Origin of the sequence: Rothia aerolata, assembly GCF_014635585.1 — a bacterium.
Classification (GTDB): Bacteria; Actinomycetota; Actinomycetes; order Actinomycetales; family Micrococcaceae; genus Rothia; species Rothia aerolata.
This window is the reverse complement of the sequence record NZ_BMDC01000001.1, coordinates 461,372-518,705: the sequence shown is the minus strand read 5'-3', so window position 1 is coordinate 518,705 and position 57,334 is coordinate 461,372. Positions and strand designations below refer to the sequence as shown.

Here is a 57,334-nt window from a genome sequence, read left to right as displayed (position 1 = left end):
AATGTTATCAACAGCTGGTTCTTGGATGACCCTGCCATTGAAAAAAGTATAGTTGAAGTAACTGAACTTGCTTCACAGCGCCTAATCAGAGCTTTAGAGAATAAATGGCCCTTCGAAGTTGACGATATAATATATGGCTTCGGACATGGAGTATCTGGGTTATTGTCTGTTATTGAGGGTTCCACCAAATTGCGTGGAGATGTGGAAATCCTTGACAATATTCAAGGCAGATATTATAGAACTCTAGATGAAGAGTTTGATCTTGAGTTAAAAAATATTTCTTGGTGTCGGGGGAGCGCTGGTGTTTTGGCTGCTTATACGAGAAGTTGCTATATGAGAGATAAAGATACTGCTGCACGATTGAGTGAACATGTGCGGAAATTAACCACCCATATAAACGCTAGCTTGCCGTCATTTAGCAGTGATTCTTTCTGTCATGGTTTGTCGGGCCTTTTGTCAATCTACCATCACTTGAGAAAGATTTCTGATAGTGAGATATACTCAGAAGTTCATTCAAAATTATTTAATAGTCTTATTAAAAACCATAAGGAAAAAACTATAAATTGCGGTTTGCCGTCAAATATTTATACACCTGGACTATTTGATGGTTTCACGGGGACGATATATCCGTTAATGGAAACTGTATCCGAAAAACCATTGTCTGCGCCTCTATTGCTGCTTGGTGCGGAGAACATTAAAGGAAGTTGGTAATTAAAATGAAGTCCTTTGCAATATTAGGTGAAGAAGCTAAGAGTTTCCCATTTGTGCAGTACCTTGGGAAAGTTAGCATAGGTGAAACTTATATAAACATAGGTGTCATGGAGCATGAACAACCAGACTTTGATGAAGATGCCCCTGATAACGCTAATATGGTGCTTGTCAAAGTTAGAGCATTGTCTTGCAACTATCGCGATAAATCAATAATGCTACTACACGCGCAACAAGTTAAAGAAAACCCACGTATCCCGTTTTCTTTCATTGGATCAGAGTTCTCCGGCACTGTTGTGGCTATGGGTAAGAACGTCTCTAATTTTCGTATCAACGACGATGTGATGCCGAATGCCAGTTATCCTGACCCACCAGCTGAAGGAGTTCTGCCCGGGATCGTTTCGAATCATACAGGGGCTGGATGGCTTAAGATTCATGAGTCTAAATTGATCAAAAAACCTCAAGAAATGACACATGTTGAAGCAACTTGTTTTTGTCTAGGCGCTCAAACTGCGATGAGTATGGTTAGAAGATCAAATTTAAGACCAGGCGAGTCATCTCTTATAATGAGTGCGAGATCTGTAACGAGCCAATTTCTGTACGACGCAGTAACAAATATATCTCCCGACGTTTTTCTATCAACCACCGACCCTGCCAAAATTTCGAACATAGATATTAATCGTCTAATAAGGCCAAAATATTCTGAAGAGCACTCTTTTCTTCAAAATTTTGCAACTGGTTTGCCTGTAGAGTTCGATAAGTACGATGTTATATTCGATCCTTTTTTTGATTTACATATTGATAGGATCCTGCCCTATTTAAAGGCCGGGGGGCGTTACATTACCTGTGGATTACAGGGTCAACACCCTGAATTTGTCGATAAAGACAGGTCATCCTCTACTAATAGTTCTTTCAATAATACTCTCTACTTTGCAATAATGAGGAACCTGACCATAATAGGTAACTGCATAGGTACGTCGGGGGACCTGCGAAACGGTTTGAAGTTGTTTGAAGATGGCCTTATGAGACCTAATATTGATACAATCTATTCTCCTGAAGAGGCTTTAAGATTTATTGAGCATACATTTTTAGACGAGAATAAGAATGGTAAAGTTGTTATGTCTCTAGACTAAGTTTCTGATTCAGGGGGGGCGATCGTAATTCCTTCCCCTCAATTTATAAAATGCTCTATTGTCTTCGCCTCACGACCTTATTTCAAAAGGCGTATACAGACGCATGAGCAGGGAAGATCTAGCGTTCATTGGAAACAGATGCTTGAGGAAGAACCAGGCCTGCCAGAGAGCTTCACGTAACAGCTAGCAGCCCTCGAGACTCACGTAACTCTAGAGACTGATTAAACTAAGGCGCGATCCATTCCTCAGAGATTAAGTGTTCTTTTGGTGTTATGGTTTCAGTATCTTCTGCTTGGAACGCCATAATTTTATGTCTGTTCTGATGACGTTTTCTGTGCTGAGGGTGTTCTTGCTGGTCAGTTCAGTATGTCCAGGTCTCCATTGGTGGCTCTTATGCGACACCTGTGGTGGGTGTTATTCGGTTCTGTGGCGGTCTCTAGAGTGCGATGAAATGACGATCGAACCACCGCACAATGGCTTGAAGATCGTGTTCTTTAGTGGCCACGCCCACTACGAAGTCTGCCTGTTCCTCATCAGAGATGTAGCTCAGCAACCGCTAGCCGTTCAGGCGCAGGAGGATGACAGCGCTGTCATAGGCGGTGCGTTTGTTGCCGTCAAGAAACGGGTGGTTATGGATCAGATTCTGCATCAGGACGGCGGCTTTAGGGAAGATGCTGTCGAGGAAGGCTACGCCACCGTAGGAGGCGACCGGACGCGCCAGGGCGCTTTCGAGAAGGTGCTCACCTCCTGGTCTTCTTAGACCAGCATCGGTGATGTTGAGGGATGCGTTGGTGGATCCGGATGACCTGGGTAGAGGTGAGAGTCTCGGGCGTCACCGGTCAGCGAGAAGGGCGTTGACGCCGTCCAATTCCTGGAGGATAACGTCCATGGCGGCGTCAAAATTTTCATCGGTGGCGGTGTGGGCTTGTTCTGCGATGGTGTCGCTCATGGTCTTCCTCCTTCTTGGTCGTGGTATCGGCGGTGGGTTCTTACTTTATCTTATCGGTGCTGTCTTCGAGCAGGGGGGCGGTGTGACGCTGTGCGCTATTTCTTCCCGTGGAGATAGACCGCCATGGTGAAGATCCAGAGGATTCCTGTTGCAAAGAGAAAGACACCGGCCTCGTGCCAGCAACGGCTACTGTCTGTTCCTCAAGGGTTTGGAAGATTTCATTCGTAAGCTTTATTGCTAACCGTGGTGCTTTCTTCTTCAACACATTGCGTACCTTGGTTTTACCAGCAGCTTTCAGATCAGCAGGTGAAGGGTACTTCTTCAGCAAAGCAAGCACAGCAGGATGTGTCATCCTTGGTCCCAGCACCCGTTCAAGATGCGGATGAATTTGGGTAAGAAAACCACGTAGACGGTTTGAAACTGCGGTAGCGTTAGCTGCCAGGTCATCGTCAAAACCGCAGAGCATGGATAGCTCTGCTGTGGTTTCATCAGCCACTGTAATGCTGTGTAGGGTGTGGGGCATGGTGCGAGCTGTTTCAGCGATGATGAATGCATCGCGAGCGTCTGTTTTAGCTTCACCGGGGTGCAAATCAGCTACTCTTCGCATGGTTAGTCCTGGCAGGTAGGCGACTTGGATACCTATGTTTTGTGCGATAGCTATCGGCAGGGCACCGATTGTTTTAGGCTGGTCCACTACTAGCAGAACAGTTCCTTGGGTGCTGAGATTAGTCAGTAGTTCACGGATTTTGGGTTCTGATTGGGGTAGGGGTTTATCCCAGATTTTCTTGCCAGAGGTAGTCAGGGCTGTGGCGTGGTGGTTGTTTTTTCCTACGTCGAGTCCGAGGTAGATGTCGGTCATTCTTCACACCTTTGTGTTTTGCGGGTTATGGTGTGAAGTAACCGGCAGGTTCACGAATCTCGCAGCCCGTCTTCCTTTGGCTTTGGATCGTGCTTCTATTAGCGATGGTTTGTGGACCGTTCCCAGCCCCGGTGGCGATACCCCCCTGACTATTATTTGTTTGGCTGGGGGCATTGAGCCATGCCGGGGTGGGCCGGTTACTTACGCTTCTAGTGTTACCTGGTTTGGTGTTGACTGTGTAGCGCTCTTAAAAGGTAACGGGGGCGTCGAAAGCGACGACGCCGGTCTCAGTGACGGCGAACATCATGTCGTACCAGCCGGTGGAGAGTCAGTAAACGTTGGGCTTAATCTCTTCCAGGTGGTAACCCTTTTCCAGGCGCATGGGGGAGAAGAGGCTACCCCATGAGGATTCGGGCGGAACGGAAAAGTCGCTCCAGTCAATGAGCTGAACGCCGCGGGAACCGAGGTCTTCGATGAGCCATTCGGGCTTTTGGTTTGTCATTATAATCACTTACTCCTTTGAATCGTGATGGTTATTTAGATTTCTCCAATTTTGAGAATTGGCTTAATGGTTTTACCGCTTGCGGTATCTTCAAAGGCCTGTTCAATGTCTTTGAAGTCGTAGAGGGTCACCAGCTTGTCGAAGGGGAAGTTGCCCTCCATGTAGAGCTTGACCATGGTGGGGATGAACTCCTTGGAGAGAGCGTCTCCCTGAATGTATCCGCGTACTCCACGGCCGTTGAGAATGGTATTGACGTCGAGTTCGGCGGTGGTGCCGGTGGGCGGGCCAGCTACCTGGGCGACGGTGCCCAGCATGGCGGTTCCTTCGAGGGCGGCCGAGAGAATCTTGGGAATACCGGTGAGCTCAACGACGTAGTCAACGCCGCCGGGGGCGACTTCGAGTAGCTTCTCGGTAATATCAGCTTCTTTCGTGTTGAAGGTGTGGGTTGCTCCGAGTTCGGAGGCCAGGGCCGGGCGGTCGTCGGAGATGTCCATGGCGATGATGGTGGTTGCTCCCGCTACCTTGGCTGCCATAATGGCGGCCAGGCCAACGCCTCCTGCTCCGATGACGGCGACGGAGGATCCGGCTGGAACCTTCAGGGCCGAGAGGATGGTGCCGGCACCGGTCTGGAAACCGCAACCGAGGGGGCCTAGCAACTCCAGCGGGGCCTCCTTAGGAACCTTGATGACGTTGCGCTGGTTGGCCAGCGAGTAGGTGGCGAAGGAGGACTGGCCAAAGAAATGGCCGTGGACGCCGTCGTGGTAAGCGTTGGTGCCGTCTGCGCGTACGCCCTGGAAGCTCAGGTCAAATCCCTGTTCGCAGAAGGCGGGGTGGCCTGAGAGACAGTAGCGGCAGTGGCCACAGGAGGGGTAACTCATGACCACGTGGTCGCCGGGCTCAAGGTCGGTGACGCTTTCGCCAACCGCTTCTACAACGCCTGCTCCTTCGTGGCCCAAAACCAGGGGCAGGGGAGTCTCATAGTTCTGTTTGCGAATGTGGGCATCGGTCTGGCAGACGCCGGTGGCAACAACCTGACAAGCACCTCATCGTGGCGTGGCTCGTCGAATTCGATATCTTGAAAGCTGAGTGGGGCGTTAGCCTCGGTCAGTACTGCTGCTTGTGCCTTCACTGTATTCTCTTGGTGGTCTTGGGAGAAGAAGGTTCTGCCTCAGGGGCATTTTCTTCTCTGCTGTTCGTGACCAGGTTGATCAGTATGCCGGAAGGTCGTCGGGATAGGAACCCCAGAGGCTGTCAATCACCAGGGTAATTCCCTGCGGCGCGGCTTCCTTAAGCTGGGAGGTTACTGACCCACCGCCGTCATCAAAAATAGCTCGAATACCAGCCTGATTCAGCAGGTCCCTATTCTTCTGGCTGTCCCGTGCTAGCCCGAGCATCTGAGCTCCCGCGCTCTTCGCTACCAGGGCTGCAATCAGGCCTACGGTACCGGTGGCGCCGAGAACTAGCACAGTATCGTCGCTGCTCAGTGAGCCGGCATCATACAGGGCCGAGTAGGGCGGCAAGCTCAGGGTCGAGATTCTCGGGAAGGGGCACCTTGGGGGTCTGACTCAAATTTATAGAGTCACTGAAAGAACCGGCTGGAAGGGGCGGGTTGTAGAAATAGTAGCGGCTACCGTCGGCTGCCTCAGCTACACCGCTGAGGCCGAGGGGCTGGCCGGGCTTATATTCTCTGAAGGGGAAGTGCCCACCTGCTATAGCCAGATCAACCGGGTTAATAGCTGCCGCTAGGACTTTCGCTGCCCCGGAACCAGTGGGCTGCTCGTCAATGACGAGCCGGTTACCTGCAGAATCTATAATTGCTTGACGCATGATAATCATCTTCTTTGACGTTCTATCGTTAATGCATTCGGTGTAACCGGGGCCGGGTGCGATTTATTCCGGAAGCTAGATCAAGTCGTCGTAGTTCAAAAAGTAAGCCAAACTTCACCCAAGCACACAGCTGAATACCCTTAAAGCAACCGGCTTCACCAGGTAGCCTAGTAAGCATGGCTGAATTTATTTATACGATGAGCAAAGCCCGCAAGACCGTGGGCGACAAAGTCATCCTCAACGACGTTTCCATGTCGTTCTTCCCCGGCGCCAAGATTGGTATGGTTGGCCCCAACGGTGCTGGTAAGTCCACCATCCTGAAAATCATGGCTGGTTTGGACACCCCCTCTAACGGTGAAGCCCGCCTCTCCGACGGCTACACCGTGGGTATCCTCATGCAGGAACCGCCGCTGAACGAAGAAAAGACCGTTCTGGGTAACGTGCAGGAGGGCGTTGGCGAAATCTACAACAAGATTATTCGCTACAACGAAATCTCCGACGAGATGTCTAACCCTGATGCAGACTTCGACGCTCTCATGGAAGAGATGGGCAAGCTACAGGAAGACATCGACGCCGCCAATGCCTGGGATATTGATTCCCAGCTGGAACAGGCAATGGACGCCCTGCGTTGCCCTCCCGGTGACTCACCGGTCACCCACCTCTCCGGTGGCGAGCGCCGTCGTGTGGCCCTCTGCAAGCTCCTGCTGCAGAAGCCCGACCTGCTGCTGCTTGACGAGCCCACCAACCACCTGGACGCCGAGTCGGTGCTCTGGCTCGAGCAGCACCTGCAGTCCTACGAGGGTGCGGTTATCGCGATTACCCACGATCGCTACTTCCTCGACCACGTTGCAGAGTGGATTGCCGAAGTTGACCGCGGCAACCTCTACCCCTACGAGGGCAACTACTCCACCTACCTGGAGAAGAAGCGTGCTCGTCTAGAGGTACAGGGTAAGAAGGATGCCAAGCTGGCTAAGCGCCTCTCCGAGGAACTCGACTGGGTTCGCTCCAACACCAAGGGCCGCCAGGCTAAGTCCAAGGCACGTCTGGCCCGCTACGAGGAGATGGCTGCTGAGGCTGAGAAGACCCGCAAGCTAGACTTCGAGGAAATTCAGATTCCTCCGGGACCCCGCCTGGGTAACGTCGTCATTGAGGCCGAGAACCTGCAGAAGGGCTTTGATGGCCGCTCCCTCATCAACGGCCTCTCCTTCTCCTTGCCCCGCAACGGTATCGTGGGTGTTATCGGCCCCAACGGTGTGGGTAAGTCAACCCTCTTCAAGACCATTGTTGGCCTTGAGGAGCTGGACGGCGGCTCCCTGAAGGTGGGCGAGACCGTCAAGATTTCCTACGTTGACCAGAACCGCACCAACATAGATCCCGAGAAGAACGTGTGGGAAGTTGTCTCCGATGGCCTGGACTACATTCAGGTAGGCCAGGTTGAGATGCCCTCCCGTGCCTACGTTTCTGCCTTCGGTTTTAAGGGTCCCGACCAGCAGAAGAAGTCTGAGGTGCTCTCCGGTGGTGAGCGCAACCGTCTGAACCTGGCGCTGACCCTCAAGCAGGGCGGTAACCTGCTCCTGCTCGATGAGCCCACTAACGACCTCGACGTTGAGACCCTGACCTCCCTGGAAAATGCCCTGCTGGAATTCCCCGGCTGTGCAGTCGTGGTCTCTCACGACCGCTGGTTCCTCGATAGAGTAGCCACCCACATTCTGGCGTGGGAAGGCACCGACGAGCAACCCGATAAGTGGTACTGGTTCGAGGGCAACTTCGAGTCCTACGAGAAGAACAAGGTGGAGCGACTGGGCCCCGATGCTGCGAAGCCGCACCGCGTTGTTCATAGGAAGCTGACGCGCTAATGTTCTTCAGCTTGCGGTGATCGATTCCGCACGATTTTTATTTCCTCGCTTGCTCGGAAAATCGTGCTTCATCACCACTGACGAGCCGCTCCAGCTGAAACATTAAGACGACGACGCCGCAACCCGCTTCACGATACACCTGAGGTATTCGTGTAAGGGGGCGGCGTCGCCGTCTTAAAACTCGCGAGTCGCGGCTGTCAGCAGGTGACTTCCTGCCTGAGGATGTAAGCTAAACCGCCGTAATGTCCTCCCGGTATTCCGGCAGGCGCAGCATGGTCTCCTGGGCGATGGTTGCCACGTGAGCGCCGTCCTGCGAAAAGATCTTTCCGGTGGCTAGCGACCGGGCGTCCTGGGCGCTGGGGGCCTCCAACGTGTAGAGCAGCCATTCGTCGGCGCGGGCGGGCCGGTGGAACCAGATAGCGTGGTCAAGTGATGCCACTTTCATGCCCTGTACCATCCAGTGCTTGCCGTGGGCGCGAAGCCCGGGTTCAACGGGCATGTAGTCGGAGGCGTAGGCGATAGCTGCCTTGTGAAAGTTAGGGTCATCGGGCAGCGGGGCAAAGGACTTGAACCAGACGGCGGTGGTGGGAGACTTGCTACTGTCAGCCTTGAGCCAGAGCGGTTCTTCAACATGCCGTAGGTCGAAGGGGCGGTGGTAGGAGATAGCGCGGGCGATGGGCAGAGGTAGGTGACCCACGAGATCAGCTACGGTGGGCAGTGACTCGGGATCCGGCAGGTCAGAGGGCATGGTAGAGCCGTGCTCGGGGCCCTGGCTGGCAGTCTGAAAAGAGGAAATGGCAGAGAAAATTGCCTGCCCCTGCTGGTAGGCCTGTACGCGGCGGGTAGAGAAGGATCGGCCGTCGTTGAGTTTCTGCACGCCAAAGCTGAGATCCTGGTCTATATCGCCGGGGCGAATAAAGTAGCCGTGCAGGGAATGAATGTCGCGGTCTGAATCCACCGTGGAGGTCATGGCCATAATCGCCTGGGCGAGCACCTGGCCACCGTAGATTCTCGGTGACTCTCGGTTAAGGGTTTGGGCGCCGAAGAGGGTTTCGTTCTGGGTGGCTCCGCGGTCAGTGAGATTGAGCATCTCAATCAGATCATCAACCGCCGCGTTTGAATCGTTACTCTGTGTGTTTTCTGACATGTCTTTACTGTCTCATAAACCTGTAACCTAGTGGGGTTAGCTGTCTCGCAGGATAGAAAGTATACGAATTATGTCGGATGTTTTGACCGCTCATTTAGGTTCGGCCGCGGCCGCCGGAGATCTTGAAAAGCTGGTCAAGCGGATTCGCTCGGTGGAGAAGAGTGCGGCGGTGCGTCTGCAAGCTGTGGGCTCAAGCCTGGCTGTGTCGGTGTGCACCCTGGCCCCCGAGACCCTGCTGGATTCAACGCCAACCGTTTTGGGTATGCGGGCCTTCCGTCTCGAAGAGCCTGCCGAATTTGATGTGGTGGTGGAGTCGGCCGCTATTCTTGACCGTCTGGCTCGCATTGAAGAAGAGAATTTTGTGCTCAAGGTGCCGCCCATGACCGTTCATGCCGTGTGGGCGGGGGTACAGCCGCCCATGTCGGGCTGGGAAGAAGTACAGCCCCTACCCGTTGAGCTGCTGGAGAGCGCTGCGAAGGAGGGTATGGACGCCGTGGATTCGGCTCTGCCGGATAACCCCGGTCACGCTGTGGTCAACACCGTGCGCTCCCGTATCTGGTCATCGCCCCTGCAGATTGAACAGCGCGGCGGCGCAGCCGACTCCCAGCCCACCGACTTTCCCGTGCCTACCGGGGCAGCCTTTGCCGCCGTCGTCCTTGGGTTTCTTCCCCGCGGGGCACAGGGGAGCCTGCGCTGCTTCACCAGCGGCTCCTGGCTACGCATCAACGCGCCGGCTGGTTACGTGCTGGTGCGCAGGAATAGTGCTCTCTAGGAGGCTCGATTCTGCATGGCGTGGGCGGCACGTTCCAGGTAGTCCCACAGGGTTTGATCCTGTAGCGGAGGCAGCTGCAGGGTATCGAGCGCCTGGCGCATATATTTAATCCAGGTGTCCCGCTCCTTGGGGCCAATGGCAAAGGGGTGGTGACGCATTCGCAGGCGCGGGTGGCCGCGTTCAGCCTGGTAGGTTTTGGGCCCACCCCAGTACTGCTCCAAGAACATACGAAGACGGCGCTCGGCGGGGCCAAGATCTTCTTCGGGGTAGAGCGCGCGAAACTCGGGGTCTGCGGCAACCAGCTGGTAGAACTCACGGCAGAGTTTTTCGAAAGTAGCGGAACCGCCCACCTGCTCATAGAAAGAGACCTGGGAGGCGGGATTGTTGGAATCAGCCATTGTTTTCCTTGATAAGAGGTCAATCTAAGTGTTGAGGTGGGGTGCGGCGAGCACGCACCCTTAACGCCAGCCCCGAGCCAGCGTGCTCGCCGCACCCCACCCCAACTTAGTGCACAGCTTAACAGCTGTGTTTAACGGTCAGCTGACTGTACCTTCAGCGCCCGCTTCATGCCGTCACGGGACTCCGAGACCATGCGGTGCAGGGCCGCGGCGTCCTCGGGCAGCTTAGCCAGGAACTTCTCGGTTTTCTCAAGCAGATTCTGAGAGTAGTTGCGGGGGAAGAGCCCCACGATAATCTGCTGGGAAATCTCGTGGCTGCGTTCGCGCCAGATACCCTCGATTGCTTCAAAGTAGCGGTCGGTGAAAGGCTCAAGCACAGACTTATCGGTACCGCCGCTGAAGCCAGCAATGGCAGAGCGCTGCACGATGTTAGACATGGAGTTCTCCACCACAACCTCCTGCCAGACCTTTTCCTTGGCGGGCAGGGTAGGAATCGAGGCGCGGGCAGTGGCCGCCGCCTGCTGGCCGTTGGAGGTGTTGTCTGCCGCCAGCATCTCGTTGACGTCGTCCTCGCTGCGGCGGTTGCCCGCGGCCAGGGAGGTCAGCAGAACCCACCGGAGGTCGGTGTCAATCTCAAGCCCCTCCAGGGTGATGTCTCCGGTGAGCAGGGCCTCGACGGTTTCCAGCTGCGCATCGGTTTCGGCCAGCTTGGCAAAGGTGCGCACGAACTGAAGCTGGTTGTCAGAATCAGCTTCGGCATCCTGGGCAATATCCCACAGACGGTGGGCAGCATCGCGGCGGGTTTCCTCGGCAAAGTCCCGGTTCACGTAGGAGTTAAGGGTCAGCTCGAGGTTGAGCAGCTGGGTGCGCACGGCGGTGGAGTTTGTTTCCTTGCCAATGTTATTGAGCACCAGCTCAACAAACTGACGGGCGGGCATCTCGGCATCGCGGGTGGTGTCCCAGAGCGAGCCCCAGACCACACCGCGGGCCACCGGTGAGTCAATATCGCCCAGGTGCTTGATAGCGGTGGCGCGAGACTTTTCATCCAGGCGAATCTTTGCGTAGGCTAGATCCTCATCGTTGACCAGAATCAAATCGGGGCGGGGTTTACCTGCCGCCTGCTCGAGAACCGTCAGCTCGCCGTCCACGTCCAGCTCAAAGCGGTCGGTGCGGGTCAGCCGACCATCCTGTAGCGAATAGAAGCCCACCACCAGGCGATGGGGGCGCAGGGTCTCGAAGCCCTCGGCGTAGGTCTGGCGGATAGCCAGCTGGGTGAGGATGCCGCCCTCCTCCTGCACCTCGGTGCTCAGGGTGTTCACGCCGGCGGTTTCCAGCCACTTAGCTGACCAGGCCTTCACATCGCGGCCGGACTTGTTCTCAAGCTCAACCAGAAGGTCATTCAGCACGGTGTTGCCCCAGGAGTGCTTGCCGAAGTAGTCGGTCAGCGCTGCCATGAAGTTCTCCTGGCCAACCCAGGCAACCAGCTGGCGGAGCACAGAGGCACCCTTGGCGTAGGTAATGCCGTCAAAGTTCACCTGAACATCGTGCAGGTCGCGGATTTCTGCCACAATCGGGTGGGTGGTGGAGAGCTGATCCTGGCGGTAGGCCCAGGTCTTTTCAGAAGCCGAGAAGGTGGCCCAGGCCTGGTCAACAAAGCGGGTGTTTTCAGCTGCTGCCAGGGTAGACATGAACTCGGCGAAAGACTCGTTGAGCCACAGGTCATTCCACCACTTCATGGTCACCAAATCGCCGAACCACATGTGGGCTAGCTCGTGCAGAATGGTGATAGCCCGGCGCTCAATCATCGCCTCGGTGGTCTTGGAGCGGAAAATGTAGTTTTCCAGGAAGGTGACTGCACCGGCGTTCTCCATCGCACCGGCATTGAATTCGGGCACAAAGAGCTGGTCGTACTTCTCAAAGGGGTAGGGAACCTTGAACTGCTCTTCGTAGAACTCGAAACCCTGGCGGGTGAGCTCAAAGATTTCTTCAGAGTCTAGGTAGGGCATCAGAGACTTACGCGCAAAAACGCCCAGGGCAATCTCGCGACCCTCAGAATTGGTCAGAGAAGAAGTGACCTTCTCGTAGGGGCCGGCAATAATGGCGGTGATGTAGGAGGAAATCCGCGGGGTCGCCGAGAAAGTCCAGGTGGCCTTACCCTCAGTTTTCTCCACCGAGGTCTCGGGCTGGTTGGTAATCACGTTCCAGTGCTCGGGGGCGGTGATGGTAAAGGAAAACTCAGCCTTGAGGTCGGGCTGTTCAAAGACGGGAAAGACCCGGCGGGAGTCGGGAACCTCAAACTGGGAATAGAGGTAGACCTCGTTATCTACCGGGTCAACAAAGCGGTGCAGACCCTCACCGGTGTTGGTGTAAAGAAAATCAGCGTCAATTTTTAGAAGGTTTTCTTCCGCCAGGGCGGGCAGGGCAATGCGCACGCCGTCGGCGGCGTCGGTAGGTACCGACTGGCCGTTGAGCTCGATGGATCGAACGGTATCGGTAATGGCGTCAATAAAGGTGGTCTTCCCAGCTACCGCTTTAAAGCGAATCTCCGCCTTAACCGCAAAAATTCTCTCTCCCTGAGTCAGGTCAAGATTAAGCTGGTAGCTTTCAACTCTTTTAATAACCTCGGCCCGCTCCTGCGCTTCGGCCCGTGTGAGGTTCATACCCGGCATCGTGTTCCCTTTCTTTTCAGAATATGCTCTTATCACGCTACTCTAGTAGTGCAGAGCACAAATCAAAAACTTCAGAGGAGAACCCCGTGCGCGTGCATATTGCCACCGATCATGCCGGCCTTGAAATGAGCCGCTTTTTCGTGGAGAAACTGACCGAAGCTGGCTACGAGATGGTAGATCACGGCCCTGCTGAATACGATGCGCTCGATGACTACCCCAGCTTCTGCATCAACGCTGCTCTGGGTGTGAAAAAAGACCGCGAGCAGGGCTTGGACTCCCTGGGTATTGTGCTGGGTGGCTCCGGCAACGGCGAGCAGATGGCAGCTAATAAGGTAGAGGGTATCCGTGCGGCCCTGGCCTGGAATCACGACACCGCGGCTCTGGCCCGCGAGCACAACAACGCGCAGGTGGTAGCAATCGGTGGCCGCCAGCACTCCCTTGAAGAGGCTCTGGAAATCATTAAGGTCTTCTTGACGACCGAGTGGACCAACGAGGAGCGCCACGCCCGCCGTATTGCCCAGATGGGGGAGTACGAGACCACCGGAGCTATTGCTGGCAAGCAGATTGACGGCGTGAACTAGTCCATGCCAGAAGGTCATTCCATCCACCGCCTGGCGCGCCAGTTCAACGATGTTTTTGCCGGTCAGACCGTTGAGGTCACCAGCCCCCAGGGCAGGTTTTCTGCCGGGGCTCAGTTGTTGGACGGCGCTCGGGTGGGGGATTCTTTTGCCCACGGTAAGCACCTCTTTGTTGGTTTCGATAATGGCCTTTATCTCAACGTGCACCTGGGCATTTACGGTGCCTGGACGTTCGGAGGGGACGAGCAGTTTCAGGGTGCCTCATCTATCGGTGCCCCGCGCCGGGTAGGGGAGCGGGAACTGGGTGCTGACGTGCAGCCGGCGGCCTACACCGGCCCACCCGCACCCAAGGCAACCGTGCGCGCCCGCCTGGTCAGCGAGCACGGCTGGGCTGATTTGGTAGGGCCAACCGTCTGTAGAACCCTCACCGTGGATGAGGTTGCCCAGGTGCGGGCCAAGCTGGGCCCCGACCCGCTCAACGACGACGCCGACCCCACCGCCTTCTTTACGGCCGTCTCCAAGACCTCCCGCCCCATCGGCGTCGTCCTCATGGACCAAAAAGTCATCTCGGGGGTGGGCAATATCTTCCGCGCCGAATCCCTCTTCCGGCAGAAGATAGACCCGCTACGCCCGGCCAAGTCGCTGAGCGCAGAAGAGCAGCGGGGCCTCTGGGAAGATAATAAACACCTGCTTAAAATCGGCGTGCGGGTGGGGCGCATTATCACCACCGAACCGCAAGACCGACCGGGAATTGCCGAAACCGAGGCCTGGCCAGAACACGCCAACTATGTTTACCACCGCCAGGGTCAGCCCTGCCCGCGCTGTGGCAGCACCATCGCCGTAGACGAAATCGCCGGGCGCAAGCTCTACTGGTGCCCCGGCTGCCAGGTGTAGACACTCGATTTGACATTGGTTTCTGAACAGTGTTTACTAATAAAGTCTTGTTCGCAAGACACTCAAAACCTTTGAGTTTTGGGGGCGTAGCTTAATGGTAAAGCCTCAGTCTTCCAAACTGATTACGCGGGTTCGATTCCCGTCGCCCCCTCGCCTACGCTTTGCTTCTCGAACCATCGAGAAGCAAAGCGTTTTTCATATCGGCACCTTCTTTGCCCTCAAGGCACGCCGAGGGCTAAAAACAGCCCAAAAATGGGAAATGAAGAGAAAAACCGCTAGACTTTTCTTGTTTGCGGCAAAAACCGCGGGGTGTGGCGTAGCTTGGCTAACGCGCCTGCTTTGGGAGCAGGAGATCGCAGGTTCGAATCCTGTCACCCCGACATGACTAAGGAAAACCCGCCGCAGGTTCGGCGGGTTTTACTTTTCATAAGCATCGAAAGAACTTCTCGCCTGACGGCGGGGAGTGAAACCAACTAAGTATCAGGAGATCAACGGACGTGAAGACTGCCGTCGAGAAGCTCAGCTCAACCCTCGCAAAGATCGAGGTTGAGATTCCTTTCGCAGAGTTCAAGACTTACCTTGACCGCACCTACAAGTCTCTGGCACAGCAGATCCAGGTTCCCGGCTTCCGTAAGGGCAAGACTCCCCGTGTGCTCATCGAACAGCGTGCAGGTTTCGACTTCATCGTTGAAAACGCCCTCAACGAAGGCCTGAACGAGTACTACCAGCAGGCACTGGCCGAAAACGACCTGACCCCCCTGGCTCAGCCCGAGCTGGACATCGTCTCCAAGCCCGAAGAAGGCGCTCGCGAAAACGATGTGAAGCTGACCATCGAGGTAACCGTTCGCCCCGAGATTGAGCTGCCCGATTACGAGGGTCTCAAGGTTGAGGTTGCTGCAACCGAGGTGACCGAAGAAGACGAGCAGAAGGCACTCGATGCCCTGCGCTCCCGCTTCGGTACCCTCAAGACCGTTGACCGCCCCGCTTCAGACGATGACTTCGTAACCATCAACCTGAATGCTTCTATTGACGGTGAAGAGGTTGACGCCGCTAACGATCTCTCCTACCAGGTGGGCGCAGGCACCATGCTTGAGGGCCTGGACGAGGCTCTGCTGGGCCTCTCCGCTGGTGAGGACGCTACCTTTGAAACCAAGCTGGCCGGTGGCGAGCACTCCGGTGAGGCAGCAACTGTTAAGGTTGCCCTGACCGCCGTTAAGGAGCGCGAGCTGCCCGAGGCTGACGACGAGTTCGCTCAGCTGGCTTCTGAGTTCGACACCATCGACGAACTCAAGGAAGACCTGAAGAAGCAGGCTGCTGAGTCCAAGGTTGCCGAGCAGGGTGCTGAGGCTCGTGACAAGGTTCTCGAGAAGCTGGTTGAACTGGTTGAAATCGAGGTTCCCGAGAAGGTTATCGAAGAGCAGATTAACCAGCACTTCAACGCTCCCGGCGCTGAAGAGGGCCACGATACCGAGGAGCACCGCACAGAGGTTCGCGAGAACGCTGTGACCGCCTTCAAGAACGAGATGATTCTTGACGCCATCGCCGAGAAGGAAGAAATCGGCGTTGAGCAGGCAGAGCTGATTGACTACATCGTGACCATGTCTTCCCAGTACGGTATGGACCCCAACCAGTTCGCACAGATGCTGGACGGCTCCGGCCAGGCTGGCCTGATGGTGGGCGAGGTTCGCCGCTCCAAGGCTCTGGCCTCCGTGATCGAAAAGGCTGAGGTTAAGGACTCCGAGGGTAACACCGTTGACCTGACCAAGTACCTGGGTAACGAGGAAGAAGCGGCAGAAGACGCTGAATAATCTTTAATTTCCGAATAACGGCCCCCACCTAAAAGTGGGGGCCGTTTTCTTGTCTGTCAAATCACCATAATTAGGTTAAAGAAATTTTGCGAAATCTTTAAAATTGGTGGTCTTTATCTTGTACTTAGGTAAGCCTATCTGTAAAGTCATACGGGACTACTTCGAGAAGTAGTAACCACACAAGAACTATTTCGTAAGGCTAACCATGCGCAAAGCACACCTTTCATTCTCTGCTCTGGCTCTGAGTGCTGTTCTGGCTCTTTCAGCATGTGGCGGTGCCAGCGACGACGCTGCATCTACCGATAATTCTTCTGCTACCTCAAGCTCTGCATCTTCTTCCACCGTGACCGTTGAAGACAACTTCGGAACCCAGGAAATCTCCACCCCTCCCACCAAGGTGGCTGTCACCGATAACCGCTCCTTTGAAATTCTCGATAGCTGGGGAGTAGAGCCCGTTGCTGCACCGTTGCAGCTGGTTCCCAGCACCCTGGATAGCCTGAAGAACAATGAGAATGTTGTTGACATCGGAAACCACCGCGAGCCCGATCTTGAGGCTCTGGCAGCAGCTGAGCCCGAGCTGATTATTAACGGCCAGCGCTTTCAGCAGTACTATGAGGACATCAAGGAGCTCAACCCCGATGCCACCCTGGTGGAGCTCGAACCGCGCGAAGGTGAGCCGATGATTGACGAGCTCAAGCGCCAGACCGCCACCCTGGGCGAGATTTTCGGCAAGCAGGCAGAGGCCGATCAGCTGGTGTCTGATTTTGACGCCGCTGTTGAGCGGGTTAAGAAGGCCTACGACCCCTCGAAGAAGGTTATGGCCCTGAACGTCTCCGGCGGCGAGATTGGTTATATTGCCCCCGGTGAGGGTCGCTTCTATGGTCCCCTTTTTGACGAGTTGGGCTTGACCCCCGCCCTGACGCTAGAAAACGGCTCAGACAACCATGAGGGCGATGATATTAGCGTTGAGGCTATCGCTGACTCCAACCCCGATTGGATTCTGGTTCTTGACCGCGATGCCGCTGTGTCCCAGGGCGAAAACCAGGCTTCGGCAGAGTCTGTGGTTAAGGAAAACGCTGCTCTGCAGAACGTCACTGCCATCAAGGAAGACAACGTGGTGCTTGCTCCCGCAGATACCTACACCAACGAAAACATCATTACCTACACCGAGGTTTTGAACGCCTACGCTGAGGCTCTTGAAAAGGCATAATCTAGAAAATCTGTAATTCTGGGCCAAGAGCCGTTCCGGTTTTAGCTGGAGCGGCTCTTGGCTACAACTGTGTATAAGGTAGCAGGTGTAATGACTTCTGTGTCTCCTGTATCTGGTAGTGAGCGAAGCTCTGCCGGTTCTCTTCGCGCAACCCGGGCGAGTCTGTTCAGCTGGAAATTGCTGGTGGGGTTTGGTGTAGTGGCGTTGCTGCTGGTCTTTTCCCTGCTCACAGGCGAGTACGACATTTTTGGGGCTGAGGACGGCGCAGAAATGTTTGGTATCAGCCGCGTGCCCAGAACCATCGCCCTGGTGCTCTCGGGGGCGGCTATGGCCATGTCTGGTTTGGTGATGCAGCTGATTACCCAAAACCGCTTTGTGGAACCATCTACTACGGGAACCACCGAGTGGGCGGGTTTCGGCCTGATCGTGATGATGTTCTTCTTCCCGACGTCGTCCATCCTGCTGAAGATGACCGGAGCTATTACCTTCGCCTTCATCGGCGCTATGATTTTCTTTCTCTTCCTGCGCCGAGTCTCGCTCAAGTCGTCTCTGGTGGTACCCATTGTGGGCATGATGCTGGGAACCGTGATTAGCGCTATCTCAACCTTCTTCGCTCTGGAGACCAACATGCTTCAGAACCTGGGCGTGTGGTTTGCCGGAAGTTTCACCTCGGTCTACGAGGGTCAGTATGAGGTGCTCTGGCTGGTCTTGCTGGTGGTCGTCGCCGTCTTTCTGCTGGCAGACCGGCTGACCCTGGCGGGGCTGGGTGAGGAGTACTCCACTAACCTGGGCGTCAACTACCAGCGCGTGGTTCTGGTGGCTACTGCCCTGATCGCTATCGCTACCGGAGTGGTAACCGTTGCGGTGGGGTCTCTGCCTTTTCTGGGGTTGATCGTACCCAACATCGTCAGCCTCTTCCGCGGTGATGACCTGCGCTCGAACCTACCCTGGGTTTGCCTGACCGGTATCGCCATTGTGACCGCCTGCGACCTAATTGCCCGTCTGATTATTGCGCCCTTTGAGATGCCCGTTTCCGTCATCCTGGGCATTATCGGTGCCATTGTTTTTGTCAGCTTGATTGTTGGAGGTCGTAGGCGTGCTCGGTAAGCAGATTGACGTTCCCACTGATTTTGGCCCGGCGGCTGTTGCGGCGGGGGATTCAGGACGCCGCCGCAGCGCCGGTGCCTTCGACTCGCCCAAGGCCGCGCGCCGATTTTGGATAACCGTGGCGGTTCTGGTGGTTGCCAGTGCCGTATCTACCCTGGGCCTGCTTTCCTACGGAAATCCCATGCCCTTTGGAAGTTCGCGCTTTTGGCTCATTGCTGAACGCCGAGCAGATGCCGTCATCGCTATGGCGGTGGTGGCGCTGTGCCAGGCTACCGCCACCGTTGCCTTTCAAACGGTTACCAACAACAAGATTATTACCCCCGGCGTGATGGGTTTTCAGTCCCTCTATGCCGCCCTGCATACCGGAACCGTATACTTTTTTGGGGTGACCGGCCTGCTCAACGCCCGGTCTTTCACCATGTTCCTGGTGCAAATTGCACTGATGGTTGGCTTCAGCCTGGTGCTCTATTCCTGGCTGCTGACCGGCAAGCACGCTAATATGCACGTAATGCTGCTGGTGGGAATCGTGATCGGTGGGGGACTGGGGTCTGTTTCAACCTTCATGCAGCGCATGCTTACTCCCTCAGAGTTCGATATTTTGACCGCCCGCCTCTTCGGCTCGGTCAATAATGCCGACTCCGACTACTACCCGGTGGCTCTGCCCCTGGTCTTTGGCGCCTGTGCGGTGCTCTTTCTACTGGCGCGCAAGCTCAACGTGATTGGTTTGGGGCGGGACGTTGCAGAGAACCTGGGGGTCAACTATAAGCAGGTTTCCATCACGGTTTTGGTGATGGTCTCCATTCTCACCGCTGTCTCCACCGCCCTGGTGGGCCCTATGGTCTTTCTGGGGTTCCTGGTGGCGATGCTGACCTACCAGTTCGCCAATACCTACGACCACAAGTATCTTCTGCCGCTGTCAGCACTGCTGGCCTACATGGTGCTGACCGTTGCCTACTTCCTCATGTACCACGTCTTTGAAGCCCAGGGCGTTGTCAGCATTATCATTGAGCTGGTGGGTGCCGTGGTCTTCCTCTTTGTTATTCTGCGAAAGGGTAGCCTGTGATTACTCTCAAAAACGTTCAAAAAGACTATTCGTCTGAGGTCAAAATTGGCCCCATCGACCTGGACGTTAACCGGGGCGGTATCACCGCCCTGGTGGGCCCTAACGGTGCCGGAAAGTCCACCATGCTCACCATGATCGGCAGGCTTTTGGGGATTGACGCCGGTGCTATTGAGGTGGCCGGCTGTGACATCGGTAAAACCAAGTCCAAGGATCTTGCCAAGATTATTTCGATTCTGCGGCAGGAAAACCATTTCGTTACCAAACTGACCGTGCGCCAGCTGGTGGGCTTTGGCCGCTTTCCCTACTCCCAGGGTAGGCTGACCCGGGCAGATGAAGAGATTATCTCTCGCTATATCGAGTTCTTTAACCTGACTGAGCTTGAAAACCGTTACCTTGACGAGCTCTCGGGCGGCCAGCGCCAGCGGGCCTACGTGGCGATGGTCCTGGCTCAGGAGACCGAGTACGTGCTGTTGGATGAGCCGCTCAACAACCTGGATATAGCCCATTCGGTGCAGATGATGCAGCACCTGCACCGCGCCGCCCGGGAGTTCGACCGCACCATTGTGGTGGTGCTGCACGACATTAACTTTGCCGCCCGCTACGCAGACTTTATCTGCGCGATGAAGGGCGGACGCGTCGTCCAGCACGGCCCCACCCACCAGGTCATGCAGGCCGAAATCCTCACCGACATCTTCAATACGCCGATTGAGGTGGTCGAAACGCCCCGCGGGCTCATGGCCTCTTACTTCTAGGCTTTCGTTGTACGTGAACTTTGCACCATAGCCGGTTTACTTTGGATAGTCTTCTAGTAACCCAATTTTTAGAGACGGGGTTTTACCCCGTGACCTCTTAAGAAGGAAGAAGAAGTTAATGTCTAACATTTTGCCTCTGCCTGATTTCTCAGCTGCGGGCTCAGCACCTGCTATGGAAACCCAGATGGGTGGTCAGGACGACTACGTCTACAACCGTCTGCTCAAGGAGCGGATTATCTGGCTGGGCTCCGAGGTACGCGATTCCAACGCTAACCGTATCTGCTCTCAGCTGCTGTTGCTCTCGGCTGAGGATCCCGAGGCTGATATCTACCTCTACATCAACTCACCCGGTGGTTCGGTGACCGCCGGCATGGCGATTTACGACACCATGCAGCTGATTCCTAATGATGTGGTAACCGTAGTGACCGGTATGGCCGCCTCCATGGGCCAGTTCCTGCTGACCGCCGGTGCTAAGGGTAAGCGCTTTGCAACCCCCAACGCTCGTATTCTGATGCACCAGCCCTCCGGTGGTCTGGGCGGTACTGCCTCTGACATCCGTATTCAGGCAGAGCTGATTCTAGACATGAAGAAGCGCCTGTCTCAGATTACCGCTGACCGCACCGGGCAGACCCTTGAGACCATTCTCAAGGACAACGATCGCGACAACTGGTTCACCGCTGAAGAGGGTCTGGAATACGGTTTCTTTGACCACATTGCCACCTCAGCCAGCCCGGCGAGCTTTAACGAAAACAAGTAAGCCAGAACCACTGATTTAGGAGATTTTTACATGAACTTCAATCCTGCTTCACGCGCGCCGCTGGCTATGCCCAACGATCGTTACGTCTTGCCCAGCTTCGAGGAGCGCACCCCCTACGGTTACAAGCGCCAAGATCCCTACGCCAAGCTCTTTGAAGATCGCATTATCTTCTTGGGCACCCAGGTAGATGACGCTTCAGCTGACGACATCATGGCGCAGCTGTTGGTGCTGGAATCCCAGGATCCCGACCGCGACATCACCCTCTACATCAACTCACCCGGCGGTTCTTTCACCGCGATGACTGCAATCTATGACACCATGCAGTACATCCGCCCCGAGATTCAGACCGTCTGCCTGGGTCAAGCAGCATCTGCTGCGGCAACCCTGCTGGCTGCGGGAACCCCCGGTAAGCGCCTTGCCCTGCCTAACGCTCGAGTTCTGATTCACCAGCCCGCCCTCGGTGGTCAGCAGGGCGGCCAGGCTTCTGACATTGAGATTCACGCTAACGAAGTAATGCGTATGCGTGAGTGGACTGCCGAGACCCTGGCTCTGCACGCTGGCAAGAGCGCTGAGGAAGTAGACCGCGATATTGAGCGCGATAAGATTATGACCGCTCAGCAGGCCATGGAGTACGGTCTGGTTGACCAGGTGCTGGAATCCCGCAAGGTCAACAAGCCCATGATTAACAAGGGCTAAACCGTGGGTGACTTCTAGCATTGAGGCACTGTCTGCTGGGTTCGGCAGACAGTGCCTTTGTGCTTGAGGGGGAGCGCAGAGCGTAACCCCGTGCAACAAATACCGGGTTGAGTAGTATTTCAGCTGCTAATTGGCGCTAGCAGAGAATCAAGGTAGCCTAGTTCTTGGATGGCTGAGAGAAAGGAAAATCGGATATGGCGCGAATAGGTGAGTCAACCGATCTTCTGAAGTGCTCTTTCTGCGGAAAGAACCAGAAACAGGTTCGCAAGCTCATTGCCGGGCCGAACATCTACATTTGCGATGAGTGCATTGAGCTCTGCAACGAAATCCTCGATGAGGAGCTGGCAGAGGTCAAGGGTATTAGCGCGCCCGAGGAACTTCCTACTCCGCACCAGATTTTTGACCACCTGCAGGAATACGTGATTGGCCAGGAGGCCGCTAAACGGGCTCTGGCTGTGGCAGTCTATAACCACTACAAGCGTATTCGTGCCAATGAAAATCCTATCTCTGATGCCCAGCAGCTTCTGGCGAATGACGGCGAAGATGTAGACATCTCGAAGTCAAATATCCTGCTGGTGGGCCCCACCGGATCCGGCAAAACCTACCTGGCTCAGACCCTTGCCAAGAAGCTGAACGTTCCCTTCGCCGTCGCCGATGCTACCTCGCTAACCGAGGCGGGTTACGTGGGTGAGGACGTTGAGAACATCCTCCTCAAGCTCATTCAGGCTGCTGACGGCGATATTGAAAAGGCCCAGAAGGGCATTATCTACATCGACGAGATCGATAAGATTTCCCGCAAGGCAGACAATCCCTCGATTACCCGCGATGTCTCGGGTGAGGGCGTGCAACAGGCCCTACTGAAAATTCTTGAGGGCACCGTTGCTGCAGTTCCTCCCCAGGGAGGTCGCAAGCACCCGCAGCAGGAATTTATTCATATTGACACCACCAACGTGCTCTTCATTGTTGCCGGTGCCTTTGCCGGCCTTGAAGAGATTGTTGGCGGGCGAGTGGGCCGCAAGGGCATTGGCTTTGGCGCTTCAATTGAGAACCTGGCTCTCGAAGACAACGTGATGCAGAAGCTCATGCCCGAAGACCTGCTGAAGTTTGGTCTGATTCCCGAGTTCATCGGCCGTCTGCCGGTGCTAGCTACCCTGGGTAAGCTGGGCGCCGACGAGTTGGTTCGTATTCTCACCGAGCCCAAGAACGCCCTGGTTAAGCAGTACAAGCGCATGTTTGCCCTCGACCAGGTTGATCTTGTGTTTGAGGACGACGCCATTGAGGCGGTTGCCCGGCTGGCGATTGAGCGCGATACAGGTGCCCGCGGTCTACGCTCCATTATGGAGGATTTGCTACAGCCGGTGATGTTTGACATTCCTTCCCGCTCCGATATTTCCTCGGTGATTATTGACGCCGAAGTAGTGGCGGGGAAGAAGGATCCAATTTTGATTCTTGAGTCTGAAGCCCAGACCAAGAAATCTGCATAGGTTAGACGGGGTGGGTGTGTATGCCCACCCCGTTTTTAGAAGAAAAAATATGAGTTAAAGGAGTTTACTCATGGCTGAGAAGACCAAGGTTGAGTTTTGGTTTGACCCTACCTGCCCCTGGACCTGGGTTACCGCTAAGTGGATGAAGGAGGTAGAGAAGGTTCGCGATATTGAAATCAAGTGGAACCCCTTCTCCCTCTACTTCCTCAACGAGGGCCGTGACCTGCCCGAGGGCTACCGCAAGCACATTGACCAGACCATTGGCGTTCCTCGCGTGGTTCTGGCTGTTCGTGAACTGGCAGGCCAGGATAAGGTAGAGGAATTCTACTTCGTCCTGGGTAAGGAAATTCACGATCAGGGCAACAACGGCAACGCTTTCCACGATGCTCTGGTAGCTGCGCTGGAGAAGGTTGGTCTGCCCGCCGACTATGTTGAGTTTGAAGAGCTGGAGGACTACGACGACGCTCTGAAGGCTTCAACCCAGGCTGGCCTGGATAAGGTGGGCGATGAGGTTGGCGTGCCGATTGTCTCCCTCAACGACACCGCTTTCTTCGGCCCCGTGATTACTCCCGCCCCCAAGGGCGAGGAAGCGGGCAAGGTCTTTGACGGCGCTGTTGCCCTGGCCTCCTACCCCGGTTTCTATGAGCTCAAGCGCTCCCGCACCGGTGTAAAGCCTGACTTTAGCTAAAGCGGCAAAACTTCAGCCTAGCGGGCCTCTTCCCTGATCAGGGGAGAGACCCGCTAGGCTGAGTAAGCTACAAGAGTACCCAGTTGCCGTTTACGGACTCACCGCAGCGGCGCCGTCCTGCCCGTCCTTCTGCCTCTGCGCGGGGGTAGTGGACTTGTTGTAGGTGTAGTTCACCGCGTCGTCTGAGGTGAACTCAATCATGGCAAAAACCTGCGAGGCCATGAGCACAAAGACCTGGTACATGGCGCCACCGGTTACATCATCGGTGAGAACCCGAATCGCGGTGGAAACAAATGAGACCACCAGCAGCGCCAGAATAACTTTCCGGGCCTTCATAAAGCCGCGGATAACGCCAATGGCCAGGCCCATCTGTACCAGGGCCAAGACCAGCAGCAGGGACATAATGATCCAGTCGGTGTGCTGCAACCAGTCGCGGTTCACCCAGTTCAGCAGGGGAGTCGAGTCAACCAGCCGGTTGGCGGTCTGTGAGAGCTGGTTGCCGTCCAGGGCAGAAAAAGTAATAAAGGCCTGAATCACCGCGACCAAGGAGACGAAGAAGCTTGCTACCCAAATTGAAATTGGGGCGTCTTCAATTAGTTCGAAAGGACGACGGTGGTGCGAGTACTGCGATTCCGGCGAGTTATCGGAGACCTCCATGTCATCGGCAACGCTGTTCATTTCTAGAATGGGCAAGTCGCCGTCGGTGATAATCGCATCGCCGCCGCCATTGCGTGAGTGGTAGCCGGCGGAGAAGTCTTCAATCACTTCTTTTTCCACTTCATCATTGCAGAACATGACCGTATCGATCACGTAGTCTCGTTCGTTGTCGGTTTCTGCGTCAATTTTGTGGGTGACCTGGAAGGTAAAGAGGGAGAGGCCCACCGCCCGGTCGAAGGTAGCGGCGGCAACCCAGTCCACCTCTTCACCGCCGGGTAGTTTCCAGCCCTCGGGAGTCTTCCAAAAACGAATGTGGTGGCGCTTTTCGGTAGAGTTCTCAACGTCCTGCTGGTAGGCGAAATCCTCTTTGCGGTCAAAGAGGTAGAGGGGAGAGACCGGGGCGGAAGGGTAGGAGCGCTTGGTGAGGGTGGAGACAATAATCTTCCAGGAGGTCACCAAGTTTACCGGGTCTGCCTTGACCCAGCCTGCCTTTTTAAAGGCCTGATGAATATCGTCTGACTCACCCCGGATAGCCAGGTTAACGGGGTCACCCAAGAGGCCGTCAGCAGTCTGGGTGCGCCCAATAAAGTAGTTGGGCACGTAGAGGGTGGTCATCATCTTGTGAAAACGGGGCAGAGTCAGGTAGGCAAACATCGCCCAGACCACCAAAATCAGCAGGATTGCCCACCAGGACGAGGTGGTAGCAACCACCAGAGCTGCCACTGCCAGCCAGATAGAGGCCAGGCCGGCAAAGACGAAATATGCCTTATCAATCAGGCCGGAGAAAGCACGGCGGCCACCCAACTGCTCGAAATAGTTGAGCGTTTTAATATCGTCGGTTGACCCCTTGTACTCGGGGTAACCGGGAGTTTCCCTGGGCATAATCTGAACTTTCATTCGGGTACAACAATGGCAGCCTACACAGTATTTTATGCAGGCTGCCATTGGTCAGGCGGGCTGATTATTCGGTTTCTTCGGTCACCAGCTCAACGTCAGAGACGGTGAGCTCGCCCTCAGCCTCAACCAGGTTGAGCTCGCGAACGTTACCGGCGGCCTTCAGATCTGCCATGCCAGCTTCAATCCGCTTGATTTCCTCGGCAGGAGCGGAGATGGTAGCGCGAGCCACCTCGGTGCGCTGCTTAACCTTAGCCTCAGACTTAGACTTACGCAGGCCACCCAGTGCCAGACCCACGGTGGGCAGAACAGCCACATCAGCGGCGTCCGCAATCGAACGGTAGCCATCGGCAACCGGCCAGGCGGCGCGGTGTACCGAACCCTTGCGCCACCAGCTCCACACCTCATCGGTTGCGAAGGGCAGGAAGGGGGCGAAGAGCCGCAGCAGGGCATCGAGGGTGGTGGCAAGAGCAGCAAGAACAGATGCCTGCTCCTCTTCACCGCGGGAGCCGTAGGCGCGATCCTTAATCAGCTCCACAAAGTCGTCGGTGAAAGACCAGAAGAAGGTCTCGCACAGCTGAAGCGCGCGGGCGTACTCGTACTTCTCGAAGCTAGCGGTGGCCTCTTCAACTACCTGAGCCAGCTTGGCCAGCAACGAGCGGTCGAGCTCATTGGTAACCACCGCAGCCTGCTCGGCAGAAGTCAGCACCGAGTCAGCGGTAGCCCCCAGGTTCAGCACGAACTTTGAGGCATTGAGCAGTTTGATTGCCAGGCGGCGGCCAATCTTCATCTGGCCTTCGTCGTAGGCGGTGTCTGCACCCAGGCGGGCTGAAGCTGCCCAGTAGCGCACAGCGTCTGAACCGTACTTTTCGAGCACGTCATTGGGCACCACCACGTTGCCCTTGGACTTAGACATCTTCTTGCGGTCGGGGTCAAGAATCCAGCCGGAGAGCGCGGTGTGCTTCCAGGGCACGCTGTTTTCCAGCGAGTTGGAGCGCACCACGGTGGAGAAGAGCCAGGTACGAATAATGTCGTGGCCCTGGGGGCGCAGGTCCATGGGGTAGGTGACCTCGTGCAGCTTATCGTCTTGCGCCCAACCGGTTGCGATTTGGGGGGTCAGGGACGACGTCGCCCAGGTGTCAAGGACGTCCGGGTCGGCGATGAAGCCACCGGGTACCCCGCGCTGGTCTTCGGTGTAGCCCTTGGGCGCCTCAGCAGCCGGGTCAACCGGCAGGGACTCTTCAGCCGGAATGATTGGGTTCTCGTAGTCGGGCTCGCCCTCGGAATCGAGCTTGTACCACAGCGGGAAGGGCACGCCGAAGAAACGCTGGCGGGAAATTAGCCAGTCACCGTTGAGACCCTCCACCCAGTTCTCGTAGCGGGAACGCATGAAAGAGGGGTGCCATTCAATGTCGCGGCCTCGGCTGATGAGAGCTTCGCGACGGTCGGCATTTCGGCCACCGTTGCGGATGTACCACTGGCGCGAAGCCACGATTTCCAGGGGCTTATCGCCCTTCTCGTAGAACTTGACCGGGTGGGTAATCTTCTTGGGCTCGCCGTCCATCTCACCGGCCTCAACCAGCATCTCGACGGTGTTTTTCTGGGCCGAGAACACGGTCTTTCCGGCGATCTGTTCCTCGTAGCGAGCGCGACCTTCTTCGGAGGTAATCCACTCGGGAACCTCGCGGGAGAAGCGGCCGTCACGGCCCACCAGGGCGCGGGTAGCAAGGTTGAGCTCGCGCCACCAGGTGACGTCGGTGGTGTCACCGAAGGTACAGATCATGGCAATACCGGCACCCTTATCGGGCTGGGCCAGGGGGTGAGCCATGATTTCTACCTCAACGCCGTAAAGCGGGGAGGTTACCTTGGTGCCGAAGAGCTGCTGGTAGCGCTCGTCATCGGGGTGGGCCACCAGGGCCACACAGGAGGGCAGAAGCTCGGGGCGGGTGGTCTCAATCCAGACCTTCTCGCCGTTCTCACGGTGGAAGGAAATGCGGTGGTAGGCGCCGGGCATTTCCTTATCTTCTAGCTCAGCCTGGGCGACGGCGGTGCGGAAGGTAACATCCCACATGGTGGGGGCTTCTGCCATGTAGGCATCGCCAGACTTGAGGTCGTTGAGGAAGGCAAGCTGGGAGATCTTGCGAGAGTGGGAGTCGATCGTGCGGTAGGTGTGCGACCAGTCAACAGAAAGACCCAGGGTGGTGAAAGTCTGCTCGAAGACCTTCTCATCTTCGGTGGCCAGGGTCTCGCAGAGTTCGATGAAGTTACCGCGAGAAATACGGGGCCAGTCGCGCTGGTTCTTGGCGGGCTTCTCGGGTGCGGTGAAATCGGGGTCGTAGGGAACCGCCGGGTCGCAGAGTACGCCGTAGTAGTTCTGAACACGGCGTTCGGTGGGCAGGCCGTTGTCGTCCCAACCCAGGGGGTAGAAAACGTTCTTGCCGGTCATGCGCTGATAACGAGCGATGACGTCGGTCTGAGTGTAGGAGAAGATGTGACCCACGTGCAACGAACCAGAGGCGGTAGGCGGCGGGGTATCAATGGAATAAACCTCTTCGCGGGAGGTCTCACGGTTGAAAGCGTAAGTTTTTTCGAACTCCCAGCGGGCGGAAAGCTTCTCTTCGAGACCTTCCAGGCCGGGGCGGTCAGGTACGTTGATTTCTGCGGGCGTGTCTATGCCCTGGTTATTTTCAGCCATGCTTGCCATTGTCTCATGTTTGACCTGCCAGGGGAATTTTTGGGCAGGTTGCAAGGGGTGATTTTGTTGTGGGTTATTGAGGGGATTAGACAAATAATATTTTCGTTGTAATGTAATACATGGGCAATAAAAGCCCACCCTTACAAAAATAGTTACTAGTCACAGGAGGATTACTCATGGATCGCCGTAAATTCTTTACCGCAGCTGGTGCAGGTGTTGCTGTTGCCGCAGTAGCAAGCGCAACTCCCGCTTTCGCATCTGCTCCCTCGTCAAGTCTTGTGCCCGGTCGCGAGATTAGCAAGGCCGCTTCAAAGCACAAGCCTCACCCCTACGTCAACAAGCTGAACAAGATCTTCAAAGAGGCAGAGGCAGTAGTCGAGTGGCCCAAGGGCTACTACCGCGATGTCTACACCCGCATTGCAGATCTATCCCAGCAGCTCTTCGATGCAACCAGCGCTCAGATCAACCCGCAGCTCTCCCGCGATGCTCAGATTCTTCACAACCAGGCTCTGGCTATGCTGAACGAGGAAGACCAGTTTGAGACTGAAAACCGCCCCGCTCAGCTGGAGAACCGCTACACCCGCGTTGATATGCAGCTCTGGCGTGACCGCCTGGCCTTTGACCTGAAGAACCCCTTCAACGATGAGAAGGCTACCGCCGGAATTTCCGCAGCGCCTCAGAAGCCGCTGCCCGCTAACCTTGAAGACTTCAAGGTGTACTCAGACAACGCCGGTAAGTTCTCCATCGACTTCACCGTGATTCCCACCGGTACCTACCAGAGGGGTGGCACCCCCGAAGAGTGGGCAAGCCACAACGTTGACTCCTACCGCGCTGCCTGGGAGACCCCCCCAGCACCCGGTGACCATTCGTCGCCGCTTTGGCATTATGCCCACTGAGGTAAACCGAGCCATGTTCCGCCAGTTCGTTGCTGAAACCGGCTACGCTATGCCTGCCGGTGGCGTGGGCTTCCCCGCTCCGCCCGAAACCATGGATCCGACTTCTTCCATGTACCGCGAAGGCGTGACCTGGGAGAACCCCGGTATTCCTCAGGATTCTGACCAGCACCCGGTGGTTCAGGTTTCCCGCGCAGATGCCCAGGCATTTGCTCGCTGGGTTTCGGTAAAGACCGGCCAGAACTGGCGCCTGCCCACCGAGGCTGAGTGGGAGTACGCAGCACGTGCGGGTACTCAGACCGCCTATTTCTGGGGCGAGGACATCAACGACGGTAGCGAGTATGCAGCCGGCTACGATATTCGCTCTGACGAAGTAACCGGTTACGGCTTCCCCGACCGCATGGAGGCAGATGACCACGCTGCCTACACCGCCGAAATCGGTTCCTACAAGCCCAACCCCTGGGGTCTCTATGACGTAACCGGTAACGCCCGTGAGTGGGTTGCCGACTACTGGGAACCCAACCTTGAATCAGGCCCCTACACCGAAGAAGCACGTACCGCAGGTGTGGCTGAATTCCCCGTGCTGCGCGGTGGTGGTTGGGACTACATGCCCCAGAACCTGCGTATTGCCTACCGTTCGGCCTACTACAACAACTACATCCACTCCAACATGTGGGGCTTCCGCCTGGTACGCGATATCTAAGAGCTGAAGTCTAATTATTAAATCGGCACCGGAGAAGCCTGCTTCTTCGGTGCCGATTTTTGTAATAAGGACGGCGCTGGGGTGGGGGAGCTGTAGGCTTGAAGTATGGCTGAATCAACACTTCCCTCGAATCCTTTTGCTTCAGATGCCCATACCGGCAAGGTGGCGTTGGTCACCGGTGCCTCCTCAGGAATCGGCAGGGCTACTGTCTATCAGTTGCGCGCCAGTGGCTGGACTGTTTACGCCGCGGCCCGCCGGGCAGAGAGGCTTCAGAGCCTGGCTGAAGAAACCGGTGCTATTGCCCTTCCCCTCGATACCATCGACGAAAGCGCCGTCATTGCTGCCACCGAGAAGCTCCTTCAAGAAACCGGCGGGCGCCTGGACGCTCTGGTTAATATTGCCGGCGGTGCCCACGGTGCCGACCGCGTGGGTGAGGGTAGCAACGAGGACTGGGAATGGATGTACCGCACTAACGTGCTGGGAACCCTTAATATGATCCGCGCGTTTTTGCCTGCCCTGCGGGAAAACGGTGAGGGCACCATCCTGAATCTGACCTCAACCGCTGCTGAGGCAGGCTACGAAGGCGGTGCCGGCTACAACGCCGCTAAGTTTGGTGAGCGCGGACTCACCGAGGCCCTGCGCCTGGAAGAAGCGGAGAATAACGTTCGCGTGATTGAGATTCGGCCCGGCATGGTACACACCGAAGAGTTCTCTAAAGTGCGCCTGGGCTCTGCTGAGGCTGCCGAGAAAGTCTACGCGGGCGTGGAGAAGCCGCTGCTGGCCGAGGATGTCGCGCAGACCGTCGTCTTTGCGCTGAATGTTCCGCACCATATCAACCTTGATCACATCACCCTGCGCCCGGTGGCTCAGGCCGCTCAGTACAAGGTTATTCGCCGAAACTCCTAGTGGTGCAACAATTTTGCCAAAATATTGCGGTATTGCATCTATAACTTGATTTTTTGAATCAGGGGAGTAGGTTAATAGTTGTCAGGTAAAGTTATTGACTGAAAGGAAAACACCATGACAACCGCTGTAATTGGCACCGGACGAATCGGAACTCAGGTAGCTACCCGCCTTGCTAAGGGAGGCGAAAAGGTTCTGGTGGCAGCTTCAAACCTGGAGTCGGCTCAGAAGTCAGCAGAAGAGTTCGGTCTGGGAATTGAGGCAGGCACTGTTGCCGACGTTATCAAGGCAGCAGATACCGTTGTTTTCGCCACCATGTTCCCCACCACCCAGGAGCTCATTAAGGAACTCGGCTCAGCTCTGGTGGGTAAGGTTGTAGTTGACCCCTCCAACAACTTCACCATCTCGGAGGAGGGTAAGTTCCTCAATGCCAACCCCGAGGGTGTTTCCGCCGGCCAGCAGATTAAGGCTCTGCTGCCCGAGGGTGCCTACTACGTCAAGGCCTTTGGCACTATGTCAGCTGCAAGCCTGGGTCTGGAAACCACCGAGCAGGGCGATAAGGTTGCCCAGCTCTTTGCCACCGATGATTCCGAGGCAGAAACCCGCATTGTTGAGCTCATGACCGCAGGCGGTTGGGAGCCCGTCAAGGCAGGTGGCGTGGACATCGCCCACAAGATTGAGATGACCGGCGACTGGCACGATGTCGGAGGTCTCAACGGCCGCCTTCTGAACCGCCAGCAGGCTGAGGAGCTTGTTGCCTAAGTGCTGGTTGAGTAACCCGGGTCTGTGAATCCCAAAGTACAGGTGTGGTCCCTGACAGCAAGTGAAGTCTTGCTGTCAGGGACCACACCTGTATTCGGGATAAGAGCATAGCCGGTAGACTGGGGTGAGATTTTGCAGGGCTCACCGGGCCCTGCCCATGCTAGAGAAGCGCCCACCCTAGAGAAGGAACCCATGATTCACCTGGTAGCAACTTCGCACGGTACTAACAATCTTCAGGGGCGCGAAAGTATCGCTCTGATTAGAGAGCAGCTAGCGGCCCTTCTCCACGAGCAGGCACCGGGGGAGTATACCGTACACGAGGCGTTTGTGGACGTTCAAGAGCCCTCACTGGAGACCGTTCTGGCCGGCCTACCCTCCGACGAGACGGTGGTGCTGGTGCCCCTGCTGCTATCGACCGGCTACCATACCCAGGTTGATATGCAGCGGGCAGCCGAGAAATCAGGTATTCGCGATATTCGCCGTGCCGAGGCTCTGGGCCCCTCACCCCTTCTGGCTGAGCTCCTCGCCGACCGCCTGAAAGAGGCCGGCTGGGCCCCGGGACAGAGTGTAGTGCTTGCCGGTGCCGGTTCCTCCCGCGCCGACGGCAGGTCCGCGGTCGAAGAACAGACTGCACTATTGAGCCAGGTGCTGGGTCAACAGGTGAGCTTTGGCTTTGTAGCAGAGATTGACCCGAAACTAGCAGATGAGCTCACCGCCAACTGCTTCATAGCCAACTACCTCATGAGCAGGGGTTTCTTCGATACCAAGGTTAAGCGCGCTGCAGAAGCTGCCGGTGCGTTCGGAACTGCCCCGCTCGTCGTCCCCGGGGACGACGCCGCCGCGCGGGTGCTCGCGCGGGTTGCCCTTGCGCGGCTGGAGCACGCTCTAGCTGACTAGGTTTCAATCAGCTTCACCGAGAGGCCGCCACAACGCCGAATGGCCGCGTTGTGTGCGGCCTTTCGGCCTTAAAGCGGCCTTTCGACAAAATGTCTTTAAGACCCTGTGTGAAGAAAACTTACGGTTAGATGACCTCCGTTTACGGCTAAAAGTCGCCACATGACGGGGGTATTTTAATGCTCTGGAAAACCAAAAAAATGCGCCTAGACTGAACACATCTCACACAAGCGTTGAAAGGAGCGAAACCGTGTCGAACACTCCCATTTTCAAAAATTTCGGCATTGGTTCAGCTGCGCAGCCTCTGACCGATCCCAGCGTAAGCCCCGAGGGTACCCGGCAGCCGCAGCCCCTCTCTGACGAGGAGCGCGAGCGCAACCAGCAGCTGGTCGATACCTACGCCGAGCAGCTCTACGATGCCTCTGCCCAGGAAATTCTCGAGTGGGCCCACGAGCACGTGGAGGGCAAGCTGGTGGTCACCCTCTCGATGGAAAACACCGTGCTGGCGGAGCTTGCCTCCCGCTACCTGCCCGACTCGGATTTTCTGTTTTTGGATACCGGCTACCACTTTCCAGAGACCCTGGAAACCGCAGATAAGGTGGAGGCCCGGTATGAGCAGAAGCTGGTGCGGGCCAAGCCCAAGCTCACCACCGGCGAGCAGGATTTGCGCTATGGCCTAAATCTTTATTCCACCGATCCCACCGCCTGTTGCCGAATGCGCAAGGTCGAGCCCCTGGCGGAGTACATGGAGCCCTATACCGGCTGGATTACCGGTCTGCGCCGTGATGACTCCCCGCTGCGGGCCAACACCCCGGCTTTGGATATCGACAAGAACGGCCGGCTGAAGATTTCTCCGATTGTCAGCTGGACTCTTGAAGATACCAACCGTTTTATCGAAGACCATGACCTCATTGTTCATCCGCTGACCCTGCAGGGCTACCCCTCCATCGGGTGTGCCCCCTGCACCGCCAAGGTAGAAGCCGGTGCAGACCCCAGAAGCGGACGATGGGCAAATTTCAACAAGACAGAATGCGGACTTCACACTTCATGAGCATTTCACTAACAGATACCAAGAAAGAGCTTTCCCCTCACCTGAAAGACCTCGAAAACGAGTCGATTCATATTCTGCGCGAGGTCGCTGGCCAGTTCGATAAGGTGGGCCTGCTGTTCTCCGGCGGTAAGGATTCGGTGGTGGTCTATGAGCTAGCCCGCCGCGCTTTTGCCCCCGCCGCTGTTCCCTTTGAGCTCTTGCACGTGGATACCGGCCATAACTTCCCCGAGGTTCTGGAATTCCGCGACCGCCTGGTGGAAAAGACCGGTGCCCGCCTGCGCGTGGCTAAGGTTCAGGACTGGATTGACCGCGGTGAGTTGCAGGAGCGCCCCGACGGAACCCGCAACCCGCTGCAGACCGTGCCGCTGGTTGAGACTATCGAGGAGCAGGGGTATGACGCCGTTCTGGGCGGCGCCCGCCGCGATGAGGAGCGGGCGCGTGCCAAGGAGCGTATCTTCTCGGTGCGTGACTCCTTTGGTGGCTGGGATCCCCGCCGCCAGCGCCCCGAGCTGTGGAACCTCTACAACGGTGGCCACCTGCCCGGGGAAAACATTCGAGTCTTCCCGATTTCTAACTGGACCGAGGCCGATATTTGGGAGTACATCGGCGCGCGCAACATTGAACTTCCGCCCATCTACTTTGCCCACGACCGCGAGGTCTTTGAACGAGACGGCATGTGGCTGACCGCCGGTGAATGGGGCGGCCCCAAGAAGGGTGAGCAGGTAGTAACCAAGCACGTGCGCTACCGCACCGTGGGCGATATGAGCTGCACCGGCGCCGTCCTCTCCGATGCTGAAACTATCGAGGAGATTATCACCGAAATCTCCACCTCAACCTTGACCGAGCGCGGGGCAACCCGCGCCGATGACCGCCTGAGCGAATCCGCTATGGAGGATCGTAAGAAGGAAGGGTATTTCTAAAATGACCGCAGCACTTGAAGAAAACACCTCCGTGGAAACGCTGGCAACCCGCAGCACCCTGCACCTGTGCACCGCAGGATCGGTGGACGACGGCAAATCGACTTTCGTCGGCCGCCTGCTGCACGATACCAAGTCGGTGCTAGCAGACCAGCTCTCGGCGGTGGAGCGAACCTCCCGCGAGCGCGGTATGGAGCAGCTGGACCTCTCACTTCTGGTAGACGGTCTGCGAGCTGAGCGGGAGCAGGGCATTACGATTGACGTTGCCTACCGCTACTTCTCTACCGCCGCCCGCACCTTTATTCTGGCCGATACCCCCGGCCACGAGCAGTACACCCGCAACACCGTTACCGGCGTTTCAACCTCTGACGTGGTGGTTTTGCTGATTGACGCCCGACACGGCGTGGTCACCCAGACCAAGCGGCACCTGACCGTGGCCGCCCTGCTGGGTATCAAGCACGTGATTCTGGCGGTTAACAAGATTGATCTGGTGGATTTCTCTGAAACCGTGTTCAACGAGATCCGCGATGAGTTTGTGGCGCTGGCGCAGGCTAAGGGAATCAGCGATACCCACGTGATTCCGATTAGCGCTCTGCTGGGCGATAACGTGGTGGAGAAGTCAGACAACACCGACTGGTACACCGGCCCCACCGTGCTGGAGCTTCTGGAGACCATTGACGTTTCTGATATTGATGATTCGGGAGACTTCCGCTTTCCTATTCAGTATGTCATCCGCGAGCACGGCCTGGACTATCGGGGCTATGCCGGGCGGGTGACCGGCGGCTCTGTCTCGGTGGGAGATGCTGTCTCGGCCGGTGGCGGTCGCACCACCGTCGTCACCCATATCGACAGCACCGACGGCCCGGTGCAGACCGCCGGAATCGACGATTCGGTGGTGCTGCGCCTGGCAGACGATATTGACCTGGCCCGCGGAGATTTGCTTACCTGCAGCGATCGCCCCGAAGACACCCGCGTCTTCACCGCCACCGTGGTGGGCCTGCACGAGAAGACGCTGAAGGCCGGCGTCAAGGTCAAGCTGCGCTACGGTACCTCGCTGGTGCGGGCACGGATTACCGCGGTGGAGTCCGTCTTTGACATCGACACCTTCGAAGAGCGCGATGCCGACTCCGTAGAACTGAACGATATTGCCACGGTGCAGATTCAGCTGGCCAGCGAGCTTCCGGTTGAGGCCTACAGCGCCCGCGGTCGAATCGGCTCCTTCCTGCTGGTAGACCAGGCCGACGGCAACACCCTGGCAGCCGGACTGGTTGCTGCTTAGATACTCCTACTACCCGTAGCCGCGGAAATGTAAGGAAAAACGATGCGCACACTTTTGCTGATCGCTTTGGGCGGGGCAGTAGCCCAGCTGGTTGACGGTAGCCTCGGAATGGGTTTCGGGGTTACCTCAACCACCATGCTGATTGCCCTGGCAGCGATGGCACCGGCAAGCGCCTCTGCCGTTGTTCACGTGGCCCAGCTGGGCACCACCCTGGCTTCTGGGCTTAGTCACTGGAAGTTTAGGAACGTGGACTGGAAGACCGCCCTGCGGCTGGGGCTACCCGGGGCGGTGGGAGCTTTCGCCGGGGCTACCGTGCTCAGTAACCTCTCGCTGGATGCCGCCAAGCCGGTCACAGCCACCATCCTCACGCTGATTGGCGTTCACCTGGTGCTTCGTTTTAGCCGAGGACGCCGCCGCACGGCTTTCGCTGCTGCTCCGGCGTCTGGCCCCACCCTGAGTTTTCTCGGTCTCTTTGGAGGTTTCATCGACTCGGTGGGTGGGGGAGGATGGGGCCCGGTCACCAGCTCAACCCTGATGAGCATCGGCCGGGCAGACCCCCGCAGGATTGTGGGTACGGTGAACTCAGCGGAGTTCCTGGTAACCCTGGCCGCCTCTGTCGGCTTTGTGCTGGGTATGTGGTCTGAAATCGTCTCCCACCTACTGGCGGTAGCCGGGCTCTTGGTGGGCGGTATGCTGGCGGCCCCCTTCGCTGCCTGGCTGGTCTCTAAGATCAATCCCACCGCCCTGGGCGGTTTCGTGGGAACCATGCTGACTCTGACCAACATCGGCCCCCTTCTTGCCCTCACCGGTATCACCGGTGGGGCCGCTACAGCAATCTACCTACTGCTCGTTGCCGCCGGGGCAAGCCTGAGCCTGCTGGGCATTAAGCGCTCGCGGAAGAAGCAGTATTCCTACACCGAGTCGGTAGATTCGGCCAGCGCACCCGTTGAGGCTGAGCAGCAGACCAAAGTTTTTCACTAAGTTTTATTCAAGCAAGCACACAAGAAAGATTTTCACGATGGCAAAAACACTCACCGCGCGTGACGGTCTGGAAGACGGCCCCGCTCGCAAGAAACCGGTTTCCAAGAAGCCCAACGGCCAGTGGGCGATTGACGGCAAGACCCCGCTCAACGGCAACGAGGAGTGGAAGCAGGAGGACGACGGCCTCAACGTTCGCGAGCGAATCCTCTCCACCTACTCCAAGGAGGGTTTTGACTCTATCTCCAACCACGATGTGCACGGCCGCTTTCGCTGGTGGGGCCTCTACACCCAGCGTAAGCCCGGTATTGACGGCGGTAAGACCGCAACCCTCTCTGACGCAGAGCTGGAAGATAAGTACTTTATGATGCGTGTGCGCCTGGACGGCGGTCAGCTGACCACCGAGCAGGCCCGCGTCATTGGTGAAATTTCCCGCGACTTTGGCCGCAACACCGCCGATGTTACCGACCGCCAGAACATCCAGCTACACTGGATTGAGGTGGAGAACGTTCCCGAAATCTGGCGCCGACTTGAGGCGGTGGGCCTTGATACCACCGAGGCCTGTGGCGATGTGCCCCGCGTGATTCTCGGCTCCCCGGTAGCGGGCATTGCCAAGGATGAGCTCTTTGACCCCACCCCGGTGATTCGAGAAATTAAAGACCGCTACATTGGCGACCCGGCTTTCTCGAACCTGCCCCGCAAGTTCAAGACAGCCATTACGGCCCACCCCTCCCAGGATGTTATCCACGAAATTAATGACATCTCCCTGGTGGGCGTTGAGCACCCCGAGTTGGGCCTGGGTTTTGACCTCTGGGTGGGCGGTGGACTCTCCACCAACCCCAAGTTTGCTGAGCGCCTGGGTGCCTTCGTCACCCGCGAGCAGGCCCCCGACGTATGGGCGGGAGTTACCTCTATCTTCCGCGACTACGGCTTCCGCCGCCTGCGCAACCGCGCCCGCATGAAGTTCCTGCTGGCCGACTGGGGCCCGGAGAAAATCCGTGAGGTTTTAGAAACCGAATACCTGGGCTACAAGCTAGCCGACGGCCCCGCAGCGCCGACTCCGCGTGAATCAGGCGACCACATCGGCGTCCACGAACAAAAGGACGGCAACTACTACATTGGCGCAGCCACCACCGTGGGCAGGTTCTCCGGCACTAAGCTGATTGAGCTGGCTGACCTGCTGGAGTCGGTGGGGTCGCATCGTCTACGCACCACCGTTTACCAGAAGTTTATTGCCCTGGATATTCCCGGCGATAAGGTGCCCGCCGTGGTGCAGGGACTCAACGATTTGGGGCTGGCTCCTATGCCCTCGGTCTTCCGCCGCAACACCATGGCCTGCACCGGCCTGGAGTTCTGCAAGCTGGCGATTGTGGAGACCAAGAATGTTGCCGCTGAGGTGATTGCCGACCTTGAGCAACGTCTGGCGGACGTTGAGGACCAGCTGCCCGAGAAACTAACCCTGCACATCAACGGCTGCCCCAACTCCTGCGCTCGTATTCAGACCGCCGATATTGGACTCAAGGGCCAGATTATTACCGTGGACGGCGAGCAGATGCCCGGCTACCAGGTACACCTGGGCGGGGAGCTGGCCGATTACACCAATGACGGCGCGGGTAATGTGGGACGCACGGTGCGCGGGCTGAAGGTACCCCAGCGGGATCTCGCTGACTACGTGGAGCGGGTGACCCGCAACTTCCTAGCCCACCGGTCTTCTGACACCCAGCCCTTTGCGGCCTGGGCACATGAGGCGGACGAAGAGTTGCTGAAATAATTTCTCTTGACAGGGGATAGTTCAGGAGTAAAGTAATTTGTGTAAGAATCAAAAGGAAATCCCAAGATTTCCATACACAAAGGAGTGAACTCATGGCTAACATTACAGCACCGGCACCAGAAGGTATTCGCGACCCCAAGACCGACCACCTTCTCTCACCCGAGAATGCGGTTCTGGCCATTATCGACTTCCAGCCCCTGCAGGTTTCCTCGGTGAAGTCCCGGGATCAGAAGCAGATGGTCTCTAACGTTGAGAAGCTGACCAAGATCGCCCATCTCTTCAACATTCCCGTGGTGGTATCGACCGTGCGCGTTTCCTCTGGTCAGAAGTCAACCATTGACGAGATCATGAACGTTCTGGGCGAAGACCACGAGCAGATTGACCGCACCGGAATTAACGCCTGGGAGAACCCCAACTTCAAGGCGGCAATCGAGGCAACCGGCCGAAAGAAGCTTCTTATCGCCGGTCTGTGGACCGAGGCATGTGTCACCTTCCCGACCCTCGATGCGCTACAGGAGGGCTACGAGGTCTACCCCGTAACCGACGCTATGGGCGGCACCAGCGTTGAAGCTCATGATGCTGCCCTGCAGCGCATGGAGTCTGCCGGTGCCGAGCTGACCACCTGGGTACAGGTAGCTTGCGAGCTTCAGCGTGACTGGGCTCGTGAAGATACCGCAGGCGAGTTCGCGAAGATTCTCTTCGATAAGTAATAAGTACAGTCCGGTGGCGGTGGGGAAACCTACCGCCACTTTTCTATACCTGCTGGTCTTAATGATGTGACGAGGGAGCTGCTTTCGACCATGAAAATTATTCGCTACGCCCACGCTACCGTGGAGCTGGAAAAAGAGAAGACCCGCCTGCTCTTTGACCCGGGTGAGTGGGGAGAGCGCCCCGACCTTACCGAGTTTGATGCCGTGCTGATTACTCACGACCATTTTGACCACGTGGATATTGATGCCGTGGTGGCAGCACAAGAGGCCAAGCCAAACTTGGCGGTCTACGGCTCACCGGGGCTGGCGGCAAAGATTCCCGGCCTGGTTGAGGTCTCCGAGGGCGATACCTTTACCGTGGGACCTTTTAGCATTCGGGTGGTGGGCTCTGCCCAGGCTCAGGCTTCTATCTACGACGATGTGATTCCCAACGTGGGCTACGTGGTGGATGAAACCGTGCTCCATCCCGGCGACGCCTATCAACCGGTGGCCAACATTCCGGTTCTGCTGCTGCCGATGGAGGGGCCCTGGACCAAGCGGGCCGAGCAGGAGGAGTACCTGGCAGAGTTTAAGCCCCAGCGGCTCATTGGTATTCACGATATTCTGCTCAATGATTTTGGCCGCGGTTTTGCCAAGAAAAATCTTGAGGGCTTTGCTGCTCGAATTGGAGCGCAGGCTATCTGGTTGGACTTTGGAGAGGCCTACGAGCTTTAACTTTAGAAGGCGCACCCTGACTTTTGGGTCAGGGTGCGCCTTTTGGTTTTTAGAATCAGCCTAGGAGATTTTCTCAGCGGTGAAGCTCTGCTTCGGTGCCACGTAGGCTTCCTGAGATTCGATCAGCTGAAGCTCACGCTGGCCTGAGTCCAAGGTGTTCTTCAAGAGCTCGTAGACCGAGGCGGTGGTCAGTTCCAGGGCTTCCTTGAGGCTCTTGCCCGAGACATAGTGGCTGGCGAAAAGTGCCTGAGTGACGTCGCCGGAGCCGTTTGCCTTGATGGGCAGCTTGTCGGTGGTAATGAGCCAGGCTTCATCCTCATTGACCGCCAGCATCTGAATCGAGTTCTCGGGGGTATCCGGGGTCTGCACGCTGGTGACCAGCACGGTCTTGGGGCCGATTTCCTGCGCCTTCTTAACCGAAGCTAGCACGTCGTCCAGGGTCTTGGGGTCGGTGCCGGTCACGAAGCCGAGTTCGAACTGGTTGGGGGTGATGATGTCAGCGTGCTGGATGACTCGATCGCGAATCAGTTCCTGAACCTCGGGGGAGACGAAGCAGCCGGTGTCTGCTGAGCCGAGCACGGGATCGCAGGAGTAGAGAACCTTGGGGTTCTTCTCGCGGGCGAGGGCTACGGAGTCGAGGATCGCATCGCCGATGGAGGAGCCGCCCTGGTAGCCGGAGATAATCAGTTCGGTGTCGTCGAGGCCGCCGCGGTCATTGATTCCTTCGATGACGGCGCGTACGTCGTCGCCGGGAATGAGGGGACCTTTCCAGTCGCCGTAGCCGGTGTGGTTTGAGAAGAGCACGGTGTTGACCGGCATGACTTCGTGGCCCAGGCGCTGGAGGGGGAATACTGCTGCTGAGTTGCCCACGTGGCCGTAGGCAACCGCTGACTGGATTGAAAGAATACGCATAGTTCTTATTCTTGCATGGTCTGCTAGCTGCACTGAACTTGGCAAAATTTTTGGACCAGTTTGGGTCGCTGTGTGACTGTGGCCCCGCCTTTGTTACGGAGTAGACGTCCGGTTTTGCCTTGCAATACTACGAAATTTTGTCAAGTGCTATTACTTAGTGTTATTGAATCTATAGTTATAGAAGGAGCAGTATCTACAGTGCATAGTTTTCAGCACCGGTGAAAACTGACGATTATTATAAATAATAATTTTGCTTGGAAGGGTACCCTTATATGAAACGATATACAGTTGAAAAAATATCGAAATTTATTAAAGTACGAGACTGGGGAAAATTTCATACTAATGAGAATATAGCTAAGTCTATCTGCATCGAGAGTGCTGAGTTATTAGAATGCTTCCAATGGGGAGATGTAGCAGATACCAATGCTTATATTGACGAACTTGCTGACGTATTAACTTATGCTTATATTATGTGTATTAATAATAATTTGGATCCAGATGAAATTGTATTAAATAAACTGGATAGAACAGATAAAAAGTATCCGGTAGATAAATTCTACGGGTCAAGTAGGAAATATAATAAATAGGATATTATATGTATAATATTTCTGAGTATAAATTCGTTCCATCTGCTTTTCCGGAGTATGTCTTAGAAGGCTGGCTAAGACATTGGCCGGTTGTTTATCTTATTAACAATGATAAAGATGTGTATATTGGGGAGACCACTTCTGCTATTAGAAGGTTCAATCAGCATTTAAGGGATCCTAGAAAATCTAAGTTGAAGGAATTCAGGGTTATCAATGATTCAAAATTTAATAAATCAGTTACTCTTGATTTGGAGTCCTACCTCATTGATAGATTTTTTGCAGACGGAAAATATTCCGTACTGAATCGAAACAGGGGAATGCCTCAGCACGATTATTATAATAAAAGTCTCTATATCTCTGAATTCCCCAAAATATTCAACGAACTTAAAGATAAGGGGCTTTTTAGTAAAAGTCTAAACGAAATCGAAAATGATGACTTATTTAGGTTGTCTCCTTTTAAAACCCTTAATGCAGATCAATTAAGCGCCTCAGTTGAAATTCTTAAAGACATCCTTGAAGCAAGAAAATTAAATTCTCCAGAATGTTTTGTAGTTTCGGGAGATCCTGGAACTGGTAAAACTGTTATTGCAATTTTTCTTATCAAATTTCTAAATGACCTTTCTCTGGCTGAATATATTGATTATGATCAGATGGCTGACGAATTTGCATCAATCATTTCATCGGAGACCCTGGATAATATGCAAAATCTAAAAATTGGTTTTGTTATTCCACAAAAGTCTCTTCGAGAAACTATAAAGAAAGTTTTTCGGAAAGTAGATGGTCTCTCTGCTGAGATGGTAATTGATCCCTTTAAAGTAGGTGAAAGCCCTGAGATTTTTGACTTATTAATTGTTGATGAGGCTCATCGACTAGGTCGTCGGTCTAATCAGTCTTCTGCTGTAAACAATAGAAGGTTTAAAGAAAATAATATCCGTTTATTTGGTGAAGATAGGTATGAATTTACCCAGTTAGACTGGATTAAAGATCGTAGTAAAATTCAGATTTTACTTATTGACAAGAATCAAGGTATTAAGAATTCGGACCTGTCGGAAGAGCAGCTAGAAAAAATTATATCTCAAGCGATTATTGAGAATAAGTTCCATCTACTTAAGTCGCAAATGAGAATTAATTCACCGCAGGAGTATATAAATTGGATATCTGATGTATTATCAGGAAAATCGCCTAAAATTTTTAATCTTGGTGAGTATGATTTTAGATTTTTTGACTCCATTAATGAAATGAAGAATGAAATTGAATCGAGGGAGAGAGAATTTCAGCTTTCAAGACTCCTCGCTGGATATGCTTGGGACTGGAATAAAAAAGAAAAGAATAATCCAAATTATTACGATATCGAAATTGAAGATGAATATGGAATTTTTAAAATGAAATGGAATTCGAAGGATAGCGACTGGGTTCATTCCATAAATTCTAAAAATGAAGTAGGTTCAATCTATACAATTCAAGGGTATGATTTGAATTATGCAGGTGTTATTATTGGAAAGGATCTTCGAATGGATCCAGATAGCAAGAAGGTTTTCTATGATAAGAATGAATATAAGGATAAAAAAGCAAAAGAAGGAAATAATAAACTTAATATATCCTTCACCAATGAAGATTTCCTTGTGAAGATTAAAAATATTTATAAAGTTCTTCTTACTCGCGGAGTTCATGGAACTTATGTTTATGTTTGCGACCCTGTATTGCGTGACTTTTTCAAAAATAATTTTCAAAATCTACTAGAATCTCAGTCCCTATATAACGGCCAATCTTCCGATTTCTCATTTCCGAAGATTTTGGATGTTGTCGGAGTGCGACTAGGAGGTAATCTTCCTAAATGCGATTTATTTTCTAGCGCGCTGAATCATAATTAACAATTATTTTACAAATATATTATATTGATAATATTTTAGGATTTATGAATTGTGTAAAGGTAAATAATTCCCATTCCCAAACACCCTTGTTAGCTATCAATCCCATCCAGTTTCAAGTTGCCCCTGGCGTAGACCAGGTTCTTTGCCAGGGGAATCTGGTGGGAGGCCGACTCTAGAATGTGCATGAAATAGCCCGCTGTGTTGGGGAAGGCAACGAAGTCACCCACGGCAACACCTGTGGGGAAGAAGATGGGGCGGCGCATAATCACCTCATCTTCAATACAGTAGGCACCCACCAGATACCCCTCATAGGGCTCAGAAGAGGCAGAGTCAGAAGCAGGAATATGTAACGGATCCACCAGGTAATCATCCGAAGTGGTGCGCAACTGGGTGCGGTTCATCGCTAGACCTACCAGGGGCACGCCGTCACTGCGCTCCTTAATGAAGGCAACCTGGGCAATAGTTAGCCCGCAACCATCTAAGATACTGCGCCCCGGTTCCAGATGCAGCCGCAGCCCCAGCGCACAAACCGCAGCGCCGGCGTCCGACTTTAAAATTTCCTCCAACCACGCACCCCGCACCGGCGCCTGATGGAAAGGATAAAAATTCTTCAGCGGATCAGCCTTCCAGGTAAAAGGCGCCATAGCACCCTCATTCTGCGCCGCCAGAGCCTGCTTAAAATTGCTCCACTGGGCAGAATCATCCAGGTAGCTCATGGGTACCCCGCCACCAATATCAATAAACTCCGGCGCGTGGCCCATCCGCCGCAGAGACTCCACCAGAGCGGTTGCCTCCAGCAGAGCATCAATCCGGTCTTGAGCGCTGTAACCGTGCAGGTGCAGGTGCAAGCCAGCCACCTCAACCGTGGGATGAGGAGTGTTCAAATACTGCTGCCAAACCGAGGTCAGCTCCCCAAAACGGGTAGGCATAAATCTGCGCGGGTCGGGTGCCACCCGCGGCGCCACTCGAACCTGCCGGGAACCAGCCAGCTCAACAATACGGTCAAACTCGGCGCAGCTATCCACCGAGATGGTCACCCGGTTCTCGATCGCCAATTCCAGAAGCTCATCGGTCTTTATAGCGGCGGAGAGAATAATCCGCTCACCGAGCATACCCGCCGCCAGGGTCTGGGAAAGTTCCCGATAACTCGCAACATCCACCCCGTGCCCGGTGTCGCGGGCGCGCTCCACAAAGGTCAGCGCCTTATTTGCCTTGCGTGCAAAGAAAACCCGCACGTCAACCCCGTGTTTCTCGCCTACCGAGGTGAGCTCAGAGATATTGCGCTCCATCGCATCGGAGTTGACCAGGTTCACGGGGCTCTGGTGCTCATCGATAGCCCGCCATAGCAGCTCGGTATCTGCTGAAACCTCCTGAATCCAGGGCTCTAACCTGCCGGTCAGCGGCGGTAGGCCGTAGGCATTAGCGGGGGAGTGCAGGGCCGCTACGGTCTGCGCCCAGCGCGGAATCACCGAGTGCAGGGTGCGGGAAAGCGTATCGTTGCCCAGCACCCAGGGCTCGGTCATGCGCCCCGCCATAGCAAAAACTGTCTGCCCCGGTAGCATGGCGTTAGCTTCGGTGCGTACGGGCTGTGCTTCTGCGGACGGCGCCTGCTCGGGTGCCACCGTCTCGAGAATCTGCGCGCAGAGGGTTCCCGGATGGGCCCCGGGAGAGGCGATCACCGCGTTGACCGTGTGGTCGGCAACTAAGCTCTCTGCATCGCGGATAGCGGAGAAATCAACTATTTCGGCCTCGTGTAGAGCAAGAATTCTCTCCAGTTGTTCCGCCGGTGCCCCGTAGGCGTAGGTTTCTAGTAGGCGGGTGAGCTCAATAAACTCCCGGCTCAGCGCCAGTTCGGTGAAAGAGAACCGCTGAATCAGGGCGGTGTAGAACTCCCGCCACACCAGGCCAATATTCTGCTGGGCGCGACGGGGATTCTCTAGCGAATCCCTCAGGTCGGCAGCGGTATCTGCCGCCGGCTCCAAAGAAGTCCAGCTAAATTCTTCCCCGCTGAGAGCGCTTGCCGCCTCAGCCAGAAGGTCTTTGAGCTCCTCTACCGATTCCACCTGGACAACCCGGTATTCGAAGGGGCGCAGAATCTTCTTCTCAGCCTCGGTGGCGGGGTCACTTTTGAGCTGAATAAACCTACCGCTACGGGAGGTGGGATAAATCTTAGCCGGTTCCCGCCCGCTAGCGCGGTAGATTCCGTTTTCAATTCGACCACCCCTGCCCAGGGTCAGCGAGAGAATCGTATCAATAGCTGTCAGTGCGGCACCGCGGAGTTTTACGCTCGCTCCCGCCTCAATCTTTTCCAGGTCGGCGGCAGGGTCAAGCATTCCTGCCGGGTGCTCTACCGCCTCGTGCCCACTGGCCAGCAGAACGTGGTCAAAGCCACCTAAATCAGCGACGTCCTGAACCCTCTTCTGCTCAAAACGCAGACTGCACCCCGCGGGCAGGTGCGCCTGCACATGATCCCAGGAGGCCGCCAGGAACTGACCCACCGTAGCGCGCGGAGGAAGCTCCTCCAGCGGGTCTGTCTCGCCTAGAACCTCACGGCGGAAGTCATCCAGCGTGCCCATCGCCGAGCGAATCACCGGCGACCACACATTGACCCGAATATAGTCGGGCTGGTCGGTCGCATAGGCGCTCCCGGCACCGGGCTGCCGCTCATCAAAAACCGTGATATCCAGGGCAAGATGGTGCAGATAAGCCCTGCGAGAGAGTTCCTCCACCGCCCAGAGCCCCCGCGGGCCGGCACCGATAATAGCTACTGAAACAGGCACACTTTTCTCTTTCTGCTCTCGCTAAAACTTAGGATTCCAAATCAACGTGCAGGTTTTCCCGCACCCACTCGTTGCTGTAAATGGTGTTGGTGTAGGGCATACCGCCGTCGTGGAGGATAACCACCACTTCTTCCCCCGCCTTCAACGAGGGTAGGTCAGCCAGCAGCGCCGCCATGACCGCCCCGCCCGAAGCACCCGGGGCAATCGCCTCGGTCTGGCCGAGGGCACGAGCCTGCCTGACCGCGTCTATGGCTGAGACCCGTCGAGTAGAGCTGGGCGTCTGCTGCCTTGACAGCTCGGTTACCATGCCCGCCCCGTAACCGGGGAGTAGGCGTTCGCCCCGCTCACCGCCGTAGAGCACGGAACCCTCGGCATCCACGGCAATCACCTCGGTGGCTACGCCCCGCGCGGTGACTTCTGCGATACAGCCGCCCACCGTGCCGGTGGTGGAGACCGCCACATAGACCCTGGACGGCGCGTGGCCCAGAGCGGCGAAAATTTCAGCCATAGTGCCGCTACTGTGGGCGGAAAAAGCCGCCCGGTTGGAGTATTGATCCAGGTTGATAGCCTCGGGGTGCTCCCGCAGGAGTTCTTGCACCTTATTCTTGCGGGCTGTTAGCCAGTCTTGGGTTTCGGGGTCTGGCTCGGTGACCGGGTGCAGGGTGCCACCGTAGGCCCGAATCATGCCCAGGGTGGACTGGTTGGTGCGCGGATCCACCACACAGTGAAAATCAAAATCTTCTAGAATTGCCTGGCGGGCCAGCGCAATGCCCAGGTTCCCCGAGCTAGACTCCACCACCATGGTGCCCGGCTTCAGCCGCCCCGACTCCTTCGCATCTTTTACCAGGGCGGCAGCGGTTCTATCTTTGGCGCTACCGCCGGGATTGAAACTCTCCAGCTTGGCATAGACCTTAATATTTTTCAGGCCGTGGGCTGCCTCCCAGCGGGGGAGTCGAACCAGCGGAGTGCTACCGGCAACCTCTTCGATGCCGTGATAAAGATGTGAAGTCATACTTTCGATTCTACGCCCGAATATAAGCTATCTTACTGTTTTACCTCTCGGGAAGAAGTGAACTTAAAGTTTCACCTGAACCAGCTCCTTCCAATGGGTGGTGCCTCTAAGGGAGAGCATCTGCCTCTTCATGTTCCAGGCGGGTTGCTCAGCCAATCCGGCATAGCCTAACCCTATGGTTCCCTGCCCGCACTTTTCCTGGATAGAGGCAAGGAGGGTAGAAACCTGCCGCTTCTCGTGCGCAAGTTCAAAGGGCTCGAGAACCTGCGCGGCGCCGTCCTGCTCTAAACCCGAGAGCAGAAAGCCCGCCCGCACATACTGTGCCACGCCGAAGTCGGCGCGGGTCAGCAGCTGGTGCCCTGCCCTGGTGAGAGCAACCGGGTCTGCTGTGGCCTGCGGGAGCTTGACCTGTACGCTGGGGTGCGACTGGGTTCCTTCAGAGAAGAGGGAGGTGGAACAAAAGGCAGCCACAATGCCTGCCACCTGCCCTGCTTTCACCAGCCGCGCAGAAGCCTTTTGGGCATAGAGGCTGAGCACCTGCCTCATCTGGGTCTCGTCTGAAATAGGGGTGCTAAAGGAACGCGAGAAAATGAGCTGATCCTTGAAGGCCCGTTGTTCCTCAAGCGGCAGCGCCGGCACCCCGCGCAACTCAAGCACCGTGCGCATGAGCACCACCGAGAAGCGTTTTCTTATCAGGGTGAGGTCTGCCCGCGCCAAATCTCCAATAGAGACAATCCCTAGAGCTGCAAGTTTCCGGGTGCTCCGACCGCCCACACCCCACACCTCAGAGGCTGGCAGGGTGGCGAAGAGGGATTCGCGCCGCTGGGGAGGCAGAAGGTCCCAAACACAGACTCCCCGTAGAACGGGAATCTTCTTTGCCGTTTTATTTGCCAGCTTGGCGAGGGTCTTGGTTCGTGCCACCCCCACGCAGACCGGCACGCCCACTCGCCGGGCAAGATCGTCTTTAATCTTCCGCGCCAGCTTCTTTGCTTTTTCGGGGGTGGCTGGAATCGTTAGAAAAGCCTCATCAATACTGTACTGCTCAAAATCCGCCGCAAACTCTTTCAGCACACTCATCACCCGCTGGGAGATATTGCCGTAGAGCTCATAGTTTGACGAACGCACCGCCACACCCCGGGCAGCGGCGGCGTCGGCAACCCTGTGCCAGGGGTCTCCCATAGAAAAACCCAGCCTCTTTGCACGGGAGTCAAGGGCGATAATGCAGCCGTCATTATTGGAAAGAATCACCACCGGTTGGTCGCGCAAAGAGGGGTCAAGAATGCGCTCGCAGGAGACGTAGTAGGTGTTGATATCTACGTGAAAAACCAGGGAAAGGGCTGGGGCGCTCACGGTTGCTCCTTAATGCGGTAAAAACTAATGCACGTGATGGAGGCAGCGCGTGACCACCCCAAAGATGGTGAAGTCTGCACCGCTCTCAATGGGAAGGGGCGGGTAGGCGGGATTCTCGGGTAGGAGCCAACCCTGCCCCTGTTGATCGATGCTAAAGCGCTTGACGGTAAACTCCCCGTCTACCGCCGCAACCACCACATTGCCGGGGGTGGGTGTGAGCGAGCGATCAACAATAATCTCATCGCCGTCAGAGATTCCGGCATCAATCATGGAATTGCCGGTTACCCTCAAAATATAGGTGGCGGCTTCGTCTCTAATGAGCTCGCTGTTGAGGTCAATCTCTGTGGCTGCGTAATCCTCAGCAGGGGAGGGGAAGCCTGCCGGTATGCGGGTTTCTGGAAAAGGGTAGGTGACCGTTGTGCTGGGAACCAGCCTGGCGCGAAGAGTAGCTTTCATGAGATTAATAATAGAATATATATTCTAAAAATGTTAGAATATATGTACGATAAATTTTAGGCGGCGATAAGGTCGGCAAACGGGCCTGTGGCGCCTATAGTGGTGGTAAGAAAAGCAGCAGATATCTAGGAGACCGCCGTGGCGTGCAATCATATTTACCCCTCTATCCTCAGCGCGGATTTTGCCAACCTGGGCTCAGAGCTTCAGGCCATTAAGACTGCCGATGCCGCGCATATTGATGTGATGGATAACCACTTCGTTCCCAACCTCACCTGGGGGCTGCCGGTGGTTAAGCGCCTGCACGAGGTCTCACCCATCCCCTTTGATATTCACCTGATGATTGAGGACGCCGACCGCTGGGCACCCCAGTACGCCGAAATCGGCTGCGAGTCGGTGACCTTCCACGCTGAGGCAGCTATTGCCCCCATTAAGTTGGCGCGCACCCTGCGTGAGAACGGGGCCAAGGCGGGTATGGCGCTACGCCCGGCTACCGCGGTTGAGCCCTACCTCGATATGCTCTCAGAGCTGGATATGCTACTGATCATGACAGTAGAGCCCGGCTTCGGCGGCCAGAAGTTCCTTGAGGTTACCCTGCCCAAGATTCGCCGGGCGGCAGAGGCTATCCGGGGCTCAGGCCTAGAGCTGCGCTTGCAGGTTGATGGCGGCATCACCGAAGAGACCATTCTACGCGCGGCTGAGGCGGGAGCCGATACCTTCGTGGCGGGCAGCTCTGTCTATGGTCAGGACGACGCCGCGGCGGCAATCGCGGGCCTGCGCGCCGCTGCCAACGGGGTTAGTCATGCAACATCCTAAGCGCCCGGCACATACGCCCCTGGGCCAGGCCTGGGAGACCTTCGAGCGCGCCAAAGAAGTCTTTGACCTGGGTTACTGGGGCGCCAGCATCGAGGTTTTTGAACGTGCCAAAGAGCTTTTCCAACAGCAGCTTGAAGACCAGGGTGTTGCCATGTGCCACGCCGCCATAGCAGCCGCCCTCAACAATAACGGCAAACCCCGAGAAGCCATTGAACACGGCCTTGAGGCCCTCAGCTTCTACGAGCGTATTGATAGCAAACCCCAGCTGGCGGAGCAGAGTCAAAATCTAGCCCTCATGTATAGCGCCCTGGCGCAGAACGAAAAGGCAGAAGAATTCCACGTCAAAGCCGCAGAGAACTATCGAGCTTTCGACCAGCCGGAACTAGCGGCGCAAAACCTGCTCACCGCCGCCAACCTGCTGGCGCGGCGTCGTCAACCGGATTCTGCCCGGCCGCTCTTCACCGAAGCAATCTCGCTCTTCGCAGAGGTACAGGACCCTACCGCCGACCACGCCCGCGCAACCGCCCTCATGCAGCTTGCCTACCTCGAGAAGCTGGAAAATAATTCGGACGCCGCGCGTCTGCTCTACCTCGAAGCCCTTGAGATTTTTGAACAGCTCAACGCCCACTGGGAGATTGGCACCTGCCTTGAAGGGCTGGCAGCCGTGGAATTCGATGCCCACGAGCCTGCCCACGCCAGCGAACACGCCAAAGAGGCGCTACGGGTTTTCCGCGCCCACGGCTATGACGAGGACGCGCGGCGGGCTGCCGCCAACTACCAGGCAACCCTGATTGCCGCCTCCTTTAGCCGCCGGGGCAAAGGCTACAAGACCCGAAAAGAAGACGGCGAAGAAAGCTAGTTGTGATAGCCCATAAAGCTCTCTTTCTAAGCCTTCTTATCTCGCCCCTCAGAAAGGGCCAGCGCCAGCATCTCGTCACGGCGAGCCCGGGCTTCTTCTGATGACTCATCACCGGCGGCAACCACCTCACCAATTACGGTGATAGCGGGCGGGCGCACGTCCGCCAAATCCTCGCTAGCCCGGCCCAGAGTCGAATAGCGCACCCGCTCATTTTCGCGGTAAACATCCTCAAAAGTGCCCACCGGCATGTCCTCCCGAACACCCCGCGCCAAAAGACCGGCAACCGTGTGAGGCAGGGTGCGCACGCCCATCAGCAGAGAAATAGTACCGCCCGAGGTCACAAAGCCTGCCAGGTGGTCTAGCTCGGCATCGGAAAGTTCGGCGTGGCCAGAGACCACCGTGAACATGTGGGAAACCTTGCGCAGGGTCATGGGCACCTTGGCGCGGGCGGGCACCGCGATGGAGGAAGTCACGCCCGAGACAACCTCAACTCTAATACCGGCGCGCTCGCACACATAGAGTTCCTCGGTGCCGCGACCGAAAACGTAGGGGTCGCCGCCCTTCATCCGGGCAACATTTTTACCCTGCAGGGCATAGTCGATCATCATCTGGTCAATCTGACGCTGGGGAACCTTGTGTTCGCCGGGCACCTTGCCCACATCAATAATCTTGGCAGCGGGTGCCCACTGGGAGACCTCCTTGGTGGGGGAGAGATGGTCCACCAGAACCACATCGGAGTCGGCCAGCACTTCCAAAGCGCGGGCGGTCATGTAGCCGGGGGTGCCGGGGCCAGCGCCAATCAGGTAGACAGTGCCGGTTTCACCCACCGGTTCAGACCGGTCGAGAGTAACTACAGCGCCGGGAAAGGCGGCGCGCACCGCCGAAGCCCACCCGGCGGCGTCCTCGTGCTCGCTGAGGCACAGCACCACCAGGGACGGCGCTGCGGTAGGGAGGTGTGAGAGTTCGCCCTGGGCGGCGCAGTGGGAGATGGAACCGGCCTGCACGTATTTGGCGGCGACGCGGGCGGTGCGTTCTTCGGCGCCGCAGAGCAGAACGTGGGCGCCGGTGACATCGAGATTAAGAAACACGAAAAACCTCATTGATAAAAATAGGTAGGTTCATACTCGCATACGAAGTACGAACCTACCCAGTTGGATTTCACCAGGTTAACCGGTGTTACTGTGAGTCGCTTTGAGAACTAGCATGCTACTCGAAAGAAAGACCAAGGCTTACTCCGGAGCACCCACCGGAATGCGGGCGCCGGCTACCAGCACGGGGCCTTCGCCGCGTTCGTGGGCGGCAATTTCTTCCTGGGTGGCGGGGCGAATCTGGTCGCGCTCCAGCACGTACATGCGAGAGTCTTCGTCTTGGGCATCGGGCTCGTTGACGAAAGCGCGGAAACGCTTGAGACGGTCGGGGTCTGCCAGGGTGGCGGCCCATTCGTCCTCGTAGGTGTCAACGTGTTCCTGCATGTCGCGTTCGAGTTCCTCGGCAATGCCCAGGGAGTCTTCCACGAGAACCTGCTGTAGGTGCTCAATGGCATCGCCGTACTGCTCGTCGAGGTCTTCAGCCCAGCGGGCGGTGCGCTGGAGCTTATCAGCGGTGCGGATGTAGTACATCAGGTAGCGGTCAACGTACTTAATGAGGGTCTCTTTGTCGAGGTCCTTAGCAAAGAGACGACCGTGGGCGGGGTTGGAGCCGCCGTTTCCGGCGAAGTAGAGGTTCCAGCCGTTGGTGGTGGCGATGACGCCGACGTCCTTGTTCTGAGCCTCGGCGCACTCGCGGTTGCAGCCCACCACACCCATCTTGAACTTGTGGGGTGAGCGCAGGCCGCGGTAGCGGTTTTCCAGCTCGATAGCGAAGGTGGTGGAGTCGCCCACGCCGAAGCGGCACCAGGAGGAGCCGATGCAGGATTTTACGTTGCGCAGGGACTTGCCGTAGGCCTGGCCAGACTCGAAGCCGGCGTCTACAAAACGCTTCCAGATTTCGGGCAGCTGTTCCAGTCGGGCGCCGTAGAGGCCGATGCGCTGGGCTCCGTTAATCTTGGTGTAGAGGCCGTATTCCTTGCCCACCTCTGCAATAACAGCCAGCTTCTCGGGGGTGATTTCGCCGCCGGGAACTCGGGGAATCACCGAGTAGGTGCCGTCTTTCTGCATGTTACCCAGGTTGCGGTCATTGGTCTCCTGCAGGCCGCCGCGGCCGCCGTCCAGCGGGTAGGAGTTGCGGGTGGAGGAGAGGATGGAGGCAACGGTGGGCTTGCAGATAGCGCAGCCGTCTTCGCCCTTACCAAAGCGCTTGAGAATGGAGGGGAAGTCGTTGTAGGTGGTTGCCTTGATTGCGGTGAAGAGTTCGGCGCGGGAGAAGTCAAAGTGCTCGCAGAGAGACTTGTTGACGGTCAGGCCCATCTTCTTCATCTGCTGTTCCAGAGTCTTCTGGATCATCGGAACGCAGGAGCCGCACTGGGTGCCGGCGGTGGTTGCCGCCTTCAGTGAGGGAACATCCTGGTTGCCGTTGGCAACGGCTTCACGAATTTCGCCGAAGCTGATGTTGTTGCAGGAGCAGAGAATAGCGTCGTCGGGAAGCTCGGTATCGGGAGCGCCCTCACCACCGGCAGCAGAGAGAAAGGCTGCCGGTTCGGCGGGTAGCTCGCGACCCAGCAGGGGCTTGAGTGCATCGAAGGGAGAAGCATCACCCACAAAGACGCCACCGAGCAGGGTCTTGGCGTCGGGGGAGGTCACAATCTTCTGGTAGATCTTCTGGGTGGGGTCAATGTACATGACCTCCAGAGCATCGGCGGTGGTGCCGCGGCGGTCACCAAAACCGCCCACCTCAAGTCCCGAGAACTTCAGCTTAGTGGCAATATCGAACTCTTCAACAAATGCATCGCCGCCGTTGAGGTTCTTCGCCACAGCATCGGCCATCTGGTTGGCCGGAGCCACCAGACCCCAGGTGCGGCCCAGCACACAGGCAACCTCACCGATAGCCCAAATGTGCTCGTCCTCAGACTGGCAGTGGTCATTGACCACCAGGCCGCCGCGCTCGCCCAGGGTCAGGCCGGTTTCCTGAACCAGCTGGTCATTGGGGCGGATTCCCGCTGCCATGCAGACCAAATCGGCATCGAGATTGTGCACATCGGCCTCATCGCCCATACCGTCTGCCACGGAGACAGAGGAAACTTCTCCGTCTGCATCGCGGTTAATAGAGGAGATGAAAGCGCCGGTTTCAATATCAATGCCAGCTTCGCGAATCAGGGAGTTGACCAGGTGGCCACCGCCTTGATCCACCTCAATAGACAGCAACCACGAAGCGACGTCCAAAATAGTGGGCTCGGCGCCCAAATCGCGCAGGCCCTCGGCAGCTTCCAGACCCAGCAGGCCACCGCCCACCACAATAGCGCGGGGCGCGCGACCCAGCTTCTCTTTAAGGCGGGCAACTTCGCTGACCATGGTCTGCACGTCTTCAATAGTGCGGAAGGTGTGGGCAACTTCTGAGCCGGGAATAGGAATTTTGACGGCGCGGGAGCCGGTAGCCAGCACCAGCTCGTCGAAGGGGTAAACCTCGCCGTTATCAGCGGTTACGGTGCGGTTCTTGCGGTTGAGCTCGGTAGCGCGGACGCCGCGCACCAGGTTGACGGTCTCGGCCTCCCAAATCTCGGGGTTGGCCAGGGTGAGATCCTTAGTGGGTTCCTTGAAGAGCTTTTCTAGCGCCACGCGGTCATAGGGCACGTGGTCTTCTTCGGAGATTACGGTTACCGTGTCAGTAGTGTTTTCTTTGAGGAAGGCCCGTACAAAGCGCCAGGCTGCGGGGCCGCCGCCAATCACGAGAATGTTCCTGGTGTTCTGTGTCAGTTCCGTCATTAGTCACCGTTTCGTCTGGGTGCGAGACTGTCTGGCTAAAAACAGTGTGGGAGACTCGCAACTTATTTTGGAATGAGTAATGCTAATATAGCATTGGAAATGCATTTTGTATTAATAACAATGCAGATTTAAATCGTTATTTTGAGTACGAGGTTTGAGGTATGACTGACCAAATCTGGCACGAGGTATGCGCTTTAGAAGACTTGGAGGTTAACTGGGGCGAGGTTGCCAATATTGAGGGCCATCAGTTCGCAATTTTCCGCCTGCCTGATAACCGTGTTTTTGCCTCTGACCACAAAGATCCCAACAGCGGAGCCCTGGTGATTGCTCGCGGTATCACCGGCAATAAGAAGGGTGTTCCCTCCATTGCATCGCCGCTCTACAAGGAGGAATACTCTCTCGAGACCGGTGAGCAGCTCAATGGATCCGACTTTAGCCTGCCGGTCTATGCCACCAAGGTTGAGGACGGTACAGTTTTTCTGAAGGCATAAAATAAAGGTGGTCTATCCAGGCCAAGAGCGCTGGCCGACTTCCCTTAAATGCCGGTTGGCCAGGAACTTTTGGGCTGGTTTGTGAGACCTTTCGAATAAGCCTCAAAGAATGCGCCGTGGAATATTTTCTGCGGCGCATTCTTTAGTGTAGCTTTGACCCTAAGAGAAGCGGTATAGAAAATATATACAACATATTCTCTTTCGCTAATTACTTGTGGTCATAAGTGCTATATCAAATATTTCAGATATAAATATTTTACGGAAAAAGTAAAAGGAGGGTTTATGCTACCCGTTTCCCTGCGACTTGCCGGAAAAAATGTACTGGTGGTCGGCGCCGGTCGGGTGGCTGAACGTCGGATCGAGACTCTGTTAAATGAGGACGCCGCTGTGCGGGTGGTTGCCCCCGAAGCGGGTTCGCGCGTGCAAGAGTTGGTGAGCTCCGGGCAAGTGGAGCTGAGTCGGCGCGGCTTTGAAGAGGCTGACCTTGACGGCGCTTGGCTGGTCTTTGCTCATACAAGCAGCCCCGAGCTGAATTCCGCAATTGCCGAGATATGCCGGCAGAGAAGAATCTGGTGCTTAATCGGGGGAGATGCGCATGCCTCCGACCTATGGATGATGGCTCATCGGCAGGTTGATGCAGACCTTACGGTTGCGGTAAGCGCTCATGGTAACCCCAGGCGTGCCAAGAGGGTCGTTGAGCAGCTGGTGACTGAAGCTCGGAAGGGCGTGCAATAGTCATTCAAAATGGCAGCTACGCCGAGTCACCGTTTCAGTTACATATCGCCGCTTCAATGAAACAGGAGCAACTGCACAGGCTGCCATAATCGCCGAGTGGCCATTTTTAGACCGTTTTTCTCCGATTTTCGGTATAGAAATGGCCTCTCAGGAAAACTCGGTGGCAACAAGGTACAAGTTTCTTCTTGTCGGGCCACCTAATGTACAAGCAAAGTCTCCAGGTACAAGTATTGTCTTGTACCTGGAGACTTTGCTTGTACCTTCGGGGTGTCTGTGGGAGCTCGCTTGTACTTTGTTGAGGTATGGGGTGTTGGGACACAGATTTGTCCTGCATCCCTTATTGAAGACATGACGAAATTGTAATTCGCGTGAATCTGCTAACCGGAGTGAGCGCAGGTAAACCCCTATCTAGGGTCTGCCCGCAGGGGGTGGCACAAGATATGGGAGTCACAGCGATGTAATTTGCTCAGGCAAAGAAGCAGGGGCTCAAAAGATGTGAGTTGGTCGTTAGACAGCACCGCCCCGAGCGCCTAAAATTGTGAATAGTTGCGACGACCCGGCTATCACCGGCGAGCAATCCGGAAGAACGGACCGTACCTGCGAGACCTCATGTATTCGTTGCGACGAGAGGTGGAGCGGAATAGATACAGTCTCAGTAGAACCGGACGGGTAAGCCCGTAACAGCAGTCATGAAGCGACTGATAACGCTCGACTGTGCCACCTCTCGCAGAATCTCACGAAGCTGCGAGAGGTTGGCGCGGGTTAGCGCTCAGTAAGCAAGGTGGTACCGCGCCTGAGGCGGTTGGGGCAGAAACCCAACCACACGGCGTCCTTGCAAGTCCTCTACGTTACACATGGATTGATAAGGGCGCGCTAAAGAAGATGAATAATCCTATCTACCCCAAGGCGAGTGCAGGCCGGGCCGAGACTGTGGCTGCTTCGCCGTCTTTCCCGTCTCTTGAAGAGGCGGTTCTTGAGTACTGGAAGAACGATGGCACTTTCCAGGCTTCTATCGATAACCGCCCCGCCGGTGAAAACGGCGAGCGCGAGTATGTTTTCTACGATGGCCCTCCCTTTGCCAACGGCCTGCCTCACTACGGTCACCTGTTGACCGGCTACGTGAAGGATTTGGTGGCTCGTTACCAGACCCAGCGCGGTTATAAGGTGGAGCGCCGGTTTGGTTGGGATACCCACGGCCTGCCCGCTGAGCTGGAGGCGATGAAGCAGCTGGGGATGACCGATAAGAAGGAAATTATCGAGATGGGTATCGATAATTTCAATGACGCCGCCCGTGCTTCGGTGCTCAAGTACACCAAGGAGTGGGAGGAGTACGTTACCCGCCAGGCTCGCTGGGTGGACTTTGAGAACGACTACAAGACTCTCAATGTTGAATACATGGAGTCTGTGATTTGGGCTTTTAAGCAGCTACACGAGAAGGGCCTGACCTATCAGGGCTTCCGCGTGCTGCCCTACTGCTGGAAAGATGAAACCCCGCTCTCTAACCACGAGTTGCGTATGGATGACGACGTCTATAAGGATCGCCAGGATCCTTCGGTGACTGTCGCCTTCAAGATTACCGCTGATAAGTCGCTGGCCAAGCACCCCGAGGTAGTGGATCAGCTGCAGGGTGTAGAGGCTCTGGCCTGGACCACCACCCCCTGGACTCTGCCCACCAACCAGGCGCTGGCCGTTGGCCCCGAGGTGGAGTACGTGGTGGTGGCTGCCGAGGGTGACTTCGCCGGCCGTTCCTTCCTGATTGCCCGCGACCTACTGGGTGCACACGCTAAGGTGCTGGGATTTGAGGACGCCGCTGCGGCGGCTGAGGCTGTTACCGCAACTTTCTTCGGCGCCCAGCTAGAGGGCGTGCGCTATGCTCCGCTGTGGGACTACTTCACCGATGCCGAGAAGTTCGGCACCGAAACCTCCTGGCAGA

General features: G+C 56.1%; 51 protein-coding genes, 2 tRNA genes and 1 pseudogene (2 of these 54 cut by a window edge). 36 read left to right on the top strand and 18 right to left on the bottom strand.

What is annotated here, in order from left to right; translation table 11 throughout:
* Both lanM and IEV00_RS02260 read left to right on the top strand, forming a co-directional pair.
* On the top strand, positions 1-711 hold the end of the coding sequence (lanM, locus tag IEV00_RS02265; RefSeq protein ID WP_188358704.1) for a type 2 lanthipeptide synthetase LanM. 2,451 nt of this gene lie to the left of the window's left edge; 711 of the gene's 3,162 nt are visible here — the last part of the coding sequence; the start codon falls outside the window, past its left edge; the stop codon is at positions 709-711.
* Positions 712-716: 5 nt separating this feature from the next.
* A complete protein-coding gene (locus tag IEV00_RS02260; protein ID WP_188358703.1) occupies positions 717-1,841 on the top strand; it encodes a quinone oxidoreductase family protein in 1,125 nt (374 codons plus the stop codon).
* A 556-nt stretch (positions 1,842-2,397) separates the two neighbouring features.
* On the opposite strand, the gene IEV00_RS11235 is transcribed toward IEV00_RS02260, so the two are convergent.
* The 6 genes and pseudogenes from IEV00_RS11235 to IEV00_RS02230 all read right to left on the bottom strand — a co-directional run bounded on the left by IEV00_RS11235 (position 2,398) and on the right by IEV00_RS02230 (position 5,978).
* Positions 2,398-2,562, bottom strand: a complete 165-nt coding sequence (locus IEV00_RS11235; protein ID WP_373868227.1) for a type II toxin-antitoxin system death-on-curing family toxin — start codon at positions 2,560-2,562, stop codon at positions 2,398-2,400.
* Positions 2,563-2,941: 379 nt separating this feature from the next.
* Positions 2,942-3,649, bottom strand: a pseudogene (locus IEV00_RS02250) (IS110 family transposase); the annotation flags it as partial.
* A gap of 328 nt (positions 3,650-3,977) precedes the next feature.
* Positions 3,978-4,151, bottom strand: coding sequence for a hypothetical protein (locus IEV00_RS02245; protein WP_188358701.1), 174 nt, complete (start codon positions 4,149-4,151; stop codon positions 3,978-3,980).
* Between the two features lie 35 nt (positions 4,152-4,186).
* Positions 4,187-5,146, bottom strand: coding sequence for an NAD(P)-dependent alcohol dehydrogenase (locus IEV00_RS02240; protein WP_229723101.1), 960 nt, complete (start codon positions 5,144-5,146; stop codon positions 4,187-4,189).
* A 213-nt stretch (positions 5,147-5,359) separates the two neighbouring features.
* Positions 5,360-5,617 (bottom strand): MDR/zinc-dependent alcohol dehydrogenase-like family protein, encoded by a 258-nt coding sequence (locus IEV00_RS02235; RefSeq protein WP_188358700.1) that lies wholly within the window; start codon positions 5,615-5,617, stop codon positions 5,360-5,362.
* Positions 5,618-5,645: 28 nt separating this feature from the next.
* Positions 5,646-5,978 (bottom strand): MDR/zinc-dependent alcohol dehydrogenase-like family protein, encoded by a 333-nt coding sequence (locus tag IEV00_RS02230; protein WP_188358699.1) that lies wholly within the window; start codon positions 5,976-5,978, stop codon positions 5,646-5,648.
* A 176-nt stretch (positions 5,979-6,154) separates the two neighbouring features.
* Between IEV00_RS02230 and ettA the strand changes: the two genes are divergently transcribed.
* Positions 6,155-7,834, top strand: coding sequence for an energy-dependent translational throttle protein EttA (gene ettA / locus IEV00_RS02225; protein ID WP_188358698.1), 1,680 nt, complete (start codon positions 6,155-6,157; stop codon positions 7,832-7,834).
* A gap of 229 nt (positions 7,835-8,063) precedes the next feature.
* Here the strand turns inward: ettA and IEV00_RS02220 are convergent, their stop codons facing one another.
* The gene (locus IEV00_RS02220) at positions 8,064-8,981 is read right to left on the bottom strand and encodes an acyl-CoA thioesterase (protein WP_188358697.1); all 918 of its coding nucleotides are present in this window, start codon (positions 8,979-8,981) and stop codon (positions 8,064-8,066) included.
* Positions 8,982-9,051: 70 nt separating this feature from the next.
* On the opposite strand from IEV00_RS02220, the gene IEV00_RS02215 reads away from it, so the two are divergent.
* Positions 9,052-9,753 (top strand): DUF8185 domain-containing protein, encoded by a 702-nt coding sequence (locus IEV00_RS02215; protein ID WP_188358696.1) that lies wholly within the window; start codon positions 9,052-9,054, stop codon positions 9,751-9,753.
* On the opposite strand, the gene IEV00_RS02210 is transcribed toward IEV00_RS02215, so the two are convergent.
* Both IEV00_RS02210 and pepN read right to left on the bottom strand, forming a co-directional pair.
* Entirely contained in the window at positions 9,750-10,151 is a 402-nt protein-coding gene (locus IEV00_RS02210) for a globin (RefSeq protein ID WP_188358695.1), read from the bottom strand. The two genes, IEV00_RS02215 and IEV00_RS02210, sit on opposite strands and share 4 nt — an antisense overlap.
* Before the next feature lie 131 nt (positions 10,152-10,282).
* Positions 10,283-12,820, bottom strand: coding sequence for an aminopeptidase N (gene pepN / locus IEV00_RS02205; protein WP_188358694.1), 2,538 nt, complete (start codon positions 12,818-12,820; stop codon positions 10,283-10,285).
* Positions 12,821-12,906: 86 nt separating this feature from the next.
* Here pepN and IEV00_RS02200 point away from each other — a divergent pair, with 86 nt between their 5' ends.
* The 13 genes from IEV00_RS02200 (at position 12,907) to IEV00_RS02140 (ending at position 23,857) form a co-directional block, all read left to right on the top strand.
* Positions 12,907-13,401 (top strand): ribose-5-phosphate isomerase, encoded by a 495-nt coding sequence (locus IEV00_RS02200; protein ID WP_188358693.1) that lies wholly within the window; start codon positions 12,907-12,909, stop codon positions 13,399-13,401.
* 3 nt (positions 13,402-13,404) lie between these two features.
* A complete protein-coding gene (locus tag IEV00_RS02195; RefSeq protein ID WP_188358692.1) occupies positions 13,405-14,292 on the top strand; it encodes an Fpg/Nei family DNA glycosylase in 888 nt (295 codons plus the stop codon).
* Positions 14,293-14,372: 80 nt separating this feature from the next.
* Positions 14,373-14,443: transfer RNA gene (locus tag IEV00_RS02190), tRNA-Gly, on the top strand.
* 154 nt (positions 14,444-14,597) lie between these two features.
* Positions 14,598-14,672, top strand: a tRNA-Pro gene (locus tag IEV00_RS02185).
* Between the two features lie 117 nt (positions 14,673-14,789).
* The gene (tig, locus tag IEV00_RS02180; RefSeq protein ID WP_188358691.1) at positions 14,790-16,100 is read left to right on the top strand and encodes a trigger factor; all 1,311 of its coding nucleotides are present in this window, start codon (positions 14,790-14,792) and stop codon (positions 16,098-16,100) included.
* A gap of 205 nt (positions 16,101-16,305) precedes the next feature.
* Positions 16,306-17,310: a siderophore ABC transporter substrate-binding protein gene (locus IEV00_RS02175; protein ID WP_188358690.1), complete on the top strand. Its 1,005-nt coding sequence runs from the start codon at positions 16,306-16,308 to the stop codon at positions 17,308-17,310.
* Between the two features lie 90 nt (positions 17,311-17,400).
* A complete protein-coding gene (locus IEV00_RS02170) occupies positions 17,401-18,417 on the top strand; it encodes an ABC transporter permease (RefSeq protein ID WP_188358689.1) in 1,017 nt (338 codons plus the stop codon).
* Positions 18,407-19,480 carry an iron chelate uptake ABC transporter family permease subunit gene (locus tag IEV00_RS02165; RefSeq protein WP_229723016.1) on the top strand — a complete coding sequence of 358 codons (1,074 nt, stop codon included), beginning with the start codon at positions 18,407-18,409 and terminating at the stop codon, positions 19,478-19,480. Before IEV00_RS02170 ends, IEV00_RS02165 begins: the two co-directional genes overlap by 11 nt.
* Complete coding sequence (locus IEV00_RS02160) at positions 19,477-20,232, top strand: iron ABC transporter ATP-binding protein (RefSeq protein ID WP_188358688.1); 756 nt, start codon at positions 19,477-19,479, stop codon at positions 20,230-20,232. The genes IEV00_RS02165 and IEV00_RS02160 overlap by 4 nt, the downstream gene beginning before the upstream one ends.
* A gap of 118 nt (positions 20,233-20,350) precedes the next feature.
* Positions 20,351-20,989, top strand: a complete 639-nt coding sequence (locus IEV00_RS02155; RefSeq protein WP_188358687.1) for an ATP-dependent Clp protease proteolytic subunit — start codon at positions 20,351-20,353, stop codon at positions 20,987-20,989.
* Between the two features lie 30 nt (positions 20,990-21,019).
* Complete coding sequence (locus IEV00_RS02150; protein ID WP_188358686.1) at positions 21,020-21,685, top strand: ATP-dependent Clp protease proteolytic subunit; 666 nt, start codon at positions 21,020-21,022, stop codon at positions 21,683-21,685.
* A gap of 194 nt (positions 21,686-21,879) precedes the next feature.
* Entirely contained in the window at positions 21,880-23,169 is a 1,290-nt protein-coding gene (gene clpX / locus IEV00_RS02145) for an ATP-dependent Clp protease ATP-binding subunit ClpX (protein WP_188358685.1), read from the top strand.
* A 70-nt stretch (positions 23,170-23,239) separates the two neighbouring features.
* Positions 23,240-23,857 carry a mycothiol-dependent nitroreductase Rv2466c family protein gene (locus IEV00_RS02140; RefSeq protein WP_188358684.1) on the top strand — a complete coding sequence of 206 codons (618 nt, stop codon included), beginning with the start codon at positions 23,240-23,242 and terminating at the stop codon, positions 23,855-23,857.
* Positions 23,858-23,947: 90 nt separating this feature from the next.
* Here IEV00_RS02140 and IEV00_RS02135 read toward each other — a convergent pair whose 3' ends face one another.
* Together IEV00_RS02135 and valS are read right to left on the bottom strand one after the other, a co-directional pair.
* Positions 23,948-25,396: an LssY C-terminal domain-containing protein gene (locus IEV00_RS02135; RefSeq protein ID WP_188358683.1), complete on the bottom strand. Its 1,449-nt coding sequence runs from the start codon at positions 25,394-25,396 to the stop codon at positions 23,948-23,950.
* 79 nt (positions 25,397-25,475) lie between these two features.
* A complete protein-coding gene (gene valS / locus IEV00_RS02130) occupies positions 25,476-28,103 on the bottom strand; it encodes a valine--tRNA ligase (protein ID WP_188358682.1) in 2,628 nt (875 codons plus the stop codon).
* A gap of 176 nt (positions 28,104-28,279) precedes the next feature.
* Here valS and IEV00_RS02125 point away from each other — a divergent pair, with 176 nt between their 5' ends.
* From IEV00_RS02125 to IEV00_RS02070, 12 genes are all read left to right on the top strand, one after another.
* Entirely contained in the window at positions 28,280-28,999 is a 720-nt protein-coding gene (locus IEV00_RS02125; RefSeq protein WP_188358681.1) for a hypothetical protein, read from the top strand.
* The gene (locus IEV00_RS02120) at positions 28,962-29,699 is read left to right on the top strand and encodes a formylglycine-generating enzyme family protein (protein WP_188358680.1); all 738 of its coding nucleotides are present in this window, start codon (positions 28,962-28,964) and stop codon (positions 29,697-29,699) included. Before IEV00_RS02125 ends, IEV00_RS02120 begins: the two co-directional genes overlap by 38 nt.
* A gap of 105 nt (positions 29,700-29,804) precedes the next feature.
* Positions 29,805-30,605: an SDR family oxidoreductase gene (locus IEV00_RS02115; RefSeq protein WP_188358679.1), complete on the top strand. Its 801-nt coding sequence runs from the start codon at positions 29,805-29,807 to the stop codon at positions 30,603-30,605.
* A gap of 114 nt (positions 30,606-30,719) precedes the next feature.
* Positions 30,720-31,364 (top strand): NADPH-dependent F420 reductase, encoded by a 645-nt coding sequence (locus IEV00_RS02110; RefSeq protein WP_188358678.1) that lies wholly within the window; start codon positions 30,720-30,722, stop codon positions 31,362-31,364.
* A gap of 192 nt (positions 31,365-31,556) precedes the next feature.
* The gene (locus IEV00_RS02105; RefSeq protein WP_188358677.1) at positions 31,557-32,261 is read left to right on the top strand and encodes a sirohydrochlorin chelatase; all 705 of its coding nucleotides are present in this window, start codon (positions 31,557-31,559) and stop codon (positions 32,259-32,261) included.
* Positions 32,262-32,508: 247 nt separating this feature from the next.
* On the top strand, positions 32,509-33,309 hold the full coding sequence (locus IEV00_RS02100) for a phosphoadenylyl-sulfate reductase (protein WP_229723015.1): 801 nt from the start codon (positions 32,509-32,511) through the stop codon (positions 33,307-33,309).
* Positions 33,306-34,229: a sulfate adenylyltransferase subunit CysD gene (cysD, locus tag IEV00_RS02095; RefSeq protein ID WP_188358676.1), complete on the top strand. Its 924-nt coding sequence runs from the start codon at positions 33,306-33,308 to the stop codon at positions 34,227-34,229. The genes IEV00_RS02100 and cysD overlap by 4 nt, the downstream gene beginning before the upstream one ends.
* Before the next feature lies 1 nt (position 34,230).
* On the top strand, positions 34,231-35,505 hold the full coding sequence (locus IEV00_RS02090) for a sulfate adenylyltransferase subunit 1 (RefSeq protein WP_188358675.1): 1,275 nt from the start codon (positions 34,231-34,233) through the stop codon (positions 35,503-35,505).
* Positions 35,506-35,547: 42 nt separating this feature from the next.
* Positions 35,548-36,486 carry a sulfite exporter TauE/SafE family protein gene (locus tag IEV00_RS02085; RefSeq protein ID WP_188358674.1) on the top strand — a complete coding sequence of 313 codons (939 nt, stop codon included), beginning with the start codon at positions 35,548-35,550 and terminating at the stop codon, positions 36,484-36,486.
* Between the two features lie 37 nt (positions 36,487-36,523).
* A complete protein-coding gene (locus IEV00_RS02080; RefSeq protein WP_188358673.1) occupies positions 36,524-38,254 on the top strand; it encodes a nitrite/sulfite reductase in 1,731 nt (576 codons plus the stop codon).
* Positions 38,255-38,346: 92 nt separating this feature from the next.
* Complete coding sequence (locus tag IEV00_RS02075; RefSeq protein ID WP_188358672.1) at positions 38,347-38,964, top strand: hydrolase; 618 nt, start codon at positions 38,347-38,349, stop codon at positions 38,962-38,964.
* Positions 38,965-39,054: 90 nt separating this feature from the next.
* Positions 39,055-39,678, top strand: a complete 624-nt coding sequence (locus IEV00_RS02070; protein ID WP_188358671.1) for an MBL fold metallo-hydrolase — start codon at positions 39,055-39,057, stop codon at positions 39,676-39,678.
* A 60-nt stretch (positions 39,679-39,738) separates the two neighbouring features.
* Here the strand turns inward: IEV00_RS02070 and pdxY are convergent, their stop codons facing one another.
* A complete protein-coding gene (pdxY, locus tag IEV00_RS02065; RefSeq protein ID WP_188358670.1) occupies positions 39,739-40,590 on the bottom strand; it encodes a pyridoxal kinase PdxY in 852 nt (283 codons plus the stop codon).
* A gap of 272 nt (positions 40,591-40,862) precedes the next feature.
* Here pdxY and IEV00_RS02060 point away from each other — a divergent pair, with 272 nt between their 5' ends.
* Both IEV00_RS02060 and IEV00_RS02055 read left to right on the top strand, forming a co-directional pair.
* A complete protein-coding gene (locus IEV00_RS02060; RefSeq protein WP_188358669.1) occupies positions 40,863-41,177 on the top strand; it encodes a nucleotide pyrophosphohydrolase in 315 nt (104 codons plus the stop codon).
* A gap of 8 nt (positions 41,178-41,185) precedes the next feature.
* The gene (locus tag IEV00_RS02055) at positions 41,186-43,048 is read left to right on the top strand and encodes a DUF2075 domain-containing protein (RefSeq protein ID WP_188358668.1); all 1,863 of its coding nucleotides are present in this window, start codon (positions 41,186-41,188) and stop codon (positions 43,046-43,048) included.
* 89 nt (positions 43,049-43,137) lie between these two features.
* On the opposite strand, the gene IEV00_RS02050 is transcribed toward IEV00_RS02055, so the two are convergent.
* The 4 genes from IEV00_RS02050 to IEV00_RS02035 all read right to left on the bottom strand — a co-directional run bounded on the left by IEV00_RS02050 (position 43,138) and on the right by IEV00_RS02035 (position 48,646).
* Positions 43,138-45,828 (bottom strand): FAD/NAD(P)-binding protein, encoded by a 2,691-nt coding sequence (locus IEV00_RS02050; protein WP_188358667.1) that lies wholly within the window; start codon positions 45,826-45,828, stop codon positions 43,138-43,140.
* 28 nt (positions 45,829-45,856) lie between these two features.
* A complete protein-coding gene (locus IEV00_RS02045; RefSeq protein ID WP_188358666.1) occupies positions 45,857-46,840 on the bottom strand; it encodes a pyridoxal-phosphate dependent enzyme in 984 nt (327 codons plus the stop codon).
* A 63-nt stretch (positions 46,841-46,903) separates the two neighbouring features.
* Positions 46,904-48,190 (bottom strand): Y-family DNA polymerase, encoded by a 1,287-nt coding sequence (locus IEV00_RS02040; RefSeq protein WP_188358665.1) that lies wholly within the window; start codon positions 48,188-48,190, stop codon positions 46,904-46,906.
* Between the two features lie 24 nt (positions 48,191-48,214).
* A complete protein-coding gene (locus IEV00_RS02035; RefSeq protein ID WP_188358664.1) occupies positions 48,215-48,646 on the bottom strand; it encodes a LexA family protein in 432 nt (143 codons plus the stop codon).
* A 138-nt stretch (positions 48,647-48,784) separates the two neighbouring features.
* Here IEV00_RS02035 and rpe point away from each other — a divergent pair, with 138 nt between their 5' ends.
* Positions 48,785-49,459, top strand: a complete 675-nt coding sequence (rpe, locus tag IEV00_RS02030; RefSeq protein WP_188358663.1) for a ribulose-phosphate 3-epimerase — start codon at positions 48,785-48,787, stop codon at positions 49,457-49,459.
* Entirely contained in the window at positions 49,446-50,318 is an 873-nt protein-coding gene (locus IEV00_RS02025) for a tetratricopeptide repeat protein (protein WP_188358662.1), read from the top strand. The genes rpe and IEV00_RS02025 overlap by 14 nt, the downstream gene beginning before the upstream one ends.
* 26 nt (positions 50,319-50,344) lie before the next feature.
* On the opposite strand, the gene cobA is transcribed toward IEV00_RS02025, so the two are convergent.
* Both cobA and nirB read right to left on the bottom strand, forming a co-directional pair.
* Positions 50,345-51,406, bottom strand: coding sequence for a uroporphyrinogen-III C-methyltransferase (gene cobA / locus IEV00_RS02020; RefSeq protein WP_188358661.1), 1,062 nt, complete (start codon positions 51,404-51,406; stop codon positions 50,345-50,347).
* Between the two features lie 141 nt (positions 51,407-51,547).
* Positions 51,548-54,175 carry a nitrite reductase large subunit NirB gene (nirB, locus tag IEV00_RS02015; protein WP_188358660.1) on the bottom strand — a complete coding sequence of 876 codons (2,628 nt, stop codon included), beginning with the start codon at positions 54,173-54,175 and terminating at the stop codon, positions 51,548-51,550.
* A 161-nt stretch (positions 54,176-54,336) separates the two neighbouring features.
* Here nirB and nirD point away from each other — a divergent pair, with 161 nt between their 5' ends.
* The 3 genes from nirD to ileS form a co-directional block, all read left to right on the top strand.
* Entirely contained in the window at positions 54,337-54,666 is a 330-nt protein-coding gene (gene nirD, locus IEV00_RS02010; RefSeq protein WP_188358659.1) for a nitrite reductase small subunit NirD, read from the top strand.
* 282 nt (positions 54,667-54,948) lie between these two features.
* Complete coding sequence (locus IEV00_RS02005; protein WP_188358658.1) at positions 54,949-55,401, top strand: precorrin-2 dehydrogenase/sirohydrochlorin ferrochelatase family protein; 453 nt, start codon at positions 54,949-54,951, stop codon at positions 55,399-55,401.
* 882 nt (positions 55,402-56,283) lie between these two features.
* On the top strand, positions 56,284-57,334 hold the beginning of the coding sequence (ileS, locus tag IEV00_RS02000; protein WP_188358657.1) for an isoleucine--tRNA ligase. Its footprint extends 2,246 nt past the window's final position; 1,051 of the gene's 3,297 nt are visible here — the first part of the coding sequence; the start codon lies at positions 56,284-56,286; the stop codon falls past the right edge of the window.

What these genes read in the sequence shown, in the direction of transcription:
- IEV00_RS02260 (WP_188358703.1), top strand. Translation starts at nt 717, where the DNA reads ATGAAGTCCTTTGCAATATTAGGTGAAGAAGCTAAGAGTTTCCCATTT.
- IEV00_RS02245 (WP_188358701.1), bottom strand. Translation starts at nt 4,151, where the DNA reads ATGACAAACCAAAAGCCCGAATGGCTCATCGAAGACCTCGGTTCCCGC.
- IEV00_RS02230 (WP_188358699.1), bottom strand. Translation starts at nt 5,978, where the DNA reads ATGCGTCAAGCAATTATAGATTCTGCAGGTAACCGGCTCGTCATTGAC.
- ettA (WP_188358698.1), top strand. Translation starts at nt 6,155, where the DNA reads ATGGCTGAATTTATTTATACGATGAGCAAAGCCCGCAAGACCGTGGGC.
- IEV00_RS02220 (WP_188358697.1), bottom strand. Translation starts at nt 8,981, where the DNA reads ATGTCAGAAAACACACAGAGTAACGATTCAAACGCGGCGGTTGATGAT.
- IEV00_RS02215 (WP_188358696.1), top strand. Translation starts at nt 9,052, where the DNA reads ATGTCGGATGTTTTGACCGCTCATTTAGGTTCGGCCGCGGCCGCCGGA.
- IEV00_RS02210 (WP_188358695.1), bottom strand. Translation starts at nt 10,151, where the DNA reads ATGGCTGATTCCAACAATCCCGCCTCCCAGGTCTCTTTCTATGAGCAG.
- pepN (WP_188358694.1), bottom strand. Translation starts at nt 12,820, where the DNA reads ATGCCGGGTATGAACCTCACACGGGCCGAAGCGCAGGAGCGGGCCGAG.
- IEV00_RS02195 (WP_188358692.1), top strand. Translation starts at nt 13,405, where the DNA reads ATGCCAGAAGGTCATTCCATCCACCGCCTGGCGCGCCAGTTCAACGAT.
- IEV00_RS02175 (WP_188358690.1), top strand. Translation starts at nt 16,306, where the DNA reads ATGCGCAAAGCACACCTTTCATTCTCTGCTCTGGCTCTGAGTGCTGTT.
- IEV00_RS02170 (WP_188358689.1), top strand. Translation starts at nt 17,401, where the DNA reads ATGACTTCTGTGTCTCCTGTATCTGGTAGTGAGCGAAGCTCTGCCGGT.
- IEV00_RS02155 (WP_188358687.1), top strand. Translation starts at nt 20,351, where the DNA reads ATGTCTAACATTTTGCCTCTGCCTGATTTCTCAGCTGCGGGCTCAGCA.
- IEV00_RS02150 (WP_188358686.1), top strand. Translation starts at nt 21,020, where the DNA reads ATGAACTTCAATCCTGCTTCACGCGCGCCGCTGGCTATGCCCAACGAT.
- clpX (WP_188358685.1), top strand. Translation starts at nt 21,880, where the DNA reads ATGGCGCGAATAGGTGAGTCAACCGATCTTCTGAAGTGCTCTTTCTGC.
- IEV00_RS02140 (WP_188358684.1), top strand. Translation starts at nt 23,240, where the DNA reads ATGGCTGAGAAGACCAAGGTTGAGTTTTGGTTTGACCCTACCTGCCCC.
- IEV00_RS02135 (WP_188358683.1), bottom strand. Translation starts at nt 25,396, where the DNA reads ATGCCCAGGGAAACTCCCGGTTACCCCGAGTACAAGGGGTCAACCGAC.
- valS (WP_188358682.1), bottom strand. Translation starts at nt 28,103, where the DNA reads ATGGCTGAAAATAACCAGGGCATAGACACGCCCGCAGAAATCAACGTA.
- IEV00_RS02125 (WP_188358681.1), top strand. Translation starts at nt 28,280, where the DNA reads ATGGATCGCCGTAAATTCTTTACCGCAGCTGGTGCAGGTGTTGCTGTT.
- IEV00_RS02115 (WP_188358679.1), top strand. Translation starts at nt 29,805, where the DNA reads ATGGCTGAATCAACACTTCCCTCGAATCCTTTTGCTTCAGATGCCCAT.
- IEV00_RS02110 (WP_188358678.1), top strand. Translation starts at nt 30,720, where the DNA reads ATGACAACCGCTGTAATTGGCACCGGACGAATCGGAACTCAGGTAGCT.
- IEV00_RS02105 (WP_188358677.1), top strand. Translation starts at nt 31,557, where the DNA reads ATGATTCACCTGGTAGCAACTTCGCACGGTACTAACAATCTTCAGGGG.
- cysD (WP_188358676.1), top strand. Translation starts at nt 33,306, where the DNA reads ATGAGCATTTCACTAACAGATACCAAGAAAGAGCTTTCCCCTCACCTG.
- IEV00_RS02090 (WP_188358675.1), top strand. Translation starts at nt 34,231, where the DNA reads ATGACCGCAGCACTTGAAGAAAACACCTCCGTGGAAACGCTGGCAACC.
- IEV00_RS02085 (WP_188358674.1), top strand. Translation starts at nt 35,548, where the DNA reads ATGCGCACACTTTTGCTGATCGCTTTGGGCGGGGCAGTAGCCCAGCTG.
- IEV00_RS02080 (WP_188358673.1), top strand. Translation starts at nt 36,524, where the DNA reads ATGGCAAAAACACTCACCGCGCGTGACGGTCTGGAAGACGGCCCCGCT.
- IEV00_RS02075 (WP_188358672.1), top strand. Translation starts at nt 38,347, where the DNA reads ATGGCTAACATTACAGCACCGGCACCAGAAGGTATTCGCGACCCCAAG.
- IEV00_RS02070 (WP_188358671.1), top strand. Translation starts at nt 39,055, where the DNA reads ATGAAAATTATTCGCTACGCCCACGCTACCGTGGAGCTGGAAAAAGAG.
- pdxY (WP_188358670.1), bottom strand. Translation starts at nt 40,590, where the DNA reads ATGCGTATTCTTTCAATCCAGTCAGCGGTTGCCTACGGCCACGTGGGC.
- IEV00_RS02060 (WP_188358669.1), top strand. Translation starts at nt 40,863, where the DNA reads ATGAAACGATATACAGTTGAAAAAATATCGAAATTTATTAAAGTACGA.
- IEV00_RS02055 (WP_188358668.1), top strand. Translation starts at nt 41,186, where the DNA reads ATGTATAATATTTCTGAGTATAAATTCGTTCCATCTGCTTTTCCGGAG.
- IEV00_RS02045 (WP_188358666.1), bottom strand. Translation starts at nt 46,840, where the DNA reads ATGACTTCACATCTTTATCACGGCATCGAAGAGGTTGCCGGTAGCACT.
- IEV00_RS02035 (WP_188358664.1), bottom strand. Translation starts at nt 48,646, where the DNA reads ATGAAAGCTACTCTTCGCGCCAGGCTGGTTCCCAGCACAACGGTCACC.
- IEV00_RS02025 (WP_188358662.1), top strand. Translation starts at nt 49,446, where the DNA reads ATGCAACATCCTAAGCGCCCGGCACATACGCCCCTGGGCCAGGCCTGG.
- nirB (WP_188358660.1), bottom strand. Translation starts at nt 54,175, where the DNA reads ATGACGGAACTGACACAGAACACCAGGAACATTCTCGTGATTGGCGGC.
- nirD (WP_188358659.1), top strand. Translation starts at nt 54,337, where the DNA reads ATGACTGACCAAATCTGGCACGAGGTATGCGCTTTAGAAGACTTGGAG.
- IEV00_RS02005 (WP_188358658.1), top strand. Translation starts at nt 54,949, where the DNA reads ATGCTACCCGTTTCCCTGCGACTTGCCGGAAAAAATGTACTGGTGGTC.